Source organism: Rhodococcus sp. TAF43, assembly GCF_052113525.1.
Classification (GTDB): domain Bacteria; phylum Actinomycetota; class Actinomycetes; order Mycobacteriales; family Mycobacteriaceae; genus Prescottella.
Window position 1 is genome coordinate 1 of the sequence record NZ_JBFRDL010000045.1, and the last position, 57,671, is coordinate 57,671.

At 68.3% G+C, this 57,671-nt stretch carries 53 protein-coding genes, 6 tRNA genes and 1 pseudogene (1 of these 60 running past the window's edge); 25 read left to right on the top strand and 35 right to left on the bottom strand.

All coding sequences use genetic code 11. The annotated features are described in order from the left end of the window. The first annotated feature begins 60 nt into the window (after positions 1–60). Positions 61–819 (top strand): IclR family transcriptional regulator, encoded by a 759-nt coding sequence (locus AB4Z09_RS22155; RefSeq protein WP_174908373.1) that lies wholly within the window; start codon positions 61–63, stop codon positions 817–819. 35 nt (positions 820–854) lie between these two features. On the opposite strand, the gene AB4Z09_RS22160 is transcribed toward AB4Z09_RS22155, so the two are convergent. From AB4Z09_RS22160 to AB4Z09_RS22205, 10 genes are all read right to left on the bottom strand, one after another. After that, a tRNA-Phe gene (locus AB4Z09_RS22160) sits at positions 855–931 on the bottom strand. Between the two features lie 54 nt (positions 932–985). Continuing rightward, positions 986–1,059: transfer RNA gene (locus tag AB4Z09_RS22165), tRNA-Asp, on the bottom strand. 119 nt (positions 1,060–1,178) lie between these two features. Beyond that, positions 1,179–1,255 (bottom strand) — tRNA-Phe (locus tag AB4Z09_RS22170). Between the two features lie 55 nt (positions 1,256–1,310). Continuing rightward, a tRNA-Asp gene (locus AB4Z09_RS22175) sits at positions 1,311–1,384 on the bottom strand. Positions 1,385–1,433: 49 nt separating this feature from the next. Then, positions 1,434–1,506, bottom strand: a tRNA-Glu gene (locus tag AB4Z09_RS22180). Between the two features lie 114 nt (positions 1,507–1,620). Continuing rightward, positions 1,621–2,277 (bottom strand): TetR/AcrR family transcriptional regulator, encoded by a 657-nt coding sequence (locus AB4Z09_RS22185; protein ID WP_114720842.1) that lies wholly within the window; start codon positions 2,275–2,277, stop codon positions 1,621–1,623. Between the two features lie 385 nt (positions 2,278–2,662). Continuing rightward, positions 2,663–2,735, bottom strand: a tRNA-Lys gene (locus AB4Z09_RS22190). 391 nt (positions 2,736–3,126) lie between these two features. Next, positions 3,127–3,864, bottom strand: a complete 738-nt coding sequence (locus AB4Z09_RS22195) for an MBL fold metallo-hydrolase (protein ID WP_174908371.1) — start codon at positions 3,862–3,864, stop codon at positions 3,127–3,129. A 96-nt stretch (positions 3,865–3,960) separates the two neighbouring features. After that, complete coding sequence (locus AB4Z09_RS22200; protein WP_114720999.1) at positions 3,961–4,503, bottom strand: hypothetical protein; 543 nt, start codon at positions 4,501–4,503, stop codon at positions 3,961–3,963. Positions 4,504–4,538: 35 nt separating this feature from the next. Beyond that, complete coding sequence (locus AB4Z09_RS22205) at positions 4,539–4,931, bottom strand: MmcQ/YjbR family DNA-binding protein (RefSeq protein ID WP_174908369.1); 393 nt, start codon at positions 4,929–4,931, stop codon at positions 4,539–4,541. Between the two features lie 81 nt (positions 4,932–5,012). Here AB4Z09_RS22205 and AB4Z09_RS22210 point away from each other — a divergent pair, with 81 nt between their 5' ends. Further along, on the top strand, positions 5,013–5,615 hold the full coding sequence (locus tag AB4Z09_RS22210; RefSeq protein WP_174908367.1) for a hypothetical protein: 603 nt from the start codon (positions 5,013–5,015) through the stop codon (positions 5,613–5,615). On the opposite strand, the gene AB4Z09_RS22215 is transcribed toward AB4Z09_RS22210, so the two are convergent. After that, a complete protein-coding gene (locus tag AB4Z09_RS22215; RefSeq protein ID WP_442240670.1) occupies positions 5,514–6,821 on the bottom strand; it encodes an MFS transporter in 1,308 nt (435 codons plus the stop codon). The two genes, AB4Z09_RS22210 and AB4Z09_RS22215, sit on opposite strands and share 102 nt — an antisense overlap. A gap of 96 nt (positions 6,822–6,917) precedes the next feature. Here AB4Z09_RS22215 and AB4Z09_RS22220 point away from each other — a divergent pair, with 96 nt between their 5' ends. The 6 genes from AB4Z09_RS22220 to phoU all read left to right on the top strand — a co-directional run bounded on the left by AB4Z09_RS22220 (position 6,918) and on the right by phoU (position 14,135). After that, entirely contained in the window at positions 6,918–7,835 is a 918-nt protein-coding gene (locus AB4Z09_RS22220; protein ID WP_442240671.1) for a LysR family transcriptional regulator, read from the top strand. Between the two features lie 188 nt (positions 7,836–8,023). Next, the gene (locus tag AB4Z09_RS22225; RefSeq protein ID WP_114720830.1) at positions 8,024–8,977 is read left to right on the top strand and encodes an acyl-ACP desaturase; all 954 of its coding nucleotides are present in this window, start codon (positions 8,024–8,026) and stop codon (positions 8,975–8,977) included. Between the two features lie 98 nt (positions 8,978–9,075). Then, entirely contained in the window at positions 9,076–10,218 is a 1,143-nt protein-coding gene (gene dusB / locus AB4Z09_RS22230; RefSeq protein WP_442240672.1) for a tRNA dihydrouridine synthase DusB, read from the top strand. A 157-nt stretch (positions 10,219–10,375) separates the two neighbouring features. Continuing rightward, positions 10,376–11,236 carry a DUF5996 family protein gene (locus AB4Z09_RS22235; protein WP_442240716.1) on the top strand — a complete coding sequence of 287 codons (861 nt, stop codon included), beginning with the start codon at positions 10,376–10,378 and terminating at the stop codon, positions 11,234–11,236. Positions 11,237–11,373: 137 nt separating this feature from the next. Next, a complete protein-coding gene (locus tag AB4Z09_RS22240) occupies positions 11,374–13,362 on the top strand; it encodes an LCP family protein (protein ID WP_442240673.1) in 1,989 nt (662 codons plus the stop codon). A gap of 83 nt (positions 13,363–13,445) precedes the next feature. Beyond that, entirely contained in the window at positions 13,446–14,135 is a 690-nt protein-coding gene (gene phoU, locus AB4Z09_RS22245; RefSeq protein ID WP_114720818.1) for a phosphate signaling complex protein PhoU, read from the top strand. Between the two features lie 57 nt (positions 14,136–14,192). Here the strand turns inward: phoU and AB4Z09_RS22250 are convergent, their stop codons facing one another. Then, a complete protein-coding gene (locus tag AB4Z09_RS22250; RefSeq protein WP_442240674.1) occupies positions 14,193–15,413 on the bottom strand; it encodes an ABC transporter substrate-binding protein in 1,221 nt (406 codons plus the stop codon). 199 nt (positions 15,414–15,612) lie between these two features. Here AB4Z09_RS22250 and AB4Z09_RS22255 point away from each other — a divergent pair, with 199 nt between their 5' ends. Further along, positions 15,613–16,722, top strand: coding sequence for an endonuclease/exonuclease/phosphatase family protein (locus AB4Z09_RS22255; protein ID WP_442240675.1), 1,110 nt, complete (start codon positions 15,613–15,615; stop codon positions 16,720–16,722). On the opposite strand, the gene pstB is transcribed toward AB4Z09_RS22255, so the two are convergent. The 6 genes from pstB to AB4Z09_RS22285 form a co-directional block, all read right to left on the bottom strand. Beyond that, positions 16,719–17,495: a phosphate ABC transporter ATP-binding protein PstB gene (pstB, locus tag AB4Z09_RS22260; protein ID WP_442240676.1), complete on the bottom strand. Its 777-nt coding sequence runs from the start codon at positions 17,493–17,495 to the stop codon at positions 16,719–16,721. The genes AB4Z09_RS22255 and pstB overlap by 4 nt on opposite strands. A gap of 94 nt (positions 17,496–17,589) precedes the next feature. Beyond that, a complete protein-coding gene (gene pstA, locus AB4Z09_RS22265; protein WP_114720806.1) occupies positions 17,590–18,495 on the bottom strand; it encodes a phosphate ABC transporter permease PstA in 906 nt (301 codons plus the stop codon). 3 nt (positions 18,496–18,498) lie between these two features. Then, on the bottom strand, positions 18,499–19,548 hold the full coding sequence (gene pstC / locus AB4Z09_RS22270) for a phosphate ABC transporter permease subunit PstC (RefSeq protein ID WP_114720803.1): 1,050 nt from the start codon (positions 19,546–19,548) through the stop codon (positions 18,499–18,501). 58 nt (positions 19,549–19,606) lie between these two features. Next, positions 19,607–20,734: a phosphate ABC transporter substrate-binding protein PstS gene (pstS, locus tag AB4Z09_RS22275; protein WP_114720801.1), complete on the bottom strand. Its 1,128-nt coding sequence runs from the start codon at positions 20,732–20,734 to the stop codon at positions 19,607–19,609. Between the two features lie 217 nt (positions 20,735–20,951). After that, positions 20,952–21,872, bottom strand: a complete 921-nt coding sequence (mshD, locus tag AB4Z09_RS22280; protein ID WP_174908354.1) for a mycothiol synthase — start codon at positions 21,870–21,872, stop codon at positions 20,952–20,954. Continuing rightward, the gene (locus tag AB4Z09_RS22285) at positions 21,873–22,640 is read right to left on the bottom strand and encodes a winged helix-turn-helix transcriptional regulator (protein WP_114720795.1); all 768 of its coding nucleotides are present in this window, start codon (positions 22,638–22,640) and stop codon (positions 21,873–21,875) included. Between the two features lie 142 nt (positions 22,641–22,782). On the opposite strand from AB4Z09_RS22285, the gene AB4Z09_RS22290 reads away from it, so the two are divergent. The 6 genes from AB4Z09_RS22290 (at position 22,783) to AB4Z09_RS22315 (ending at position 26,001) form a co-directional block, all read left to right on the top strand. Further along, positions 22,783–23,565: an LmeA family phospholipid-binding protein gene (locus tag AB4Z09_RS22290; RefSeq protein WP_174908352.1), complete on the top strand. Its 783-nt coding sequence runs from the start codon at positions 22,783–22,785 to the stop codon at positions 23,563–23,565. Continuing rightward, positions 23,562–24,047 (top strand): thioredoxin family protein, encoded by a 486-nt coding sequence (locus AB4Z09_RS22295; protein ID WP_442240677.1) that lies wholly within the window; start codon positions 23,562–23,564, stop codon positions 24,045–24,047. Before AB4Z09_RS22290 ends, AB4Z09_RS22295 begins: the two co-directional genes overlap by 4 nt. Before the next feature lie 22 nt (positions 24,048–24,069). Continuing rightward, positions 24,070–24,156: a putative leader peptide gene (locus AB4Z09_RS22300; RefSeq protein WP_350317252.1), complete on the top strand. Its 87-nt coding sequence runs from the start codon at positions 24,070–24,072 to the stop codon at positions 24,154–24,156. 138 nt (positions 24,157–24,294) lie between these two features. Further along, a complete protein-coding gene (locus AB4Z09_RS22305; RefSeq protein WP_442240678.1) occupies positions 24,295–24,765 on the top strand; it encodes a DUF4395 domain-containing protein in 471 nt (156 codons plus the stop codon). A gap of 91 nt (positions 24,766–24,856) precedes the next feature. Next, a complete protein-coding gene (locus tag AB4Z09_RS22310; protein ID WP_442240679.1) occupies positions 24,857–25,690 on the top strand; it encodes a sulfurtransferase in 834 nt (277 codons plus the stop codon). Positions 25,691–25,695: 5 nt separating this feature from the next. After that, complete coding sequence (locus AB4Z09_RS22315; RefSeq protein ID WP_114720781.1) at positions 25,696–26,001, top strand: DUF1416 domain-containing protein; 306 nt, start codon at positions 25,696–25,698, stop codon at positions 25,999–26,001. Between the two features lie 128 nt (positions 26,002–26,129). Here the strand turns inward: AB4Z09_RS22315 and AB4Z09_RS22320 are convergent, their stop codons facing one another. Continuing rightward, positions 26,130–27,428: a cutinase family protein gene (locus AB4Z09_RS22320; RefSeq protein ID WP_442240680.1), complete on the bottom strand. Its 1,299-nt coding sequence runs from the start codon at positions 27,426–27,428 to the stop codon at positions 26,130–26,132. Between the two features lie 272 nt (positions 27,429–27,700). Here AB4Z09_RS22320 and AB4Z09_RS22325 point away from each other — a divergent pair, with 272 nt between their 5' ends. Then, entirely contained in the window at positions 27,701–28,399 is a 699-nt protein-coding gene (locus AB4Z09_RS22325) for an FABP family protein (RefSeq protein ID WP_442240681.1), read from the top strand. A 438-nt stretch (positions 28,400–28,837) separates the two neighbouring features. Here AB4Z09_RS22325 and AB4Z09_RS22330 read toward each other — a convergent pair whose 3' ends face one another. The 6 genes from AB4Z09_RS22330 to AB4Z09_RS22355 form a co-directional block, all read right to left on the bottom strand. After that, positions 28,838–29,644 carry a hypothetical protein gene (locus tag AB4Z09_RS22330; protein WP_442240682.1) on the bottom strand — a complete coding sequence of 269 codons (807 nt, stop codon included), beginning with the start codon at positions 29,642–29,644 and terminating at the stop codon, positions 28,838–28,840. A gap of 277 nt (positions 29,645–29,921) precedes the next feature. Further along, entirely contained in the window at positions 29,922–31,649 is a 1,728-nt protein-coding gene (gene cydC, locus AB4Z09_RS22335; protein WP_442240683.1) for a thiol reductant ABC exporter subunit CydC, read from the bottom strand. Next, positions 31,639–33,384 (bottom strand): thiol reductant ABC exporter subunit CydD, encoded by a 1,746-nt coding sequence (cydD, locus tag AB4Z09_RS22340; protein WP_174908339.1) that lies wholly within the window; start codon positions 33,382–33,384, stop codon positions 31,639–31,641. The genes cydC and cydD overlap by 11 nt, the downstream gene beginning before the upstream one ends. Beyond that, complete coding sequence (cydB, locus tag AB4Z09_RS22345) at positions 33,381–34,418, bottom strand: cytochrome d ubiquinol oxidase subunit II (RefSeq protein WP_442240684.1); 1,038 nt, start codon at positions 34,416–34,418, stop codon at positions 33,381–33,383. The genes cydD and cydB overlap by 4 nt, the downstream gene beginning before the upstream one ends. 9 nt (positions 34,419–34,427) lie before the next feature. Continuing rightward, the gene (locus AB4Z09_RS22350; RefSeq protein ID WP_442240685.1) at positions 34,428–35,945 is read right to left on the bottom strand and encodes a cytochrome ubiquinol oxidase subunit I; all 1,518 of its coding nucleotides are present in this window, start codon (positions 35,943–35,945) and stop codon (positions 34,428–34,430) included. A 156-nt stretch (positions 35,946–36,101) separates the two neighbouring features. Further along, complete coding sequence (locus AB4Z09_RS22355) at positions 36,102–36,971, bottom strand: aminodeoxychorismate lyase (RefSeq protein ID WP_174908333.1); 870 nt, start codon at positions 36,969–36,971, stop codon at positions 36,102–36,104. Between the two features lie 85 nt (positions 36,972–37,056). On the opposite strand from AB4Z09_RS22355, the gene ygfZ reads away from it, so the two are divergent. From ygfZ to AB4Z09_RS22375, 4 genes are all read left to right on the top strand, one after another. Continuing rightward, complete coding sequence (gene ygfZ / locus AB4Z09_RS22360) at positions 37,057–38,187, top strand: CAF17-like 4Fe-4S cluster assembly/insertion protein YgfZ (protein WP_442240686.1); 1,131 nt, start codon at positions 37,057–37,059, stop codon at positions 38,185–38,187. Next, entirely contained in the window at positions 38,184–38,846 is a 663-nt protein-coding gene (locus tag AB4Z09_RS22365) for an MOSC domain-containing protein (RefSeq protein ID WP_174908329.1), read from the top strand. Before ygfZ ends, AB4Z09_RS22365 begins: the two co-directional genes overlap by 4 nt. Continuing rightward, positions 38,843–39,796, top strand: a complete 954-nt coding sequence (locus tag AB4Z09_RS22370; RefSeq protein ID WP_174908328.1) for an asparaginase — start codon at positions 38,843–38,845, stop codon at positions 39,794–39,796. The genes AB4Z09_RS22365 and AB4Z09_RS22370 overlap by 4 nt, the downstream gene beginning before the upstream one ends. A 184-nt stretch (positions 39,797–39,980) precedes the next feature. After that, a complete protein-coding gene (locus AB4Z09_RS22375) occupies positions 39,981–40,196 on the top strand; it encodes a DUF3073 domain-containing protein (protein ID WP_114720753.1) in 216 nt (71 codons plus the stop codon). A gap of 129 nt (positions 40,197–40,325) precedes the next feature. Here the strand turns inward: AB4Z09_RS22375 and purM are convergent. From purM to AB4Z09_RS22390, 3 genes and pseudogenes are all read right to left on the bottom strand, one after another. Beyond that, a pseudogene (gene purM / locus AB4Z09_RS22380) lies at positions 40,326–41,354 on the bottom strand (phosphoribosylformylglycinamidine cyclo-ligase); the annotation flags it as partial. A 147-nt stretch (positions 41,355–41,501) separates the two neighbouring features. Next, the gene (gene purF / locus AB4Z09_RS22385; RefSeq protein WP_114720743.1) at positions 41,502–43,082 is read right to left on the bottom strand and encodes an amidophosphoribosyltransferase; all 1,581 of its coding nucleotides are present in this window, start codon (positions 43,080–43,082) and stop codon (positions 41,502–41,504) included. 118 nt (positions 43,083–43,200) lie between these two features. Further along, the gene (locus tag AB4Z09_RS22390; RefSeq protein ID WP_114720741.1) at positions 43,201–43,587 is read right to left on the bottom strand and encodes a sterol carrier family protein; all 387 of its coding nucleotides are present in this window, start codon (positions 43,585–43,587) and stop codon (positions 43,201–43,203) included. Positions 43,588–43,656: 69 nt separating this feature from the next. Here AB4Z09_RS22390 and AB4Z09_RS22395 point away from each other — a divergent pair, with 69 nt between their 5' ends. After that, positions 43,657–44,103 (top strand): PPOX class F420-dependent oxidoreductase, encoded by a 447-nt coding sequence (locus AB4Z09_RS22395; RefSeq protein WP_442240687.1) that lies wholly within the window; start codon positions 43,657–43,659, stop codon positions 44,101–44,103. Positions 44,104–44,110: 7 nt separating this feature from the next. Here AB4Z09_RS22395 and AB4Z09_RS22400 read toward each other — a convergent pair whose 3' ends face one another. Genes AB4Z09_RS22400 through purL form a run of 3 tightly spaced genes read right to left on the bottom strand, consistent with a single transcriptional unit; the run spans position 44,111 to position 48,840 of the window. Further along, a complete protein-coding gene (locus tag AB4Z09_RS22400) occupies positions 44,111–44,776 on the bottom strand; it encodes a CPBP family intramembrane glutamic endopeptidase (RefSeq protein WP_442240688.1) in 666 nt (221 codons plus the stop codon). Continuing rightward, positions 44,773–46,557 (bottom strand): alpha/beta hydrolase, encoded by a 1,785-nt coding sequence (locus AB4Z09_RS22405; protein ID WP_442240689.1) that lies wholly within the window; start codon positions 46,555–46,557, stop codon positions 44,773–44,775. The genes AB4Z09_RS22400 and AB4Z09_RS22405 overlap by 4 nt, the downstream gene beginning before the upstream one ends. A gap of 3 nt (positions 46,558–46,560) precedes the next feature. Continuing rightward, positions 46,561–48,840 (bottom strand): phosphoribosylformylglycinamidine synthase subunit PurL, encoded by a 2,280-nt coding sequence (purL, locus tag AB4Z09_RS22410; protein WP_114720729.1) that lies wholly within the window; start codon positions 48,838–48,840, stop codon positions 46,561–46,563. Positions 48,841–49,184: 344 nt separating this feature from the next. Here purL and AB4Z09_RS22415 point away from each other — a divergent pair, with 344 nt between their 5' ends. From AB4Z09_RS22415 to AB4Z09_RS22425, 3 genes are read left to right on the top strand one after another with little or no spacing between them, the layout of a single operon-like run. Beyond that, the gene (locus AB4Z09_RS22415) at positions 49,185–50,150 is read left to right on the top strand and encodes a cyclase family protein (protein ID WP_174908318.1); all 966 of its coding nucleotides are present in this window, start codon (positions 49,185–49,187) and stop codon (positions 50,148–50,150) included. After that, positions 50,147–51,823 carry a class I adenylate-forming enzyme family protein gene (locus tag AB4Z09_RS22420; RefSeq protein ID WP_442240690.1) on the top strand — a complete coding sequence of 559 codons (1,677 nt, stop codon included), beginning with the start codon at positions 50,147–50,149 and terminating at the stop codon, positions 51,821–51,823. Before AB4Z09_RS22415 ends, AB4Z09_RS22420 begins: the two co-directional genes overlap by 4 nt. Continuing rightward, positions 51,823–52,650 (top strand): SDR family NAD(P)-dependent oxidoreductase, encoded by an 828-nt coding sequence (locus tag AB4Z09_RS22425; protein WP_174908316.1) that lies wholly within the window; start codon positions 51,823–51,825, stop codon positions 52,648–52,650. The genes AB4Z09_RS22420 and AB4Z09_RS22425 overlap by 1 nt, the downstream gene beginning before the upstream one ends. Before the next feature lie 6 nt (positions 52,651–52,656). Here the strand turns inward: AB4Z09_RS22425 and AB4Z09_RS22430 are convergent, their stop codons facing one another. Next, positions 52,657–53,520, bottom strand: a complete 864-nt coding sequence (locus AB4Z09_RS22430; RefSeq protein ID WP_174908314.1) for a TetR family transcriptional regulator — start codon at positions 53,518–53,520, stop codon at positions 52,657–52,659. Positions 53,521–53,641: 121 nt separating this feature from the next. Here AB4Z09_RS22430 and AB4Z09_RS22435 point away from each other — a divergent pair, with 121 nt between their 5' ends. Further along, positions 53,642–55,282, top strand: a complete 1,641-nt coding sequence (locus tag AB4Z09_RS22435; protein ID WP_442240691.1) for a class I adenylate-forming enzyme family protein — start codon at positions 53,642–53,644, stop codon at positions 55,280–55,282. A gap of 143 nt (positions 55,283–55,425) precedes the next feature. Here AB4Z09_RS22435 and AB4Z09_RS22440 read toward each other — a convergent pair whose 3' ends face one another. The 3 genes from AB4Z09_RS22440 to AB4Z09_RS22450 form a co-directional block, all read right to left on the bottom strand. Next, positions 55,426–56,139 (bottom strand): hypothetical protein, encoded by a 714-nt coding sequence (locus AB4Z09_RS22440; protein WP_442240692.1) that lies wholly within the window; start codon positions 56,137–56,139, stop codon positions 55,426–55,428. A gap of 165 nt (positions 56,140–56,304) precedes the next feature. Then, entirely contained in the window at positions 56,305–57,606 is a 1,302-nt protein-coding gene (locus tag AB4Z09_RS22445) for a M18 family aminopeptidase (protein WP_442240693.1), read from the bottom strand. Positions 57,607–57,630: 24 nt separating this feature from the next. Then, positions 57,631–57,671, bottom strand: the 3' portion of a protein-coding gene (locus AB4Z09_RS22450) for a VOC family protein (protein ID WP_114720712.1). It continues 310 nt past the right edge of the window; the window shows 41 of its 351 coding nt (coding positions 311–351); the start codon falls outside the window, past its right edge — the gene reads right to left on this strand; the stop codon is at positions 57,631–57,633.

Below are 57,671 nucleotides of genomic sequence, written 5' to 3' on the forward strand. Positions count from 1 at the left end.
GTATTACTCGGTATTACTCAATGGACCGGATCTCCGACTCGGCCGGCGATTGGAGGACACGTGACTGTCATCGACGACAACCTGGATGTCTCGGCTTCGAGCGTGCCACCGACCATGGCCGAGCGGATCACGCTGATCCTCGATCAGTTCGACGGCGCCGGCACCCGGCTGACCGCGGAAGAACTGGTCCAGCTGACCCGCATCCCCCGGTCCACCACACATCGGATCCTGGACCAGCTCACCCAACTGAACTGGCTTCGCCACAACCGCTTCGGATACCGCCTCGGCTGGCGGGCGATCGCCCTCGGGCGCAGCACCGAACGCGACGAACTTCGGGCCGTCGCCGCCCCACACCTGCATCAACTCCATCTGCGGACGCGACTGATCACGCACCTGTCGGTGCTCGACGGCCGTGACATCGTGTGGCTGGACAAGGTCGGCGGACGCTGCGCAGACTCCATCGCCACACGCGTCGGTGACCGCAGCCGAGCGGATCGCACCGTCGAGGGGCGCTCGATGCTCGCGCTGTTGCCCCCGGAGCACGTCGACGCGCTGTATCGGGGTGCGCTGGCGCCGGCGGCGCTGTCGGACCTGCATCGGCAACTGGGGATCATCAGGACCCGCAGCGGCCGGGCTTGGGACACCGATCCGTCCGGCGTGCTGTCAGTTGCCGCCGCCATGTGCTCCGGCGAAACCGATTCGGCCCAACTGGGTTGCATCTCGCTGCGCGGCCGGGTCCACACGGATCAGCTGCAGCGGGCCCTGCCGCTGCTCGCGGGGGCGACACGGATGATCTCGGCACGAATCGCCGAGGGATGAGGGAAGAAGACCGAGGACAAGCTCGGTACTCGAAGTGGTGGCCAGAGCCGGGATCGAACCGGCGACCTTCCGCTTTTCAGGCGGACGCTCGTACCAACTGAGCTACCTGGCCGGAAGACACCCGAACGAATGTCTGTCGCATCGAACCGTTTCCGACTCGAATGAGCGACCCTGACGGGACTCGAACCCGCGACCTCCGCCGTGACAGGGCGGCGCGCTAACCAACTGCGCCACAGGGCCTTGCTGTTACTGCTGGTGGAACTGTACTGCTGCCACGGGAGCCGGCACATGCAAGGGCTTGCATGCGAAGACTCCGCGATCGAGTTGTCATCCTCGTTGCGGAGTCTGTCGACTTCCTGTGGTGGCCAGAGCCGGGATCGAACCGGCGACCTTCCGCTTTTCAGGCGGACGCTCGTACCAACTGAGCTACCTGGCCGGACGGCACCCGAACCGAATGCCTATCGCGCCCCACCGTTTCCGGTGAGACAAAGCGACCCTGACGGGACTCGAACCCGCGACCTCCGCCGTGACAGGGCGGCGCGCTAACCAACTGCGCCACAGGGCCTTGCTGTTACTGCTATTCAACTGTACTGCGTACTTCAACGAGCGAAGCGTACCCCCTACGGGATTCGAACCCGCGCTACCGCCTTGAAAGGGCGGCGTCCTAGGCCGCTAGACGAAGGGGGCCCGTCGGATTGCTCCGGCCAGTACCCTCAACGGCGTTCCGTTGGGAGCTTGCATAGCTTAGGGCACCGATTTCGCAAACCACAAATCGCCTGATCAGGGGCCGCAAAGGCGGAATCACTCCGGCCCTGCGGCAACCGTCTCCACCGGCCATCCCTCACGGCGCCACTTCTCCAGCCACGCCTCCGACGCCATCCCCGCGAGAACCACCTCGAGCGTCTCCTCGAACCTTGCCCGCAGGTCGACCTCCTGCGCCGTGAGGTCGGACATGTACCGCTGGCCGGCCAGACCGGCCGCGAGGACCCGCGTGAACTTCTCCGCGTCGGCGCCCTCCCGGACCAACCCCTCGCGGCTGGCCCTCTCCACCAACTCGTGAGCGGAACCACCCCACACGCTCGCCCCGCCGTTCTGCACGTCGGAGTAGAACTCCGGCTCGATGATCAACCGGAACTCCGCCTGCACGATCGCGTCGGACAGGAACATCCGCGCAACGTCGTCGATGAGACCGTGCAGTACCTCGAAGGGGTCGAGATCCGTCCGGCTCATCCACCGGTCCGTCGTCTCCTTGAACTTTTCGAGAGCGGCGCCCAGCACCGCGCGCCCGAGCTCCTCCTTCGATTCGAAGTGGAAGTACATCGCGCCCTTGGTCGCGTGCGAACCCTCGAGGATTGCATTCACCGACGCTGCCGCGTATCCGCGCTTGCTGAACTCGACTGCGGCCGCTTCCACGATCGCAGCGCGAGTCCGCCGCGCACGTTCCTGTTGACGTGCCATTGCGCTACTCGCCTCCGAAAGCCGTAACGCCGGCCGATTGATCGGCCAGCTGCCACCCGCCCGAAAACCAGACTAGTCCCCTTGTGCCCGGGTCCGAAACAGCAATGCCCTGACCTCGGGCTTCGACGACACAGGCCCAAAAACACACCGAATGGTATAATTTTCCCGGCTCGGGTGTGCTGCAGGGGGTGCGCACCCGAGCCGTTCCACAGCCGGAATTCCCCGGCGCCGCACATACGGGCATCTCGTATCCGGGCAGCGGAAAGCTCCGGCCGCGGAAGCGGCCGCACCGCGCGTCGAATCAACTCGTCGACCGATGCCGCGCATCACCCGGAACACCGAGAGCAGAAAACCCCCGCCAGGAAAATCCTGGCGGGGGTCTGAGTGCCCCCAGTAGGGCTCGAACCTACGACCTGCGGATTAAAAGTCCGTAGCTCTACCAACTGAGCTATAGGGGCGTGCGGGCAGCAGTCTAGTGGGATCCGCCGGCTCGTGGGAACTTCGCCCCCGACAATCGCGATCACGACGAGGATCGGTGCAGCGCCGGAGTATCCGGCCGTCGGTGTACCGGCGAGGGAGAGTGTGCCGCACCGTACACCGACGACCGCCCTCCCCCGAGGGTTCGACGAAGGGCCCTCATCGGGAAGAAATGGCGAACGCCCCGTCTCCAGACTGACGGGGCGTCCAGCAGAACCGTCGACAGCACCCGAAACCGACGGTCGACCTCTGCGCGAAGAGGCATCAACAGATCACCACACCGCACCGGGTCACGGAAGGCCTGACGCGGATATCGGGAGCAAGGACCCACGAACGAGGGACGAAGGGCCCACGGTCCCGGACGATTTCGGCTCAGCGCCGCCGGCGAGCCAATTCGGCGTTCAAGCGCTCGTCGTACGCGACCGCCAGTTCGCGCAGCGCCGTGGGGCAGTCGCCGTGGAAGGCCGGACCGTGCATCAGTCCCAGCACGGCCGGGTCGAGGTCGGCGAGTTCGGACAGCGTCGACCCGAGCGCCGGGGTCAGCGCCGTCGCGTGCCCGAGGTCCTCCGCGGCCAACGCCGGTTCGACGATGTCGTGTTCGGTCTGTGCGGGCAGTTTGCCGAATGCGGTGAAGAAGTCCCCACACAGCAACGTCGACGTCGTCTCCTCGAACATCAGGCCGGCGTCCCAGCCGTGCGGAATGTGCGGGGTCTCGATACGCCGCACCCGGCGGCCACCGATGTCGATGACCTCGCCGTCCTGCAGTGGTCGGGGCGGGCGATCGGCGAGGTATCCGACCTGGACGAAACACCCCATCGCACCGTGCGCCACCTCGGCATCGGGAGCCGCTGCCAACCAACGGTTCATCGAGCCGCTCTCGTCGGCCTCGACGTGTCCGAACGTGATCCAGCGCAGCGTTTCGACAGGTAGCAATCGGGCGGCCGCGACCGAGACGGAGGGGAACAGTACGGGCAGACCGGTGTGGAAGAGCAACGGCTCCTCGCCGAGGATCAGGAACTGGTTCATCACCAGATTCGCGTCGTCGACGAACGTCGACAGACGGAAGATGTCGGCTGCGATCTCGGTGATCTCAGTGGCCTCGGTATCCACGGCTCTACCTCACAAACGCGCCCCCTGCCCAGACTGCGCCGACGACGGGTTCGGTGCAAGACGAGGGCGCGCCGACCGACCTCGCGCGACGGGCGATCACATCTCTGGCCCCGGCGCCTCCCCCGACGACTCCGGCTCCCGCTGATGAAGATCGGCGCGCAACTCCGTCAACTCCTCGCCGCGTTTGCGGTACCGGACGTTGAGGAACACGACGGCCGCGAACACGAGAACACCGATGATCGCTCCCCACAGCGACGCTCCGCGGAACCCGGGCGCGTCGACGTCCAGCGTGCGTTCACCCGCGTGCGCGGCACTGCTGCCACCCAGGACCACTGTGAGCGTCAGCAGGTTCGGGATCGCGAACACGAGGCCGAGCACCAGACTCGTGAACACCCAGACCCGCGCGTGCTTGCGATGACGCGAGCGCCACGCGAGATAGAACAGCAGCAGCGGAACCGCCGTGCACAGCGCCCCGTACAGCAGCCCCCACGTGATGCCCTGGGCAAAGCTGCCCGACGACAGCGAGCCGACACGCTGCGCCCACCAGCGCGGCAGGAATGCGGCCAGGATGAAGTACGCGACGACCAGTGCCGCCAGGATCACCCCGGCCCAGATCGCCTTCCTCGCCCACGGAGGCATCCCTGCCTTGGACGGTGTGGTGGTGGAGGTGTCGCTCACTTCGGTCCTCCCGTCGTCGGCGCCCCGTCCTCGGCGAGAACGATGCGCGCCAGGGTCTTCGGCGCGATCAGCGTGTACGACGTGCGTAGCCACTCACGCAGTTGAGCCCACCATTCCTCGCCGCCGTCGGGCGGCACCGCGGTGGAGACCCAGCCGTGTCGACCCAGTCCGTAGCCGGCCGGCTCGATACCGGACTCGGTCGCCACGACCGCTGCGGCCTCGTCCACAGGCAACTTGAACGACAGGCTCGTCGCGTCGGCGTCGCTGAAGACGAAGTTCTTGCCCCGCACGCGGAAACTGGGGTGCCCACCCCACTCCTCGATATCGACCCGCTGAGCCTCCGGCAGTTCGTCGACGATCCGCTGCAGTCGGCTCATGTTCGCGACCATGGCGCGATTGTGTGCCTCCCGCACGCACGGCCGCAAGACTTTCGACGGGACGATGCGGTCTCTCGATGGTTCGATGGGGCGGTGACTCGAACACCGGCGACCACGAACACGCGCACTCGCGGCATCACCGCCGTCATCGAGGGGTTCTTCGCCTTCATGTGGTTCGGCTGGGGATCGGCCGAGGCGCCCGACTGGCTCCGCACGGTGCTCCTGGTGGGTCAGGTGGTCGCCGGACTCGTCGTGATCGTGGGCATCATGACGGCGGTCCGCAGCACCGGGGAACACACTCCGATGGCCGATCCACAGGTACGACGGCGGTACAACGTCGTCGTGGGCGCCGAGTTCGGGGTCCTCTTCGCCGGTGCGATTCTGCTGGGATCGCTCGGGCTCGGGGCGTGGACCGCGGTGTGGATCTGCGCCGGTGTCGGTATCCACTTCTTCCCGTTGGCCCGAATGTTCGGCGACCTGTGGCTGGTCCCGCTGGGCGTGGCAGTCACCGCGATCGCGGTGGTGGCGCTCGTCGTCGGGCTGGCCACCGACGTCGCACCGAGCACCGTCACCGGACCGGGCGCCGGACTGCTGCTACTCGTCGCTGCCGTCGCGGTGCTCGCGACGTCCCGGCCCGCCGGCCGACGCCCGGACGCGTCGACCCGGTCCGGGGCGCGACTGCCGGAACATCCCTGAGGCTCCCGCTACTGCGATCACCAGCAGCACACCGACGAACCCGACCGTCGCCGGYCAGCCGCCCCACGCATAGGCGACACCCGCCGCGGCCCCGGCGACACTCGACCCCAGGTAGTACGAGAACAGGTACATCGACGACGCCTCCGCGCGATGCTCGGTGGCGAGCAACCCCACCCATCCGCTGGCCACCGAATGCGCGGCGAAGAAGCCGCCGGTGAACAGCAGCATCCCCAGCAGGACCAGCGGCAGCAACGGCGTCAGCGTGATCACCAGCCCGGCCGCCATCACCGCCACCGCACCGAGCAGGACCGTCGCACGCCCGAATCGGTCCGCGGCGGCGCCCGCCGCAGCCGACGTGTAGGTGCCCGCGAGGTACATCAGGAACACCAGACCCACCAGCGCCTCGGGCAGTGAGAACGGCTCCGCGAGCAGCCGGAAGCCGAGGAAGTTGTAGGCGGACACGAAGCCGCCCATCAGCAGGAACCCCAAGGAGAACAGCGTCGCGAGCGCCGGATTACGAAGGTGTCCAGCCAGATTCGCGAGCACGATGCGCGGATGCACGCGCTGCGGCCGGAAGTTGCGCGACGGTGGGAGCTTGCGGGTCATGACCACGGCGAGCACCAACGCCAGCACCGACGCCGCCTCCATCGCCCAGCGCCACGACGCGACGTCGAGCACCGCCGACGGGACGAGCCGGCCCACGAGACCGCCGATCGTGGTGCCCGCGATGTACCGACCCATCGCCGATCCCAGATCGCGGGAGCCCACTTCCTCGGCGAGGTACGCCATCGCGACCGCCGGAATCCCGGCCAGTGCCATCCCCTGCACGGCCCGCCCGACCAACAGCACCTCGATGCTCGGACTCAGGGGCACCAGCACCCCGAGCACACTCGACACCGCCGCGGAGGTCACCATCACCCGGGTGCGGCCGAAACGCTCCGACAGCACGCTCGCCGGAATGATCGCGACGGCCACCATGCCGGTCGTGACCGACACCGCGAGCGCGGCCACCGCCGGGGCCACCCCGAAGTCGTCCGTCAGCGCCGGCAGCAGCGCCTGCGCCGAGTACATCGAGACGAACGTGGTGAGTCCGGCCGCGAACAGCGCGAGGGTGATCGCGCGGTACTCCCGCGATCCTCGGGTCGGGCGATCGTCGCGCGGGTTCGTCGCCCCCGCGACCGTCTCTCCCGCGACCGTGTTCTTCATGCATCTGCCTCCGTCGACCATCTTCGCGATGCGACGTAGACAAAGGAAATGCATTTCTCAACAGCTGTTGATGCATCCTGTGCATAAGCTTGCGGGGTGGAACTGATCGAGAGCCTGCGCTGGTTCGTCGCACTCGCCGAGACCGAGCAGGTCACGGCCGCGTCGGACATGCTGCGCATCTCCCAGCCGACGTTGTCGCGTCGCCTGGCCCGGCTCGAACGCGACCTGGGCGTCGCACTGTTCGACCGCCACGGACGCCGGCTCGAGATCAACGACAGCGGGCGGGTGCTCCTCGAGCACGCACGCCGGGCCCTCACCGAGCTGTCGACAGCGCAGCGGGAGATCGCGACACTGGGCAGCCCCGACGGTGGAACCGTGCGGCTGGGCTTCCTGCATTCGTTCGGAACCTGGCTGGTCCCGGAGGTGCTGCGGGCCTATCGCGACGAGCGCCCCAAGGTCACGTTCTCCCTCTACCAGGACGCCGCCCAGGCCCTCGTCGACCGCGTCGTGGAGGGCCGCGACGATCTGGCGTTCGTGTCACCGAGGCCGCGGACGCCGCAGGTCCAGTGGGCCGCGGTCACACACCAGCGACTCGCCCTCGCGGTCCCGGCCGGTCACCCGCTGAGCAGCAGCACCTGCCTGGACCTCGGCGCCGCGGCCGACGAACCGTTCATCGGGATGCACGAGGACTACGGGATGCGTCGCATCTTCGACGAGTTGTGCGCCGAGGCGGGCGTCGTGCCGACCGTGGTCTTCGAGTCGAGCGAGCTGGCCACCATCGGCGGCCTGGTGTCGGCGTCGCTCGGTGTCGCGGTGATGCCGTGGCAGGAGCCGCACGCCTGGCCCGAGGGCGTGACGCTCGTCCCCCTGCGCGGCGCCGGACGCGATATCGGCATCGTCTGGGCGAGCGGACGGCCACTGCCGCTCGCCGCGGAGCGGTTCCTCCGATTCACAGCAGATTCACAGTGGGGAGAAGCGTGGAAAACGGGCTCCCCGAAGGTCACCGACGTGTAACGTCCGACACAGACGACACGGTGAACTCGGTATCGGCGAGGCCACAGGGGACGTGCCGCCCCAGGGGGATTACGCAGCGGCATCCACTGCCACCCGGCCCCCTTCCCTTCGAACCTACGGTACCGTAGGTTTGCAGTACGTTCCCCGAGGAATGCGTGTCCCCCAACTCGTTACGGAGGCAGAATCGGATGTCGCGGGATCTCACCCAGCTCGAGCTGCTGCAGGAGCTGCAGCCTGTTGCCGAAGAGAACGTCAATCGGCATCTCTCGATGGCCAAGGATTGGCATCCGCACGATTACGTCCCGTGGGACGAGGGCCGTAACTTCGCCGCGATGGGCGGCGAGGACTGGGATCCCGAGCAGTCTCGCCTGGGCGAGGTCGCCAAGGCCGCGATGATCACCAACCTGCTCACCGAGGACAACCTCCCCTCCTACCACCGCGAGATCGCCGAGAACTTCTCGCGCGACGGCGCCTGGGGCACCTGGGTGGGCCGGTGGACCGCCGAGGAGAACCGCCACGGGATCGTGATGCGCGACTACCTCGTTGTCACCCGCGGCGTCGACCCGGTGGAACTCGAGAACGCCCGCATGATCCACATGACCAACGGCTACAACTCACCGGCCGGCGACAGCGTAGGCCTGCTGCACTCGGTCTCGTACGTGACGTTCCAGGAACTCGCGACCCGCGTCTCGCACCGCAACACGGGCAAGGCCTGCCAGGACCCGGTCGCCGACAAGATGCTCCAGCGCATCGCGGCCGACGAGAACCTCCACATGATCTTCTACCGGAACATCTGTGGCGCGGCGATGGACATCGCACCCGATCAGACACTCAAGGCCGTGACCGACATCATCAAGAACTTCCAGATGCCCGGCGCCGGTATGCCGAACTTCCGCCGCAACGGCGTGCTGATGGCCAAGCACGGCATCTACGACCTGCGTCAGCACCTCGAAGAGGTCGTGATGCCGGTGCTCCGCAAGTGGAACGTCTTCGATCGCACCGACTTCACTGCGCGCGGCGAGGACACCCGCGAGGAACTGGCGGTATTCCTCGAGGATCTCGAGAAGCAGGCCACCAAGTTCGAGGAGATGCGCGACCGGTCGCTGGCCCGCGAGGCCGCGCGCGCCGAGAAGGCCTCCTGACAGGTCGCCACCTGCCCCGTTGCAGCTATCCTGTGCCCGGTACCGGATTCGGTACCGGGCACAGTCTTTTCTCCCGTAGTAGTTATCCCGAGGTCTTCATGTCACCCCTTCGCATCGGCCCCCTCGAGCTGGGCAGCCCGGTCGTGCTGGCCCCCATGGCCGGCATCACGAACGTCGCGTTCCGCACCCTGTGCCGTGAACTCGAACTCGAGCGCGCCGGAAGCACGTCGGGCCTGTACGTCTGCGAGATGGTGACGGCGCGCGCACTGGTCGAGCGGCATCCGGTGACGATGCACATGACCACGTTCGGCCCCACCGAGACGCCCAGGTCGCTGCAGCTGTACACCGTCGACCCCGAGATCACGTACGCCGCCGCGAAGATGATCGTCGACGAGAACATGGCCGACCACATCGACATGAACTTCGGCTGCCCCGTCCCCAAGGTCACCCGCAAGGGCGGCGGCTCGGCGCTGCCGTACAAGCGCCGCCTGTTCGGGCAGATCGTCGCCGCCGCGGTGAAGGCGACCGAGGGCACCGACATCCCGGTGACGGTGAAGATGCGCATCGGCATCGACGCCAAGCATCACACGCACCTCGACGCGGGACGCATCGCCGCCGCGGAGGGTGCCGCCGCCGTCGCGCTGCACGGCCGCACCGCGTCGCAGCGCTACTCGGGCACCGCCGACTGGAGCGAGATCGCCCGGCTCAAGGAACACGTCACCGACATCCCGGTGCTCGGCAACGGCGATATCTTCGCTGCCGAGGACGCCGCGAAGATGATGGCCGAGACGGGCTGCGACGGTGTCGTCGTCGGACGTGGCTGCCTGGGCCGACCGTGGCTGTTCGCCGAGCTCAGCGCCGCCCTCAACGACAAGCAGATCCCGACGCCGCCGACGCTCGGCGAGGTCGCCGCGATCATGCTGCGGCACGGTCGGCTGCTGGCCGACCACCACGGCGAGGACCGCGGCATGCGCGAGATGCGCAAGCACATCGCGTGGTACATGCGCGGGTTCCCGGCCGGCTCGGAACTGCGCAACGGGATGGCCCGGGTGTCCTCGCTCGCCGAACTCGAGGGCTTCCTCGGCCAGCTCGACCCGACGGTGCCCTTCCCCAAGGACGCCGAGGGCCCGCGCGGCCGCCAGGGTTCGCCCGGCACCGTCGCGCTGCCCGACGGCTGGCTCGACGACCCCGAGGACACCCTCGTCCCCGAGGGTGCCGACATCATGCATTCCGGCGGATAGCCCCGGCCGATCAGCACCGACGCCTAGACTCCGGAGAAGCTGCAGATCCTCGAGGATTCTTCCGGAGGGAGACGTCGTGGCCGCTTCACCCACCRATTCCGATGCCTGGCCCGCACTGCGGGTCTCGGACTGGGAACCCACCCGCGACACCCTGCACATGTGGACGCAGATCGTCGGCAAGGTCCGTCTGGCCCACACCCCGCTGGTCAACCACTGGTGGCAGGTGCCGCTGTACGTGAGCGCGCGGGGACTGACGACGTCGGCGATCCCGTACCGCAACCGCGTCTTCGACATCGAGTTCGACTTCTGCGACCACCGCCTGACCATCCGTGACAGCAACGGATCGGCGCGGGGTTTCACGCTCGAACCGATGCCGGTCGCGAAGTTCTACACCCTGATCACCGGCGCGCTCGACGAGTTGGGCATCGAGACACACATCACGGCGACCCCTAACGAGGTGGTCACGGCGATCCCGTTCGCCGAGGACACCGCGCACGCGTCGTACGACGCGCACGCGGCCAACCTGTTCTGGCGGCAGCTGATCCAGGTCGACCGCGGGATCCACGAGTTCCGGTCCCGTTTCCTGGGCAAGGTCAGTCCGGTGCACTTCTTCTGGGGCTCGTTCGACATGGCGTGCACCCGATTCTCGGGACGCACCGCGCCGAAGCATCCGGGTGGCGCACCCCACTGCGGCGACTGGGTGATGGTGGAGGGCTACTCACACGAGCTGTCGAGCTGCGGGTGGTGGCCCGGAGGCGGCGAGGAAGGCGCGTTCTACTCGTACGCCTACCCCGAGCCCGACGGTTTCGCCGACTACCCGGTGGCGCCCGACCAGGCGTTCTACAGCACCGAGCACCGCCAGTTCCTGCTGCCCTACGAGGCCGTCCGGACCGCGGACGACCCCGACGCGACGCTGCAACGATTCCTGCAGACCACATACGAGGCGGCCGCCGACAACGCCGACTGGGATCGCGCCGCGCTCGAGTGCGATCCGCGGCGGTGGCGTTCGAGCCGCTGATCTTCGCGCGCCCGCCTCCAACTGCGACAACCGAACTCCCGCGCGCGCACTGATGCCACGGAGGTCATCCATCAGTATCATTGCGACGTCGTCGAGCGACGGTACTTTTTTGGAGGCGGAGAGGTCAGGGCGAATCGGTGGGTGACGAGCACAATCCCGGTCACGCCGCGCCGGAAGGCCGAGCGCCCTGGGAGCGCCCTCTCGCCGACAGCACCTATCGCGAAGCGCAGGCCCGCAGACACGGGCGTCACGAGTCCGATCCGGGAGCGATCGACACGCCCGGATCCGCGGGCCGACGCGCGGACGACGGCGACACGAGTGAACGGCTGTCCGTCGCCGAACTGATGGAAAAGATGGGCCGGCCCGCGGGCCGGGCCTCCCGCGGGCGGCGCGCCCGAGCGGACGAGGACGACGCCCGAGTCGCCGGCTACGGTTCCGACGTCGACCCGATGGACGATCAGGACCCGACCGAGATCATCCCGTCCGTCACCGACGACGACTACCTGTTCACAGAGGATCCCTACGACGACCCCGAGCCGTCCGCCCCGAACTGGGTGGAAGAGGCCGTGACGACCGCGTCACCCCAGGCCGTCGGCAACCCCCAGCCGACCAGGCTCGCCGCGAGCAAGACCCGCAGGCAACGCAAGCTACTGCTGTTCGGACGGTCCGCCGTCGCGCTCGTCGCGGTCATGGCGCTGCTCGCGACCGGCGTCGTGTGGGGATACCTGAGGACCACCGAGGGCCGGTTCTCGCAGATCGCCGCACTCGACACCGACTCCACCGACATCATCGACCCCGGCGGGCAGACCGGCGACGAGACGTATCTGATCGTCGGCACCGACACCCGCGCCGGAGCCGCCGGAGCGGTGGGCGCCGGCACCGTCGAGGACGCCGAGGGCGCCCGCGCGGACACCGTCATGCTCGTCCACGTCCCGGCCGATCGCAGCCGCGTCGTCGCGGTGTCGTTCCCCCGTGACCTCGACGTGGAGCGGCCGGTCTGTCAGGGCTGGGACAGCACGACCGGCGAATACACCGACGAGACGTACCCCGCCGCCGACGGCGACAAGCTGAACGCCACCTACGCACTCGGCGGACCGAAGTGCCTGGTGAAGGTGATCCAGAAGATATCCGGTGTGAAGATCCGCCACTTCGTCGGCATGGACTTCGCGGGCTTCGAGAACATGGTCAACGAGGTCGGCGGCGTGAAGGTGTGCGTCCCGCAACCACTGATCGACGGTGAGCTGGGCACGATCCTGCCGACGGCGGGCACCCAGACCCTCGACGGCAAGAAGGYGCTCGACTACGTGCGCGCCCGTCACGTCGAGGCGGAGGGCAACGGCGACTACGGCCGGATCAAACGCCAGCAACTGTTCCTGTCGGCGCTGCTGCGTGAGGCGATGTCGAGCAAGGTGCTGTTCGATCCCACCAAGCTCAACGGCTTCATCAACGCGTTCACCCGGGCCACGTTCGTCGAGAACATCGACACCAAGTCGCTACTCACGCTCGGCCAGTCGCTGCGCAACGTCGACGCCGGCGCCGTCACGTTCATCACCGTCCCGACCGCCGGAACCAACGAGTGGGGCAACGAGATCCCCCGACTCGACGACATCAAGGACATCTTCAAGGCGATCATCGACGACGAGCCCCTCCCGGGCGAGAAGCGCACCGAGGACACCAAGAAGGACGCCGCGCCCGCCCCGGACCGCGCCGTCGACCAGCTCGCGCTGAGTCCGGAAGAGGTGACGCTCCAGGTATCCAACGGCTCGGGCGTCTCCGGGCTGGCCGCCACGACCGCCGACCAGCTCGCCGCGTATGGGTTCCAGATCTACAGCGTCGGCAACTACACCGGCACCAGCAGCCAGACCGTCGTCCGGTTCTCCCCCGGCCGCGAGGCCGAGGCTGCGACCGTGGCGTCGTCCATCCCCGGTGCGGTGCTCGAATCGGTATCCGGCCTCGGCAACATCGTCGAGGTGGTTCTCGGCAGCGAGTTCGACCGCACCCTCGTCGCCCCCGTCGAGGCCGGCACGCCCGTCGACGCCGGGCACGCACGGGTCGGCGCCGACGAGGAGATCGAGCTGCCCGCCGACCTCGCAGTCACCAACGCGACGGACAATCCCTGCACCTGACCGCCGGAACTGCGCCTGGCATTCACCCACCGTTCACCTGACCGTGGTGACTTGGTTTCCGCTGCACCGTAGGCTGTGACCTCATGCGCGTCGCTTACAACGAACAGATGACCGAGCTCGCCGACACCCTCGGCGAGATGGCGGGCTTGGCCGGGGCGGCCATGGAGAAGGCCACCCAGGCCCTCCTCCACGCCGATCTGGGTCTCGCCGAGCAGGTCATCGGCGAGCACGAGAAGATCACCGAGCTGAGTGTCGTGGCCGAGGAACGGGCGTTCGCCCTCCTTGCCCTGCAGGCCCCGGTCGCCGGCGACCTGCGGTCCGTCGTCAGCGGTATCCAGATCGTCTCCGACATCGACCGCATGGGTGCGCTCGCGCTGCACGTCGCCAAGATCACGCGCCGCCGGCACCCCAACCACGTCCTCCCCGAAGAGGTCAACGGCTACTTCGCCGAGATGGGCCGGATCGCCGTCGCGCTCGGCGCCGGCGCCAAGGAAGTCCTCGAGACCCGCGATCCCGAACGTGCAGCGAAGATGCACGAAGAGGACGACGCGATGGACGACCTGCACCGCCACCTGTTCAGCGTCCTCATGGACCGGGAGTGGTCGCACGGTGTCGCAGCCGCCGTCGACGTGACGCTCCTGGGCCGCTTCTACGAGCGCTTCGCGGACCACACCGTCGAGGTCGCGCGCCGGGTCATCTTCCTCGTCACCGGCAAGATGCCGGTCGAACCGAGCAACGACTCCGACGACCTCACGTCGTACCCGGAGCTGTAGAGCCCCCAGCACGATCGGCGCGGGGCCCGGCACCGGCCGGACCCCGCGCCGTCTGCGCTACCGGGTCCGCAGATCGAACATGTTCGGATCGGTGACGACGACGTCACCGTCGAACGTCATCCGGTACATCATCGAATTCGACACGCGCTGGAAGATGCCGAACGGCTCCACCGCGTTCGGTGTCCACGCCGGGACCAGGCCCAGCATGTCGATGTCCGTGGCGTTCTGGAATCCCTGCATCACCGCGGACGCGTCGATCGTGTCGAGGGTCTGGGCGACCTCACCGAACGCGCGCACCGACAGCCACGAGAAGATCTCGGTGCCGTTGAGGTTGGCGCGTTCCAGGTTCTCCTCGCCGGACGCGGACATGTCGTCGAGGAACGGGACCAGCCCCGGGAACTGGTCGGTGCTCGACGACGGCGCCGGCACCGGGCTGGTGTAGATCGACGACGTCGCGAACGTACCCAGGTCCTGCAGGTCGGCCTGCGTGAATCCGGTTGCCGCCAGCGCGAATCCGAGTTTCGACCCGAGCTGTTCGAACGCGTCGGCCATCTGGTTGGCCTCGGTGGCGGGCAGCGCCATGATGACGCCCTGCGCTCCGTTGCGCTCGGCCGCCGCGATGAACTGCGTGTAGTCGGTCGCACCGGCACCCACCGCGACCTCGTTGACGATCTCGGCCCCCTTCGCCTTCACCGCGGGCGTGAGCATCTGGCTGAGCATGGCCGCGACCGGGACGTCCGGGCGCATCAGCGACAGCTTGGTCTTGCCCTGCGCGACGAGCGCGTCGACATTGGCGTAGAGCGTGAGCAGCGACCCCGCGAACGGCGTGAACACGTTGGCCGCGGTGAAGTCCGCGATGTTCATCGGGTTCATGCCGATGCGCGGGATACCTGCCGCCGCGAGGATCTGCGACACCGCCTCCGGCGACGCCGGGGTGAAGTCGGCCAGCGTGGCGGTCACGCCCTTGCCGACCATGTCGTTGGCGCAGTCGACCTCCTTGTTGGGATCGCCCATCGAGTCGCACTGGATCAGCTCGAGTGGCCGACCGGACACGCCGCCGCGGGAATTGAGGGCCTGGATCGACGCCGTCATGCCGGCCGCCTGGCTGGCCACCGACACGCCACCCGCCTCGATCGCGAGGATCTGGCCGACCTTGATCGGATCGCCCGTCGCGGCATTCTCGGCGGCGTCGGCGGAACTGTCGTTGCTGCAACCCGAGGCCACGAGGCCGACGGTGGCGAGGGCTGCGATCGCCGGAGCAAGGGTCTTCAGTTTCACGTGATGTCCTTCTCGATAGGCGCTGCACTTCCGGACGAGATGTGGAGCCACGGATCGCGAAACCGTCCCCCTCGGCGCTGTCCGCACCTCCTATCCGGCTTGCCGCAGGAGCGTAGTGAAACTTCGAGCAATGTTTGGGCGATTCGGACAATTGCAGTGAATGCGCAGATAGCTGCCATTGCAAACGACCGAGTAAGACATGAGGCTTATCCTCGGTTATCACCTCGAACGCTCCGGGCCCGCCAACACTGCGGCCGACCTCGCCGGCGGCGGGCATGATCGAGAGGTGATCGACTACCGGACCGCGCGCCTGGCGGCGGGAGTCTTCGCTGCAATCTGCGGACTGTCGGGAGCACTCGGCCTGCTGGCCTCGGCCGTGAGCGTGGAGAACCGGTTCGTGGTCCTGCTGGCGGGACAGACGCCGACACTGCTCGTCATCGCACTGGTCGGCGCCGCCGTCGCCGCGTTCGCCGGGCACTGGGCCGTCCAGGCGGCCTGCCTGGTCGTCTGCGCCGTCGGCGTCGGGGTTCTCGCCCCGCTGTACATCCCCGGCGCGGACGGTGCCGCGACGCCGGACCCGTCCGGTCCGTCGGTGCGAGTCATGCAGGCCAACACCAAGATCGGCCGCGCCGATCCCGCGTCCCTGGTCCGTACCGTGCGCGACCGCGGCGTCGACGTCCTCACCGTCCAGGAACTCACCGACGAGTCGATCGACGGACTGCAGGCCGCCGGCCTCGACGACCTGCTGCCGTACCGGTTCGTGGTGTCGTACGGCCCGGGTGGCGAGGGCGGCGGCATCTACAGCCGCTTCCCGCTGTCGAACACCCGCAATCTGGAGGGCTACCTGTCCGCGAACCTCACCGCGGATCTCGATGTGGGGCTACGAGAACCCGTGTCCCTGTTGGCGGTTCACCCCGCGCCCGCCTACCTGTTCCCGGCGCAGCTGTGGGCGGCGGAACTGCGCGGCCTGCACGGCGAGATGCTCGCGGACGCGCCGCGCGACAACGTCATCGTCAGCGGAGACTTCAACGCGAGCTACACCCAGCGCCAGTACCGTGAGCTGCTCACCGACGGCTACACCGACGCGGCCGACCAGGTGGGCGCCGGGCTGCTGCCCACCATGCCGGCCAACCGTCGGCTCCCCGCGTTCACGGGCATCGACCGCATCATCACCAAGGGCGCCGCGGTGACCGCCCTCGAGCGCATCGAGATCGTCGGATCGGACCACCACGGACTCGTCGCCGACGTCCGGTTGGCCGTTCCCGCGGCCGTCCYTGCGCCGCAGAACGGAACGCGGACCGGGGCCTAGCCGAAGCGGCCGGAGATGTAGTCCTCGGTGGCCTTCTGGGTGGGGTTGGAGAAGATCTTCTCGGTGTCGTCGATCTCGATGAGCCGGCYCGGCTTGCCGGTGGCCTCGAGGTTGAAGAACGCCGTCTGATCGCTCACGCGCGCCGCCTGCTGCATGTTGTGCGTGACGATGACGATCGTGAAGTCCTTCTTGAGCTCGGTGATGAGGTCCTCGATCGCGAGCGTCGAGATCGGATCCAGCGCCGAACACGGCTCGTCCATGAGCAGCACGTCCGGCGAGACCGCGATGGCGCGCGCGATGCACAGACGCTGCTGCTGACCACCGGACAGGCCACCGCCCGGCTTGTCGAGCCGGTCCTTGACCTCGTTCCACAGGTTGGCGCCGCGCAGCGACTCCTCCGCGACCTCGTCGAGCTTCTTCTTGTTGCGCTCGCCCTGCAGCTTGAGGCCGGCGACGACGTTGTCCCGGATGGACATGGTCGGGAAGGGGTTCGGCCGCTGGAAGACCATGCCGATCGTCTTGCGGACGCCCACCGGATCGACGGACGAGCCGTAGATGTCCTCGCCGTCGAGCAGCACCGAGCCCTCGACGCGCGCGCCCGGGGTCACCTCGTGCATGCGGTTGAGGGAGCGCAGCACCGTCGACTTGCCGCAACCGGACGGGCCGATGAACGCGGTGACGCTGCGCGGGGGCACCGACAGCCCGACATCGGCGACGGCGTGGAACTTGCCGTAGTAGATGTTGACGTCCTTGAGATCCAGACGCTTGGCCATTACCGGCTCCCTACTGATGTGAGCGCTAGCTCGAGTATGTGCTGACGAGATTCGGGGGATGCGACGATCGCGGCGATCGCCTCCGATTCGGTGCTCACTTGTTGCGCACCGAAGCGAAGTGACCGATCGTCTTCGCGACGATGTTGAGGACCGCGATCAACAGGATCAGGGTCAGTGCCGCACCCCAGATCCGGTTGGAGCCGGCATCGGTCGGGTTGTTCATCTCCGCGACCATCACGCCGGGCAGCGTGCCCATCTCCCCGCCGAACAGGTTGAAGTTGATGAACGGCGCGTAGCCCACCAGGATCAGCAGCGGCGCGGTCTCGCCGAGCACGCGGGCCAGGGCCAGCATGACGCCGGTGATGATGCCCGGCAGCGCGGTGGGAACGACGATGCGCGCGATGGTCTTCCACTTGGGCACACCCAGCGCGTACGACGCCTCGCGCAGATCGTTCGGCACGATTCGCAGCATCTCCTCGGTGCTGCGCACCACGACCGGCACCATCAGCAGCACCAGCGCCAGCGACACCGCAAACGCCGACTTCGGGAAGCCGAACGTCGCGATCCACAGCGCGTAGATGAACAGGGCCGCGACGATCGACGGGACACCGGAGAGGATGTCGACCATGAAAGTGGTGAGCTTGCCGAGCCGCGAGTTGCCCGCGTACTCCACGAGGTAGACGGCGACGAACAGGCCGAGCGGAACCGACAGCGCCGCACACACCAGTCCCTGCATCAGGGTGCCGATCAGCGCGTGGTAGATACCGCCGCCCTCGGCCGAGGCGGACAAACCGCTGAGCGAGTTCGTGAACCACGTCTGCGACGTGACGGCACCGATGCCCTTGACGATCACCGTCCACAGCACCCACACCAGCGGCACGAGCGCGACGAGCACGGACAGGGTCACCAGCACGGTGGCGGCGACATCGGTGAAACGGCGGCGGAATCCGACGCCCTGGAATGCGGGCGCCTTGATGGGCTTGTCGAGAACGCTGGTCATCGGTCAGTCCCTCTTTCCGGCGATCGCGGCGCGGGCCGCCGCGTTGACCAAGAAGGTGAGTACGAACAGGACCAGGCCGGCGGCGATGTAGGCGCCCGCCTGGATGTTGTTGTTGAACTCGGCGTAACCGAGGGCGATCTTGGACGCGATCGTCGATCCGCTGTCGAACACCGACCAGCTGAACGCCTGCGACGTCGTGCGCAGGATCATGTACAGCGCCATGGTCTCGCCGAGCGCGCGGCCCAGGCCGAGCATCGAGCCACTGATGTAACCCGACTTGCCGAACGGGATGACGGTGGTGCGCACCACCTCCCAGCGCGTGGCACCGAGCGCCAGCGCGGCCTCGATGTGTGCCTTGGGCGTCTGCCCGAACACCTCGCGGGTCACCGCAGTGATCACCGGCAGGATCATCACCGCGAGCACGATGCCGGCGGTGAAGATCGTGCCGCCGCCGCGGATCGAGCCGGAGCCGTCCGCGAAGATCGGGATCCAGCCGAGGTTCTCGTTGAGCCACACCGCAACCGGGGCGATCGCCGGGGCGAAGATCAGCAGGCCCCACAGGCCGTACACGATCGACGGCACCGCGGCGAGCAGGTCGATGACGTAGGCCAGCGGTCGAGCCACCTTCTTCGGCGCGTACTCGGTGAGGAAGATCGCGATGCCGAGCGCCACCGGCATCGCCAGCACGAGCGCGACGAGCGAGACCATCACCGTCACCTGCAGCAGGTCCAGGACACCGAACGCCATCGAGTTGATGTTGTCGGTGTTCCACTCACGGCTGGTGAGGAAGTTGACCTCGTTGCGCTGCAGCGCCGGAATCGCGCGCCAGATCAGGAAGAAGCCGACAGCGGCAACCAGCAACGTGATGAAGACCGCCGACCCCGACGCCAGCGATCCGAAGATCCGGTCGCCGGGACGGGTGACCGTCTTGCGCTTCGTTGTCTCGGGGGAAGTGATCGGGACCTCCGGGGTGCCGTTCGGACCGCCCACCCCGGCCCCGCCGTCCGCGGGGCCGGAGGCGCGTGGTGTTGACCGTGTGCTCGCGTCAGTCATCTGCGCTCACATTCTCTGTCTGAATATAGATGGGCGGTCCGAATGGCGACGGGTCCGATCAGGCGATCGCGGAGATCGACTCGTTGATCTTGGCGCGGAACGACTCCGGCAGCGGCACGTAGCCCTGCTCGGCGAGGGTCTGCTGACCCTCGTTGGCGGCGCTGGTCAGGAAGGACTTCACGGCCGCAGTGGTCGCGGCGTCGTAGCCCTTGGAGCACACGACCTCGTAGGTCGCGAGAACCAGCGGGTAGGCGCCGGCTTCCGTGGTGCCATAGATCGACTTCAGGTCCAGCGTGAGGTCACCGGTGCCCGAGCCCTTGAACGACGCGTTGGCGATGGCCTTCGACGCTGTCTCCTGCGACAGCTTCACCGGGCCGGAGCCGGTGTCGATCTGGGCGGACGGCAGCTTCTGCTGATCCGCGAAGGACTTCTCGACGTAGGTGATCGAACCGGGCGCGGTGGCCACGGCCTGTGCGACACCGGCGGAGCCCTTGGCGCCTTCGCCGACACCACCCTTGAAGTCCGAGCCCGCGCCGGCGGTCCACGCACCGTTGGAAGCAGCCTCGAGGTACTGCTGGAAGTTGTCGCTGGTGCCGGACGAATCCGAACGCACGATCGGGCTGATCTTCTCGTCGGGCAGCTTGACGCCGGAGTTCAGCGCCGCGATGGCCGGATCGTTCCAGTTGGTGATGCCACCGTTGAAGATCTTGGCGATGGTCTCGCCGTTGAGCACCAGGTTGTCGACGCCGTCGAGGTTGTAGGCGATCGCGACCGGGCCGAACACGAGCGGCAGGTTCCACGCGTCGTTGCCCTGGCAGCGGGCCTTCGCCTGATCGGCCTGCTCGCCCTTGATGGCGGAGTCGGAGCCGGCGAAGTCGATCTGGTTCGCGATGAACTGCGTGCGGCCGTCACCGGAACCGCTGGGGTTGTAGGCGACGTTGACGTTCTTGCCCTTCTGCTGGCAAGCCGCGATGTAGGCCGAGGTGAACTCGTCCATCGCGTTCTTCTGCGCGGACGAACCCGCACCGGAGAGCTTGTCCTTGCCGTCGCACAGGGCGGTCGACGCCGACGTGTCGACGGTGGACGACGCGGCATTGTTGTCGCTGCCGCACGCCGTCAGAGACATCGCCGTCACGGCACCGACTGCCACCATTCCGAGCAGTGCGCCGTTTCGCTTGAGGTTCACCCTTGTCCTCCGCTGGTCTAGCGTCTCGCCCGACTCCGGGCGGCATGGGAAGCGCGAATCACGCGTGACTCGCACCGGGCGACCGACTGCCACCCAGGCCAGAAACGTAAGGGGCGCCGGTAGCCAACTGGACCCGGTTCGGTGAACGGAAGGTGAACTCCCGAGAGAAATCTTCGGAGGGGATCGTCACACCCACCCGAACCTGCACGAACAGCCGTTATCGGGACGGGGTGGCGTACGCGACGTCGACGTGGAACCGCTCGAATGCGAGCCGCTCGTACGTGTGCAGCGCCGCGGTGTTGTCGCCCTCGACGTACAGCAGCACCGTCTCCAGGCCGCGGTCGCGCAGGTAGTGCAGCCCGGCCAGCGTCAGCACCCGGCCGAGGCCACGCCCCTGCGCGTCGGGGCCGACGCCGACCACGTACACCTCGCCGAGCGCCGGGGTGTCGTTCTCGGGTGCGTGCACCTTGGTCCAGTGGAAACCGAGGAGGCGGTTCGGGTCCCCCGCAGCCCCCTCTGCCGGGTAGGCAAGGAACAGCCCCGCCGGATCGAACCACGGTTCGGCGCGGCGCTCGTCGACGTCGCGCTGCGTCCAGCTCCCCTGCTCGGGATGCCACGCGAAGGCGGCGGCGTTGACCCGCAACAGCTCCGCGTCGTCCTCCGGTCCGCGATACGTGCGCAGCGTGACCCCGTCCGGCACGACGACGTCGGGCAGTTCGGGGGTCGCGAGCGGCCGGCGCAGCTGCAGCAGCTCACGTGCGCCGACGAGTCCGAGCCGGCGCGCGACCGCGACCGCGGCGGGGAGGTTGCCGTGCGCCCACACCCGGGTGCCGGGACCACCGGCCTCCAGAGCCTCGGCCACCAGCCGTCCACCGATCCCGGCCCCGCGCTCGGCGGGGTCGACCACGACCTCCGCCATCGCGGGATGCTCACCGTGACCGGGCTCGAGTTGCGCATACCCGACGACCCGACCGTCCGAGGTGGACACCAGGTGGCGGACCGAGCCGGCCGCGGTGAGCGCGCGCACGGCGTGCTCGGACACCGGCGCCGTACCGTCCGCCGCGGTGGCCCGTTCGATCATCGCCCGCACGGCCTCCGCCGGCGGTGAATCGATCCAGTCGAGCTGCTGCGTGGCCATCTAATACGCCGATCCGTTGGTGGGAGTGAGGTCGGGGTCGTCGGAGTCGGCGTCGCCGAGGTCGTCCGCGGCGGCGGCCTGCCCCGGCCGGTTCGACGGCCGCGCGGGACGCACGGCCTTGTAGCCGACGTTGCGGACCGTGCCGATCAGCGACTCGTACTCCGAGCCGAGCTTCGCGCGCAGCCGTCGCACATGGACGTCGACCGTGCGGGTGCCGCCGAAGAAGTCGTAGCCCCACACCTCCTGCAGCAGCTGCGCCCGGGTGAACACCCGACCGGCGTGCTGCGCGAGGTACTTGAGGAGTTCGAACTCCTTGTAAGTCAGATCGAGGGGACGACCCCGCAGTCGTGCGGTGTACGTCCCCTCGTCGATCACGAGCTCGCCGAGCGTGATCTTGCCGGCGGATTCCGGACTCGCCACACCCCCGTTGCGGCCGACCAGCAACCGCAGTCGCGCGTCGAGTTCCGCCGGGCCGGTGGTCGGCAACAGAATGTCGTCGAGACCCCAGTCCGAGTTGACGGCCACCAGGCCGCCCTCGGTGAGGACCGCCACGACCGGGACCGCCGACCCGGTGCTGCCGAGCAGTCGGCACAGGCCGCGCGCGGCCGCGAGGTCGGTGCGGGCGTCGACGAGCGCCACATCCGCGGATCCCGCCTCCAGCAGGGACGACACCTCCGTCGGAGCGGGGCGAACGGAATGTGACAGCAGCGCCAACGAGGGCAGCACCGCCTCGGGGTTCTGGTCGGAGGTCAGAAGCAGTAGCTCCACTCCACCTCCCTCTCTCGCGGCACGAATGCCGGCGGAAGAGCCGACACCGAGTGGACCGACGTTCTTGTTTCGGGGACAGATTAGCGCGAGTTTGCGCAGGACCGCCGCACCGGTCCTCGGCGAGGCCGGTAAGAATGATGTGGTGCGGAAACTCATCATCGGACTGGTGTGCCTCGTCGGACTCGTCGTCGTCGTCGACTTCGGCGCTGCCGCCTACTCCGAATACCGCGTCTCGCGCGCGCTCCGCGAGGGCGGCTCCCTCACCGCCGATCCCGAGGTCACCATCCACGGTTTCCCGTTCCTCACCCAGGCGCGGAACGGCAAGTACGACAACGTCGAGGTCCGCGCCCGGCAGGTGCCGAACGACATGATCGGCGAGGTGACCATCGAGGCGACCCTGAACGGCGTGTCGGTGCCGGCGTCGGCCCTGCTCGACGGCTCGGTCCGCACCGTCCCGGTCGATCATCTCGACGGCCGGATGATGATCGACGCCACCGACCTGGGGCGGTTCCTCGGCATCCCTGACCTGCAGGTTTCCGCACCCCCGGCGAGCAAGTCGGACGGCACCGGGGGTTCCGGCGGCTCCGGCTCCCCCACCACCGGCGGGATCGTGCTGACCGGCACGGTGCCGGTGGGTCCGCTGCAGACGTCGGTGAGCGTGCAGGCCGACCTGGTGCTGCGCGGCGAGCAGTTGGTGATCGTGGCGACGGACTTCTATTTCGGGCCGGAGGGCGAGGCCGACTTCACGGTGCCCGCACCGCTCCGGCAGGGGGTACTCGACCTGTTCACCAAGACGATCGATCCGCAGTCGCTCCCGTTCGGTGTCATGCCCACCGAGGTCTACGCGGAGGGCTCGCAGATCGTCATCGAAGGGTCCGGCGACAACGTCGTCGTCAACCTCGACGAATTGAAGACGAAGCAGTGACCGCAATCACCATCCTGGTCATCGCGGTCGTCGCGACGCTCGCCGTCGGGCTGATCCTGCGCGGCCGCGCCGGTAAGGTCCGCGCATCCACGCCCGCCCCCACGGCCGACGCGGTGGACGACGCGTGGACCGCACAGCTCGCCGCGGCCGGCGTGACGGCCACCGGGCGACCGATCGTTCTGCACTTCTCGGCCGACTGGTGCGGGCCGTGCGCCGCGGCGCGCCGCGTGATCGGGCAGGTACTCGAGCGCCTCGACGCCGACACCGACGGCTCACCCGACTCCCCCACCGCCACCGAGGTGGAGCTCGATATCGACGAGCACCCTTCCCTCGCAAAGACACTCGGTGTCCTGTCCCTGCCGACGACGTTCATTCTCGACGGAGCACTGGTCGAGCGCTTCCGAATTTCCGGTGTGCCGTCGGCCACGGACCTCCAGTCGTCGATCGAGACCCTCCTCACATCCGGGGATTCAATTTCCTGAGAAACCGGGTACGCTGCACCACGTGTACGCCAACCATGAGCTGATGCTCACCCGTCGCCGCGCAGTCGATCTGTGCCGCCTCGGTGGTTGTTGCTGTCCCTGCTGTTGATCACGCAGACGGTCGATCTTTCTTCCCAGCGTTCTCGCTGACGGACCCGTCCGTGATCGGTGAAACCCCGAAATCCGGTCCCTGCCGCGTTCCCACGTCGGCATGTCAGCACTCGGTAGCCCGCAGGAGCACTCCCAGATGTCCACTCCCACACTCCAGAGCCAGCAGGTCGACGTCCGCGGTCCACGCTTTGCCGCATGGATCACCACCGCTGTCCTCGTCGCGGTGCTGGTGCTGTCCACCGTCTCGACACTCGCCGCCGGCCTGCTGCTGGCAGCACAGGCGGTCGTGTTCGCGATCGGCGCCGTCGCCGGTCCCCGTCGCAGCCCGTACGGGCGGCTCTTCGCGACGCTGGTCGCGCCGCGCCTGAGCCCCACCGTCGAACGCGAGCCCGTCGCACCGCTGCGGTTCGCGCAGTTCGTCGGCCTGGTCTTCGCGGCCGTCGGCACCGTCGCGTTCCTGCTCGGCGCCGGCCTCGTCGGCGGAATCGCCACCGGCTTCGCACTGTTCGCGGCCCTGCTCAACGCCGCGTTCGGGATCTGCCTGGGCTGCCAGATCTACCCGCTCGCCAACCGCCTGCGCGGCGGCGCGACCCCCAGCGCGGCCTGAGCCGCAGTACTTCGCTCCACCCGTGCGGGCCCTCAACCGCACAGCACTCCCACGCTCCACGCACGCCGTTCCCATACCGAAAGGACAACCCATGGCTCGCTCCGACGTCCTGGTCTCCGCAGACTGGGCAGAGCAGAACCTCACCGCCCCGAAGACCGTCTTCATCGAGGTCGACGAGGACACCGCCGCGTACGACGGTGGCCACATCGAGGGCGCGATCAAGCTCGACTGGCGCAAGGATCTGCAGGACGGCGTCCGCCGCGACTTCCTGAACCAGGAGCAGTTCTCCGCTCTGCTGTCCGCGAAGGGCGTCGCCAACGACGACACCGTGGTCCTCTACGGCGGCAACAACAACTGGTTCGCGGCCTACGCCTACTGGTACTTCAAGCTGTACGGCCACCAGGACATCAAGCTGATCGACGGCGGCCGCAAGAAGTGGGAACTCGACGGCCGTCCGCTGTCGAAGGAGACCGTCACCCGCCCGGCCACCGAGTACAAGGCCGCCGCGCCCGACACCTCGATCCGCGCGTTCCGCGACGACGTGATCGCCGCGATCGGTTCCGCGAACCTGGTCGACGTCCGCTCCCCCGACGAGTACTCGGGCAAGATCCTCGCGCCGGCGCACCTGCCGCAGGAGCAGGCGCAGCAGCGCGGCCACGTCCCGGGCGCCATCAACATCCCGTGGAGCACCACCGCCAACGAGGACGGTACCTTCAAGTCCGACGAGGACCTCGCGAAGCTGTACGCGGACAAGGGCTTCGACGAAACCAAGGACACCATCGCCTACTGCCGCATCGGCGAGCGCTCGAGCCACACCTGGTTCGTGCTGCAGGAGATCCTGGGCAAGCAGAACGTAAAGAACTACGACGGCAGCTGGGTCGAGTACGGCTCGCTGGTCGGCGCACCGATCGAGTTGGGAGCATAAGAGATATGTGCGGAGCACCTGTTCAGACCCAGACCCTGCCCGCGGGCGTCGACGTCGAGAAGGAAACCGTCATCACCGGCCGCGTCCTGGCCGCTGACGGCCAGCCGGTGGGCGGCGCGTTCGTGCGCCTGCTCGACGGCACCGACGAGTTCACCGCCGAGGTCGTCGCTTCCGCGACCGGCGACTTCCGCTTCTTCGCGGCCCCCGGAACCTGGAAGGTGCGTGCACTCTCCAGCTCCGGCAACGGCGACGTGACGATCAGCCCGGACAGCGCCGGCGTCTACGCCGTCGACGTGACGGTCGCCAAGTAGATCCAGACCCTCGAAAGGGGCGCCACTCCTGTTGGAGTGACGCCCCTTTCGTCGTCCGACGGCGGCCACTGCGCGAGGCCTTCGAGGCCGTGTGCCGGTCCGGTGACTGGGACCGGAGCTACCAGTAGTCAGGAACCGGACGACAGCGACGAGCCGGTCGATCCGCCGGACGTCGGGGTCACCGGCGCGTCCTCGCGTGCGAGACCGCTGATCCAGTCGACCACCTTCTCGCTGTCCCAGTACCAGGGGTCATTCGGGTTGGAGTTCCAGTACAGGATGTGCTGGATGAAGCCCAGGAAGATGTACGGCTCCACGATCAGGTTCGCGACGCCGCGGTTGTCCTCGACGAAACCGGCGCCCTCGGCACGCAGCTTCGCGCGCACCACGTCGGCACCGGGGTCGCGCGCCCAGTCCATCATCGCGGCGATGCGCTCCGGCGTCGCCTCCGCGGCCGCCGCGTCGTCGCGGTAGGTCTGGTCGGCCACCTTGCGCAGCACGTCGAGCAGGGACTCGTCGGAGGTGAACCAGTCGTCCCGCGTGACGATGTGCGCGATGGTCCGCGCCGACATCTCGGACATCACTCGACCGAAGTCGGCGAACGTCTGCACCGGATTGAGCACAGTGAACCGCATCTGCCCGAGCACCCCCAGCGCGAGTTCGAGGACCGCGATTTCCGGTGGGGCGTCGCACGCGATGTCGTACGGCCGGCAGGCGTACAGGATCTTGCCGTCGAGGGCCCCGTAGTCGGCCGGTTCCGACGACATGAATCCGCCGCCGCGCGGTCCGGGCGCCCCCAGCGACGGGGTGCCGGCGGGACGGTACGGGTCCCCGACGAGCGCAACCCCGGCGATATCGTCGGCGGTGACGGTCGCCGAGCCGCCGCGGTGGCCGAGTTCGCGGGCGACCCGCTCGGTGACCTCGGCGCCGACGCTGTAGCCGAGCAGCACGAACTGGGTCGCGTCGCCGCACTGTGTCTTCTTCTCGTCCAGAATCCGGTTCATCGACGCGACACCAGCAGCCACCGAGTCCTGGTAGGTGGGCACGTCCTCGAGCAGACCCAGCCCGAAGGTGGACGGGTACGGGACGTACATCCAGCCCACCGTGCCCGGCTGATCCCGATTCGCCTCGCCGAGCGGGACGGTGATGTTGGGGAGCCAGTTCGACCACGGCACCCGCTCCCCGTCGTCGAACGGGTCCCGATCCACCGTCGAGTCACCGGCGCCCGACACCGCGACCACCAGGACGTCGGGGCAGCCGTCGCCGAAGTTGTTCGGGTCCTTCACGGGCGGGCGCAGTGACCCCGAGCCGGATCCCCCCGAGCCCCCGGCCCCCGCGGAACCTTCTGCCACCGCCGGACCCGCGCAGAACAGCAGCGTCACCGCCGCGATCACCCCGCCGAGCGCGGACACGATTCCTCGACGAGCCATCGACACCTCCGACCGTGCGCACCCCCGCAGGCGTGACAGTTCGTGATTCGTTCGCGATTCCGCGAGCACCGTATACCGCAAATCCGGTACGGATCGGGAATCGACAAGATCAGTGCCCGGAACTGCCGCGTTGCTGCCGATTTCGAACGCCTCGGGGGTGCGGTCTAAGATGGGCGCGTGGTCATCTTCTTCGAGGTTCTCCTGGTTCTTGCCGCCATCCTGATCACCTGGTTCTCGCTGTACGTCGTGTACCGGTTGGTCACCGACAAGCCGTGAGTCAGGATCCGGACGCGGGCTCGGAAACGCAGCCTGACGACACCGAGTCGCACGTTGCTCGTGGCAGCGGCGACCGCGCGGTCGCGGGTGCCGTAGAGCGCGCGAAGGAAACGGCGGGACGCAACATCCCGGCGCTGCCCGATCTGCCCCTGCCCGAGGACACCGCGAATCTGCGCCTCGGGCCGGACCTGCATCCCGGATTGCTCGCACTGCTGCCGCTGGTCGGCGTGTGGCGCGGCGAGGGTGAAGGACACGATCCGGAGACCGGCGACTACTCGTTCGGTCAGCAGATCGTCGTCTCGCACGACGGTGGCAACTACCTGGCGTGGGAGTCCCGTTCCTGGCGCCTGGACGCCGACGGTCAATACGTGGGACCCGGTCAGCGCGAGAGCGGCTACTGGCGCGTCGCCGGTGACGGCATCCCCGGCAGCACCAACGAAGAGGTCGTCGAGCTCCTGCTCACGCACGCCTCCGGTGTGGTCGAGCTGTTCTACGGCCAGGCTCTCACGCAGTCGTCGTGGGAACTCGCGACCGACGTCGTGATCCGCAGCGAGTCCGGCGAGCTGATCGGCGGCGCCAAGCGCCTGTACGGGATCGTCGAAGGCGGCGATCTGGCCTACGTCGAGGAGCGCGTCGTCGCCGACGGCCCCCTCGCGCCGCGGTTCTCCGCGCGTCTGTCGCGCTACATCGGCTGAGACAGCCTCATACACAGCAACGACCCCCGGGCCCGTCCACGGACGATGCCCGGGGGCTTCGTTTGTCGTGGGTTTCCGATCTGGACGTGACCGGAGGGCTCGGGGGTCGGGTAGCTGCCTGGGATTCGCCAGCCGCGAGGCGGTCAGTGAATTCCGAGAGCATCGTGGCTAGGTGACAGCCACCTCACGTGTCCGTTTGTCAATCAACTTCAGACCACCTCCTTCCTCGTGTACGCCCGAAGCTACGCCCGGTCACGGCGCTCGGCAACGGGTTTTTCGGTCGAAGGTGCCCTCACCGAACGAGCCCCGCCCCGGAGATGTCCAGGGCGGGGCTCGTTCGGTTCAGTCATTCTGCCCGATGGCCTGAACGGGAATTCACGGCACAGTTTCGGGTCTCGGACCGTGCGCTCATGTCCTGTTGGTGGCCGACGAGGGGTACTAACTGCCGTTCTTGAACACGTTGCTGATGATGTCGGCGATGAAGCCGGCGGGGTCGTTGATGATCCCCGATCCGGCGGAACCGGTTGCGCCGCCCTCCGGGTTGGACGAGCCGAAGCCCAGGTCAGCCGAACCGGTGGAGACCGCCTCGCCGGGGTTCTGCGAACGAATCTTGACCCATGCGTCGATGGGGTCGAAGTTCTGCGTCGACCCGAAGAACGACACATCGAACGCAACGCCGCTGTTGTGGACGTTTCCGACCGTGACATTCCGCGGAACCAGGTACGACGCTTCGAACGACACCGTCTTGCTGCCGGTCGGCGAGATCAGCCACCCGGAATCGGTCACCGTCACGGAGTTTGTGTTGGCGTTGACCTGCGGGGTGACCTTCTCGGTCTTCGATCCACCGAGAGCATGCCACGCAGTCACCTGCGCACTGCCCTGCACGTAGGTGAACCCAGCCGGGTGGTAATCGGTGATCTTGTTGATGTAACGCTCGGGGTGCCCGGTGGTGGAGATCGTCGTCCGGTACGTGACGATCTGACCGGGGGCCACCGTCCCATCGCCGACGACTCGCTTGGTGACACGGATGTTCGACGTGTCACGCGTGCCCTCCTGCGGGTACGAGACGCCCGGCTGCGGGACGACGCCGTCGGCGGCCGGGCCGGCATCGGAGCTGCCCAACGACCCCGCCGATCCGGTGGACGGCGCAGCGATCGCCGTGCCGGCGCCGAGGCCGACACCACCGACAACGATGGCTGCGGCTGCAACGGAGGCCGCGATGCGGCGGGTCAACGTTCGAGACATGTACATGCTCCTTCGATCGTTCCTGAGGGGGAGGCAGTTCTAGGTAGAACGCGTTTCAATTTAGACCGTGAAGTCACGGCAAATCGCCCATACAGCAGTGAAGACGATCACATACTAACCGGTTTTTCGGACGTTCGTCCAGCAGGGCAGTTACTAGGTGGCGCAACAACTTTTGGGTTCACCGACCTGTAACGGCGCGGCCGGTAGCCGCGATTGGCCGAACAATTAGAACGCGTTCCACATCTGGGTACCGCGCTTGCCGACGCGTCGTCCGTGGTCAGGCGGGCCGAGCCGAGTCGAGACCCGCGGACTCCCTGACACAATCCACATCCCGGCCGATTCCGTTACCGACGGTCACGATGCGATCGGCGCGGGCGTCCGGCGGCAACTGGTGCGTAACGAGGACCACGGTCCGTTCCCGATCGACCAGCCCACCTTCCCGGTCGAGCAGGGCCCGCTGGATCCTCGCGCCGTCCGCCGCGTCGAGGTGCTCGGTGGGCTCGTCGAGCAGCAGCACCCGCGCAGGGGAGACGAGCGCGCGGGCGAGCAGCAGGCGTCGGCGCTGGCCACCGGAGACCGCCCGAGCCCCACCGCCCAGCGACGTGTGCACGCCGCGCGGCAACTGCGCCACCCACTCCCCCAGCCCCACGGTGCGCAGCGCCTCGACCGCGGTGTCCTCGTCGAGGTCGCCACGGGCGACACGCAGGTTCTCGAGGACCGACGTGTCGAACAGATGGGCGTCCTCGGCGAAGAACCCGATCTCGTGGCGCAGCGCGTCGGGCTGGAATCGTGCGATCGGTGTGCCGTCGAGCGACACGGTGCCGTCGACCGGCGGCAGCAACCCGGCCAGGGTCATGAGCAGCGTGGTCTTGCCCGCACCGCTCCCGCCGACCACGGCGACACGCGCCCCCGGGGACAGATCCAGATCCACGGGCGCGGTCACCCTCTCGCCTCCAGGCCACCCGCACCGCAAGCCCTCGGCACGAACCCGTCCGGGACCCGACAGCACCTCGGCGCCCTCGGGCAGCGGCTCACCGGCCCGATCCAGCAACGCCAGGATCCGACCCGACGCGATCCGAGCCCGGGTCAGCGCGAGCGCGGCCGCCGGCAGGGCACCGGTCGCCTCGAATGCGGCGAGCGGCACGAGCACGAGGATCGCCAACGACATCGGCGTCATCGCGCCCGGCGTACCACCGTCCAGCCCGTACAGCGTGATTCCGATCAGCAGCGACCCCAGCACACTGGCCCCGATCGCGAGCGGTGTCGCGGCGGCGGCGAACGCCGAGGGCAGGGCGGCCCGGTCGGTGGCCCGAACCGCGTCGTGGTTGGTGGCCTCCGCACTCGCGAGGACGTCGTCGAGGCGTCCGGCCACCCGCAACTCGGCGGCATGGTCGAGTGCGGTCACCGCGGTCTCGCTGAACAGTGCCGTCGCGGCCGCGCTGCGGGACTCCGCAATCCGAGCCGCGCGCGCCGACAGCCACGGCGCCAGCACCCCCGACAGGGCGAGGGCGACGGCGAGAACGAGCGCGGCGGGCGGCGAGATCAGCCCGAGCACGACGACGGCGGACAGTGCCATGATCGCCGCGACGGCGATCGGGATCAGCGCCCGCACCACGACGTCGCCGAGTGCGTCGACGTCGGCGCCGGTCCGGGCCAGCAGGTCACCGCGCCGGAGTCCTGCGGCCGCCGCCGGATCACCGTCCGCGAGGCGGCGGTAGATCTTCGTCCGGGCCGACGTGGTGCCGCGCAGCGCGGCGTCGTGCGTCGCGAGGCGTTCGAGGTAGCGGAAGACGCCGCGGGAGATGCCGAGCGCACGCACCGCGACCACCGCGACCGTCAGATCGAGCACGGGCGGCATCTGCCACGCCTTCGTGATCAGCCACGCCGACAGCGCCGCGAGCGCCAGCGCACTGCCCAGCGTCGCGACACCCGCGGCGATCGCGGCCAGCACGCGCCGTGGCTGCAGATCCAGTAGCCGTATCGCCCGCACCAGGTCACGATTCATGGTGCTGCGCTCCCGCGTCCTCGTCGGCCACGACGTCGTGTCGGGCCGCCACCTCGATCACCTGGTCCCCCGCCGCCAGCACGGTCGGGCGATGTCCCACGACCACGACGGTGCGGCCGTGGCGGGCGAGCTCACGTAGCGAGTTCAACACTGTCCGTTCGGTTTCTTCGTCCAGGTGCGCCGTCGGCTCGTCGAGCAACAGCACCGGCCGCGACGACACCAACAGCCGGGTGAGGGCCAGTCGCTGGCGTTGACCGAGCGACAGCCCCAGTCCCCCGGCACCGACGACGGTGTCCCATCCGCGCGGCAGTTCCGCGAGGACATCGTCGAATCCGGTTGCCCGACATGCCTGCTGCAATCGCTCGGCGTCCGTGTCGACGTCGCCGACGAGGGCGAGATTCTCGGCGAGGGTGCCCGGGACGATCACGGGGTGCTGGGGCAGCCACGCGATCTGTGCCCACCATCCGGCCGGGTCCAGGTCACGGACGTCGGTCCCGTCGATCCGCACCGATCCGGCGTCGGGCTCGGTCAGTCCCAGAACCACCTGCAGGGCAGTGGATTTTCCGGACCCGTTGGCACCGGTCAGCACGGTCACCGCGCCGGGCAGGCACCTCGCATCCAACCGGTCCGGCGCCGTCCCCGACCGGGACCGCACGCTTACGCCCGCCAGTTCGACGACGGCACCCTCGGCCACCACCGCGCGAGTGCCGGTCGGCCGCTGTTCCGCGGCCTCGTCCAGCACTCCGAACGCCTTGGTTGCGGCAGCGACACCGTCCTCGGCGGCGTGGAACTGGGCACCGACCATGCGCAGCGGCAGGTAGACCTCGGGCGCGAGGATCAGCGCGACAATGCCCGGCTCGAGTTCCATGTTGCCGAAGACCAGACGCAGGCCGATGCTGACGGCGATGAGCGCCACCGACAGCGTCGCGAGCAGTTCGAGCACCATCGACGACAGGAACGCGACCCGCAGCGACGACATCGTGGTCTTGCGGTGCGCGTCCCCGAGTTCGCGCACCCGCGTCGCGGGGCCGTGTTCGCGGCCGAGCGCCCGCAGCGTCGGCAGGCCGGCCAACAGGTCCAGGAGCTGCCCCGACAGGCGCGTCAACGCGGCGAGCGTCTGCTCGGATTTCCCCTTCGTGAGCAGGCCGATCAGGATCATGAACACGGGGATGAGCGGCAGCGTGATCACGACGATCATCGCCGCCGTCAGATCCTGCATGACGATCACCACCAGCGTCGCCGGGGTGAGCGTCGCCGCCAGGATGAGCGCGGGCAGATAGCCCGTCAGATACGGCGCCAACGCGCGAACGCCCCGGGTGAGCACGGTCGCGATCTCGTCGCGGCGCGGGTCGAGGGTGCGCGGCGGCATCCGCACGGCCGCCTGCAGGACCTCGACCTCGAGTTCGGCGACCACCCGGTTGGCGGAGCGGTGGGCGTACCGCGCGTGCAGCCAGGCCGCCAGGACCCGCACGGCCACCGCCACGGCGAGCCACATCAGGTCGGTACGCCAGTCCGCGAGGCTGCGCCGATCGGAGGTGATCACCCCGGCCAGGATCGTGCCGATCAGCACGGCCGAGACGATCACCATCGCGACGTTGATCGCGGACAGGACGACCGTGAGGATCAGGTAGCCGCGCGCCGACGCGGAGTACTTCCACAGGCGGGGATCCACCGGACCCCCGCGCCGCCCCGCCCGTCGACTCGATCGGGCGGGGCGATCGATATCAGTACTCATCCGACCTTCGTAGATCCAGCCTTGCGGGACAGCCCGATCGACGGCGGGATGTGCTTGGTGGAGATCCGCTTACGGAACACCCAGTACGTCCAGCCCTGGTAGCACAGCACGATCGGCGTGAGAATCACTGCCGCCCAACTCATCACCTTCAGGGTGTACGGACTCGACGACGCGTTCTCGATCGTGAGGTTGTACGCCTCGCTCGTCGTCGACGGCATCACGTTCGGGTACAGCGACGCGAACAGCAGCACCACGGTGGCGATCACCGCGAGCGTCGTGAACGCGAACGCCCAGCCCTCGCTCTCGGCCCGGGTCAGGAACACCACCGCGATCACGGCAATTGCCGCGAGTGCCACCAGGAGCCACGTCCAGCCCTTGCCGTGGGCCAGCTGGGTCCACAGCACGAACCCACCGGCGATCGGGACCGTCGGGATGGCGAGTTTCTTCGCCAGGTCCGCGGCGTCGATCCGCACGTCGTCGGCGGTCTTGAGGGCGATGAACACCGCGCCGTGCAGCGCGAACACCAGCGCCGTGGTGATGCCACCGAGCAGCGCGTACGGGTTGAGCAGGTCGAAGAAGGTTGACGTCACCTTCTTGTCCGCGTTGATCGCGACACCGCGGACGATGTTCGCGAATGCGACACCCCACAGCACTGCCGGCACCCAGGAGCCGATCATGATGCCCCAGTCGGCACGCCGCCGCCATTTGTCGTCGTCGATCTTGCCGCGCCACTCGATCGCGACGATTCGCAGGATCAACGCCACCAGGATGATCAGCAGCGGTAGATAGAACCCGGAGAACAATGTCGCGTACCAGTCGGGGAACGCCGCGAACAGCGCACCACCACCGACGATCAACCACACCTCGTTGCCGTCCCAGACGGGCCCGATCGTGTTGAGCAGCACGCGACGACGGTTCTCCGTCTTGCCCAGGACGGGCATCAGCATTCCGACACCGAAGTCGAACCCCTCGAGTACGAAGTACCCGACGAAGAGCACCGCGATGAGAATGAACCAGAATTCCTGCAGTCCCATGACGGTCTCCTAGTACGCGAACGACAGTTGCTCTTCGGCCTCCGGCTCGCCCGGTTCGCCCGGGCCGCCGGCCTTCGGCGCGGGCCCTCGACCCGGCGGATGCAGATCGTGCGGCGACGGTCCCTCGACCGCGTACCGGCGGATCAGGTAGAACCACACGACACCCAGCGCGCCGTACAGCAGCGTGAACACCACGAGCGAGGTGACGACCAGCCCGGTCGGGTGATCGGAGACACCCTGGTCGACGGTGAGCCGGATCAGGTCGACGCCGGTCGGGTTGGGATGCACCACCCAGGGCTGACGGCCCATCTCGGTGAAGATCCAGCCCGCACTGTTCGCGAGGAACGGCATCGGAATCGCGATGAGGCACAACCACTTGAACCAGTTCTGGTCCGGGACCCGGCCCCGACGGGTGACCCACAGTCCGGCCAGCGCCAGCGCCAGCGACCCGGCAGCCAGACCGATCATCGCGCGGAACGACCAGTACGTGACGAACAGGTTGGGACGGTAGTTGCCGGGACCGAACTGCTGCTCGTACTGAGCCTGCAGATCCTCGACGCCCTGCAGTGTCACGCCGCTGAACTTGCCCTCGGCCAGCCATGGCAACACGAAGGGCACCTCGAGCACGTGCGTGACACCCTCGCAGTTGTTGTGGGTACCGACGGTGAGGATCGAGAAGTCTGGATCGGTCTCGGTGTGACACAACGACTCTGCAGACGCCATCTTCATCGGCTGTTGCTGGAACATCAGCTTGCCCTGGACGTCACCGGTGTAGATGAGACCGATACCGGCGATGATCATCACGAGCATGCCCATCCGCGCGGCCGGCCGGAACATTCCACGCGCGTCCTCGACGAGCGTCTCGGCCTCCTCCGGAGCCGAGGTCTTGGACTTGCGCATGTTGCGCACCATCCACYAACCGGCGATGCCGACCACGAACGTTGCGGCGGTGAGGAAGCCACCTGCAACCGCGTGAAGGTACGCCGCGATGGCCGTGTTGTTGGTCAGCAGGGCCCAGATGCTCTCGAGCTCGGCGCGTCCGGTCTCCGGATTGAAACGCGCGCCGACGGGGTGCTGCATGAACGAGTTGGCGACGATGATGAAGTACGCCGAGGCGTTCACACCGATCGCGGCCAACCAGATCGTCGCGAGATGGACACCCTTGGGCAGTCGGGTCCAGCCGAAGATCCACAGGCCGAGGAACGTCGACTCGAGGAAGAACGCGACGAGACCCTCGAGCGCCAGTGGGGCACCGAAGACGTCGCCGACGAACCGGGAGTACTCACTCCAGTTCATACCGAACTGGAACTCCTGCACGATGCCTGTCGCGACACCGATCGCGAAGTTGATCAGGAAGAACTTGCCGAAGAACTTGGTGAGGCGATACCAGTGATCCTTCTTCGTGATCACCCACATCGTCTGCATGATCGCGACCAGCGGAGCCAGTCCGATCGTGAGGGGAACGAAGATGAAGTGGTAGACGGTGGTGATTCCGAACTGCCACCGGGAGACATCCAAGACATCCATGGCTACTCCGAAAAGTCGGCCCGTAGGACAGGCTTCGGGGTCGAGACGTGGGCGTCCGCTCGATCCCTGTTCACAAAGCTACTGCGGGCAGAAGCTCCCCGCAGCGGATTGCTACTACGGAATGTAGTAGACCTTTCGGTCGGCGCCTAACCCGATCTAGTCCGACCCCACCGTCTCGACGGCCAACTGAACCATCGAGGCCACGTCCTCGGCCGCCGGCGACACCGACAACGAGAGCCCRTCGAGGGTGTGCACCCGCGCCGCCAGGGTAACACTCGAGACCATCCAGATTCCCTCCGCGACAACAAGATCCACGGGATTCAGAGGTTCGTACTTGCACGTGTATCCCTTGGCCCCGGCGACCTCGAACAGGGCCCGCTGCGTGGTGCCCGGCAGGATGCTGTGCTCGGGCGGCGGAGTGATCAACGTCTTACCCCGGGCGATCACGACCGTCGACCGGGGACCCTCCAGAATTCGTCCTTCACTGCTCGTGAAGATGACGTCGTCGACACCCTGCGCCTGGGCATGCCTCAGGGCCGCCATGTTCGTCGCGTACGACAGAGTCTTCGCCCCCGCCAGCTGCCACGGCGCCGACGCCGCAAGGTCGACCGAGTACCCGCGCGGCAGCGTCATGACGGAGACCCCGTCGCGGCGAGCACGCAGGACACGCTCCGCGACCGGACCCACCGACACGAACGCGGTGGCCGGTCCCCCGGTCTCCCGGCCACGACTGAGCAGAAGACGCATCCAGCCTTCCCGGTCGCGTCCCCACTCCCGGGCCGCCGCCTCGACGGCGCGGCGCCACAACCCACGGCCCGGCAGGGGCAACTCGAGGGCGGTCGCCGACGCCTCCAGACGATCCAGGTGCAGCCCGACCTTGCACGCCCGCCCGTCGCGGACCAACAGCGTCTCGAACACGCCGTCGCCGCGCACCACGGCGAGGTCGTCCACGTGCAGGAGCGGGGCGTCGGCGTCGCGCACCTGCCCGTCCAGTGTCACCAGCACCTGTCCAACCTGCTCAGCCATGCCGCCCACCATAGTCAGAACTCGGCGCGACCAGCAGTTCCCTGTGTCACGCGGCACCGTCGCTCACCGCTCCTAGAATGGGGCCGTGGCCGACACTCCGCACGTTGCACCCAGTCCACTTCTGTCCACGCCCAGCGCGGTCCCTCCGCCCGAGGGCTCACCGGATGCCGGCGTCGCATGGCACTACGGCGATCCGTTCGCCGAGCAACGCGCCGCGGTCCGCTCCGCAGCCGTCGTCGACCGCTCCCACCGGTTCGTCATCGCGATCTCCGGCGACGAGCGGCTCACGTGGCTGCACACCATCTCCAGCCAGCACGTCGCCGCGCTCCCGGACCGGTCCAGCGCCGAGAACCTGAGCCTGGACATCAACGGCCGCATCGAGCACCACTTCGTGCAGACCGACATCGACGGCGTGACGTGGATCGACACCGAGGCCGACCACGGCCCGGAGTTGCTGACCTTCCTGCAGAAGATGGTGTTCTGGTCCAAGGCCGAGCCGCGCGACGGCAACGACATGGCCGTGCTGAGCCTGCTCGGCCCCGACGTCGCATCCTCCCCCGCCTTCCTGGAGGCGCTCGGCGTGTCGGCACTGCCCGGCGTGTACCACGCGGTCCCGCTGGCCGGCGGCGGATTCGTGCGCCGGATGCCGTGGCCCACCGTGGACTCGTTCGACCTGGTGATCCCGCGCAGCGAACTCAGCCGCTGGTGGACCGTCCTCACCGCGGCCGGCGCGCGTCCGGCCGGCTCGTGGGCGTTCGAGGCCTTGAGGGTCGCAGCGCTGCGCCCGCGGATCGGCGTCGACACCGACGACCGCACCATCCCCCACGAGGCCGGCTGGATCGGTGGGCCGGCCGAGCACGGCGCCGTCCACCTCGACAAGGGCTGCTACCGCGGCCAGGAGACGGTGGCCCGGGTCCACAACCTCGGCAAGCCGCCGCGCCACCTCGTGCTGCTGCACCTCGACGGCTCCGCCGAGGGTCGCCCCGAGGCGGGCGAGTCCGTGACCGCGGACGGGCGCACCGTCGGCCGCGTGGGCACCGTCGTCGACCACTTCGAGTGGGGACCGATCGCGCTGGCGCTGGTGAAGCGCACCGTGCCCGTCGAGACCGCGCTCGTCGCCGGGCCGTGCGCCGCCTCGATCGACGCGGACTCGGTGCCGCGGCACGACGAGGTGCAGGCGGGCCGGGCGGCCGTCGACCGGTTGCGCGGCCGGTGACGGGCGCGTCGACCGGCCGCCTCGATGCGGTGTGCGTCGTGTTCGCCGACCGCGACGCACCCAGCAAGCGGGCGCCGCGCACGGCCATCGACAAACGGCCCGTGACGGGCCCTGTGCGCGTCGAAACCGGCGGGGTGACCGGAGACCACGTCTGCGACACGAAGTTCCACGGAGGGCGCGACAAGGCGGTCTACGCCTACTCCACGGAAGAGGCCGAGCGTTGGGCGTCGGAACTGGGCCGGCCCCTCGCGCCGGGCTGGTTCGGCGAGAACATGCGCGTGGTCGGCGTGCCCACCACCGACGCGGTGATCGGCACCCGCTGGCGCATCGGCGACGTCGAACTCGAGATCACCGAGCCGCGCGTGCCGTGCGGGACGTTCGCGCACTGGTCCGGCGAGCCACGGTGGGTCAAGCGGTTCACCGAACGCGCCGACGTCGGCGCGTACATGCGGGTGCTGACCCCCGGCCGCATACAGGCCGGCGACGCCGTCGAGATCCTGTCGGTGCCCGCACACGGGGTGACCGTCCGCGACGTGTTCGTCGGCGACGACGCCGCCCGGCTGGCGCGCCTGCTCGCCGAACAACCCGATCTCGCGGACACGGTCGAAGCCCGGGTCCGCAAGTTCCTGAACCGTCTGGAAGAGCAGGTGCCGTCGTGAGCGTCGAACTGGTCGAGGTCGTCCGATCCGGATTCCGCGAGTGCGTGCACCGCGGTTCCCTGGTGGTGCTCGCGCCGGACGGAACCAGCACGCTGACCCTCGGCGAGGTCCACACGCCGATCTACCCGCGGTCGTCGAACAAGCCGATGCAGGCGGTCGCACTGCTCCGCAGCGGGTTCGTGCCCGAGTCCAGCGAGCAGCTGGCGATCGCGTCGGCGTCGCACGAGGGCGAGCTCGCGCACGTCGAACTCGTCGAGCAGCTACTCGACCGCCACGGCCTCGAGGAGCGGCAGCTGCAGTGCCCTCCGGACCTGCCGGCGAACGAACTGGCGCGCGCCGAGGTGCTCGCGACGGGCCGGCCGCCCCGAACGGTCTACATGAACTGTTCGGGCAAGCACGCGGCCATGCTCGCAGCATGCGCGGCCAACGACTGGCCGATGGACACGTACCTCGACCCCGCCCACCCGCTCCAGCGCACCGTGATCGGGACCATCGCCGAACTCAGCGGCGAACCCGAGACCGAACTGGGCATCGACGGCTGCGGGCTGCCGATCATTCCGGTGTCGCTGACCAACCTCGCGCGGGCGTTCTCCCGCCTGGCTACGGCCGAACCCGGATCGGCCGAGCGATCCGTCGCCGACGCGATCCGCGCGCACCCGCACCTCGTGTCGGGCACCGGTCGCGACGACGCCCGCCTGATGCCGGCGGTGCCGGGGCTGCTGTGCAAGGCCGGCGCCGACGGAGTCCATGCGGGCGCGCTGCCCGACGGCACCGCCTTCGCGTTCAAGATCGACGATGGGCACGAGCGGGCCCGGCTGCCGTTGACCGCGGCGCTGCTCCACCGGCTCGGCGTGACGTGGTCGGAGGACCACGCCGCACTGGCGTCCCAGCCCGTCCTCGGCGGCGGCGCCCGAGTGGGGACGATACGCGCCGTCCCGGGTGTGTTCTAGCCTGCAGAAATTCGCCATCACTCCAGCTCACGGGCCCTCTGAGACAAATCAGACACCACCGGGAACCATTCGTGGAGGCGGAAGCGACATTTGCACGCTAGAGTGTGGGTCAGGAAAACATCAACACTCACGCGGGGCCGCCAAATTCCCCAGGCCGCCCCGCGAAAGCGCGAGGGGGTCAGCCATGGGCCGCGGCCGGGCTAAGGCAAAGCAGACCAAGGTTGCACGGGAGCTCAAATACAGCTCTCCGTCCACGGATTTCGACAGCCTGCAACGAGAGCTCTCGAGCGGCGGTGGATCCGGCTCGTCCCGTAACGGCGGAGTCATCGCCGACAAGCGCTCCGACGAGGACAACCGCCCTCCCTGGGAGGACGACGACTACGACGATTGGCGTCGTTGACTGTCGTCCTGACCCAGTCGGACAAACGCGAATGAGGGGGAGCCCGACCGGCTCCCCCTCATTCGTGGTATCTCCGTGAGTACTTCGCGGCCTGCCCGCGCGTGCAATGCCGTCGCATCTCCGGCATCCCGGGTGCACGTCTGGCGCCTCTGGCATCTCCGGCCCTAACCGGCCGACACCGCCTAGAACGACGTCGTCCCCGGAACCCTCAGGCGCGACGATCGCGACCATGCCGACGCCCATGTTGAACGTCTGCTCCATCTCGGCGCGCTCGACACGACCGCGCTGCGCGATCATGGTGAACACGGGAGCGGGGCTCCAGGTGCCACGGTCCAGCTCGGCGACGAGGCCCTTGGGCATCACGCGCGCGAGGTTGTTGGCGAGGCCGCCACCGGTGACGTGGCAGAACGTGCGCACGTCGGTCTCGGCGGCCAGCGCCAGGCAGTCCTTGGCGTAGATCTTGGTGGGCTCGAGCAGCTCCTCGCCGAGGGTACGGCCGAACTCGTCGACGTGCCCGGTCAGCGACATGTGGTCGATCTCGAGCAGCACCTTGCGGGCCAGCGAGTAACCGTTGGAGTGCAGACCCGACGCGCCCATGCCGATCACGACGTCGCCCGGGCGGACACGGTCCGGTCCGAGGACCTGGTCGGCCTCGACGACGCCGATACCGGTGGCGGACAGGTCGTAGTCACCGTCGGCCATCACCCCGGGGTGCTCGGCCGTCTCGCCGCCGAGCAGCGCGCAGCCGGCCTGGATGCAGCCCTCGGCGATGCCGCCGACGATCTCGGCGACCCGCTCGGGGACGACCCGGCCGACCGCGATGTAGTCCTGCAGGAACAGCGGCTCGGCGCCGCACACCACGAGGTCGTCCACGACCATCGCGACCAGGTCGAGGCCGACGGTGTCGTGCTTGTCCATGGCCTGCGCGACGGCGAGCTTGGTGCCGACGCCGTCGGTGGACGCGGCGAGCAGCGGCTCCTTGTATCCACCCTTGAGGGAGAACAGGCCGGCGAAACCACCGAGACCACCCATGACCTCGGGGCGGCTGGCCTTCTTCGCCAACGGGGCGAACAGTTCGACTGCCCGGTCGCCCGCTTCGATGTCCACTCCGGCGGCGGCGTACGAAGCGCCCTGCGTGCGGGTACTGTCCTCGGTCATTGGGTTCTGGCTCCAGCCTTGATACTCGGTGAACGTCTCAACTGCAGCATCCGCAGCGGTCGCGAATGCATGTGCGCATGCGCAATCACCTCGATTGCGCCCTTACGCTACCGGAGTTGCTCGGGCATCCCCGGACGGTCCTGCGAACTAGGGACGAGACAGCGCGTCCGCGTTGTCGTTGTCATGACTGACCGCGGCGCCCGCGGCCGACTCCAACATCCCCTCGAGGACGTTCTTGCCGATGCCCCCGTCCGGCAGCGCGATCGGGTAGTTGCCGTCGAAGCACGCCGCGCACAGACGCGAGCGGGGCTGCTCGGTGGCCGCGACCATGCCGTCGATCGAGATGTAGCCGAGCGAGTCGGCACCGATCGACCGGCGCACGCCGTCGAGCATCTCGTCGAACGTGGCGTTCACGCCGCTGCCCTCGGCACCGTTCGCGATGAGCTCGGCGGGCGAGGCGAAGTCGATGCCGTAGAAGCACGGCCACTTGACCGGCGGCGAGGCGATGCGCACGTGGATCTCGAGGGCGCCGGCCTCGCGGAGCATCCGGATCAGCGCGCGCTGGGTGTTGCCGCGGACGATCGAATCGTCGACCACGACGAGGCGCTTGCCGCGGATGACTTCCTTGAGCGGGTTGAGCTTGAGGCGGATACCCAGCTGACGGATGGTCTGCGACGGCTGGATGAAGGTGCGGCCCACGTAGGCGTTCTTCATCAGCCCCTGGCCGTACGGGATACCCGAACCCTGTGCGTAGCCGACCGCGGCCGGGGTGCCGGACTCCGGCACCGGGATCACCAGATCGCCCTCGGCGGGGTGCTCCTTGGCGAGACGGCGACCGATCTCGACGCGGGTCGAGTGCACCGAACGACCGGAGATGACGCTGTCCGGGCGGGCCAGGTACACGTACTCGAACACGCAGCCCTTGGGTTCCGGGTTCGCGAAGCGGGACGACCGGACACCGTCGGCGTCGATCGCGAGCAGCTCGCCGGGCTCGATCTCGCGCACGAAGGACGCGCCGACGATGTCGAGGGCGGCGGTCTCGCTGGCGACCACCCAGCCGCGGTCGAGACGACCGAGGCACAGCGGGCGGATGCCGTGCGGGTCGCGCGCCGCGTACAGCGTGTGCTCATCCATGAACGTCAGGCAGAAGGCACCGCGCAGCGTCGGCAGCAGCTTCATCGCGGCCTGCTCGAGCGTGCTGTCGGCGGCGGCGTGCGCCAGCAGCGCACCGACGATGTCCGAGTCGGACGTGGCCGCGCCGGGACGCTTGTCGTTGATCAGGCCGGCCTCGCGGGCGCGCTGCGCCAGTTCGGCGGTGTTGACGAGGTTGCCGTTGTGACCCAGTGCGACGCCGGTGCCGGCGGCGGTGGTGCGGAAGATCGGCTGCGCGTTCTCCCAGGTCGTGGACCCGGTGGTGGAGTAGCGGCAGTGGCCGACGGCGACATGCCCCGGCATGGCACCGAGGGTCTGCTCGTCGAACACCTGGCTGACCAGGCCCAGATCCTTGAACACCAGCACCTGCGCGCCGTCGGCGACGGCGATGCCGGCAGCCTCCTGGCCACGGTGCTGGAGGGCGTACAGCCCGTAGTACGTCAGCTTGGCGACGTCCTCGCCCGGCGCCCAGACACCGAAGACGCCACACTCTTCACGAGGTTCGTTCTCGTCCTCGTCTGGTGCGGTCGTAGCGAGAAGATTCCGACTGTTGACCGACAGTTCGGCACGAGTCACGGCAAGCGCTCCCTAAGGGGATTCGGTGAGGGGGGCGTGCCCCATTCTAACTACCGATCCAGGCACACTCGACGGTCGGTGCGTCGGATCACGTCGATGCGACCCACGTCACATGAACTCACAAGCGGATCAGCGGGAGCCAGTGGGCGATCTCGCCGGCCCGACTGCCCGACGCGCTCAGCGACCCGCCGGCCGCCGCGTCGTCGAATCCGAGTCGTCCGGTCGCCAACAACAGCCACGTCCGCGGGTCGGTCTCGACGACGTTGGGCGGGGTCCCCCGGGTGTGTCGCGGGCCCTCGATGCATTGCACCGCGACGAACGGCGGCACCCGGACCTCGACACTCGACCCGGGCGCGATCTGTTCGAGGGTGCGGGCACTCAGCCGCACCGCGGCGGCCAGGTCCGCGCGGGCCGGCTTCGTCTCGTCCTCGCCGCGCAGCCACGGCCCGACGGCGAGCAGCGCACTGCGGAGTTCGGCGGGGTCGACGGCACGGCGGGCTGGCATGAGCATCAAATCTACTGAGCCCGTCCGCGGCGGCGGAACAAGCCTCCGGGCAGCGCAGTTGCACAGTCCATGAGCATCGAAGCCGACACCCAGAGACCGCTGCTCGATCTCGTCGCGTCCCAGAACCGGGCGATCCTCGCGACCCTCAAGCACGACGGCAGGCCACAACTGTCCAACATCATCTACGCGTGGGACCCCGAGTCGCGCACCGCGCGGATCTCGGTCACCGCGGATCGCGCGAAGACCCGTAATGCGTCCCGCGATCCGCGGGTGTCGCTTCACGTGAGCGCCGCCGACTTCTGGAGCTACGCGGTGATCGAGGGCGACGCGGAGCTGACGCCCGTCGCCGCCGATCCGGGCGACGCGACCGTCGACGAACTCATCGCGGTCTACCGCGCCGCCACCGGAGGCGAGCACGACGACTGGGACGAGTTCCGTCGGGCGATGGTCGCCGAGCGGCGTCTGGTCCTGCGGGTCCGCGCCGACCACGTCTACGGCATGGCGCAGCTGCCCTGACCGCCGGTCACACCGGCGGCAGCGGCACCTCGACCGGGCCGGTGACGACCCGGATGCGCCGCAGCAGCAGCGCGCCACCGACGTTGACCGCCAGGTGCAGCAGTGCCGGCGCGAGGACGCTGCCGCTGACCGCGCGCAGCCGGTCGAAGAGGATCGATGCGGCGGCCGTGAAAGCGACGGTGCCGACCACCGAGTCGCCCGCCACGTGTGCCGGGTGCACGTGCCACAGCCCGAAGGCCGTCGCCCGGACCGCCGTCGCGGCGGCCGGCGGGAACGCGCGGTCGGTCAACGCGGTCAGCACGCCCCGGAACAGCAACTCCTCCGTGACGACGGTGCCGAACGGAATGTGCGCCGACACCCACTCGGCGAAGTCGTGCCGCACCTCGTCGGGCACCGTGAAACGGCTGTGCAGCGACGGCATCGCGAGCGCGCCCACATAACCGACGACGGGGACCGCGGCGGCGGCACTCCCCCACGCCAGCCCCGAGCGGACGTTGCCGAGCCCCAGTTCGTCGCGGTGCAGCCCGCGCGCCAGCCCGGCCGCCGTGGCGCCGAGCGCCACCAGGGTTCCGGCCGTCGCCCGGCCCCGCGACGACAGCCGCAGCGCGGGCAGCACCGCGTTGTTCCAGGCGACGAGCGCGGCCGCGGTGGCCGGCCCGGCCGCCCGGCTCACTTCTCGGGCCCGTCGTGCCCGCGCAGGTTCTCGAGGGTGGCGCGCACCCGTTCGGTGTCGGCAGGCGTCCAGCCCTCGGGCGCAGTGACGGCGACCCAGCCGTCGAGGATCACGGTGCCGTAGTTGTGGCCGTGCCCGTCCGGGACGCCCGCGGCATTCGCGAGATCGGCGCTCACCTGCCAGAACGTCACGAACGGGAACCATTTCATCGACGGCAACCGGTCGAATCCCGGCGGCTCGGACAGCCAGTCCGGGCGGGTGAACGCGAGATCGGTGGACCACCACACCACGGGATCCGACGGGTGCTGGATGTAGAGCACCCGCGGCTCGAGCCACGGCCCCTGATCGCCGGGGATCGCCGACGCGTCGTCCGCGAACCGGACCACCAGACCGTCCGCGTACACCGGTTGCACTTCCGGGGTGCCCGGGTCACGCCGGTCGGTGAGCGCACTCCACAGCGGATTGGCGTTGGGCGGACCCACCCACAGCACACCGTCCACGGTCTCGCGGATGTCGGCGAGACCGTCGAAGGCGCCCTCGCCGGCCTGGGTGCCGAGGCTCTCGCCGTACACGTACAGCTTGGGGCGGGTGGCCTCCGGTTTCGTGAGCCAACGGTCGTGCACCGCGTGGATCAACGCGTTCCCGGCCACCGCCGCCTTCCCGCGGTCGGCGATGAACGAGATCCAACTCGGCAGGTACGAGTACTGCGCCGCCACCAGTGCGCTGTCGCCGTTCTCGACGAGTTCGATGGCCTGCGCCGCGGTGGGATTGACCCATCCTGTCCCCGTGGTGGGAATGATGACGAGGGCCTTGCGTTCGAACGCGCCGGTCCGCTCCAGTTCGTCGAGCACGACGTTCATCCGCGCGGCCGTGTCGTCGGCGGTCTCGAGACCCGCATACACCCGGATGGGTTCCTTGGCGGGCTTGCCGTTCGCGGCGGTCAGTTCGCCGGCGTGGATGCCGCCGGAGACGAAGTTGCGGCCCTCGAACCCGAGGGTGTCCCACGATGCCAGCGATGCCGGGCTTCCGGACCGTTCGGGCAGCAGGGGTTGCACGGCACCGGGCCGGGTCTCGTTGTTCTGCAGACTGAATATCGAGTTCACGGCGGCGTACCCGGCGCGGAGCAGGATTCCGTCCACAAGCATGAAGACGAGCACGAGCACCACGGCCAGTCCGCCCGCAGACGCGGCGGGTGGCGGGATCTTGAGCCGCTTGTTCAGTTGGCGCGCGACCCAGCGGACCAGGTCGCGCAGCACCCGCCACAGCGAGATGAGCGCGGCCGCCACGAGCAGGCTGAGCCCGCCGGTGCGGATGTATCCCGTGGTGGTGGTGCCCTCGGCGTTCATCAGCGCCGACAGCTCACGCTGCCATCCGGCCGCGTAGATGAGCATGATCACCGCGGCCAGCGCGGACGCGACCGGCACGAACACCTTCACGGCGAGCATGATCCGGTCCGGCAGCGGCCACCAGGGGCGGCGTGCGAGGCCGAACTCGTAGACCACCCACCCGACGGCGGCGCCGACCGCGTAGCCGATTGCAGCGCTGATACCGCCGATGAGTCCCTGGAACAGCCAGTCGCGCGGAAGCAGCGACGGCGTCAGGGACCAGCAGAAGAACAGTGAAGCGAACGCGATGCCCGTGAAGTCGAGCTTGAGCAGGCCCCACGCCCACAGGACGAACGGGTGACGCTGATCGAACCCGGGGGTGAGGACAGGTGTCACCGGCCGCGGATCCTCCCGCAGCTCAGCGACCGCCTCCCGCTCGACCCCCGAGTCCGTCACACATCACCCAAACAGTGCCGGGAGGGTCGATTCGGACGTCTCACGCAGCTCGGCCATGGAGACCGAGAACTGACCCTGGACCTCGACGGAGTCGGAACCCTCGTCGACGACGCCGATACGGACCCACGGTAGACCCCGTGCGGAGCACATTCCGGTGAAGCGGGTCTCCTCGGTGCGGGGTACTGCGACCAGCACGCGGCCGGCCGACTCCGAGAACAGCGTCACGAACGGATCCGCGTCCTCCGGGAGCAGGATCCGGCAGCCGGTCTCGCCGGCCAGCGCTGCCTCGACGACGGCCTGCGCAAGGCCACCCTCGGACAGGTCGTGGGCGGCGGAGATGAGGCCGTCACGCGAGCCGGCCAGCAGGATGTCGGCCAGCAGCTGCTCACGCTCGAGGTCGACCTTCGGCGGCACGCCACCGAGGTGATCGTGCTCGACCTGGGCCCAGATGGACCCGTCGAACTCGTCCCGGGTCTCGCCCAGCAGGATCAGCGTCTCGCCCGGCTCGAGGCCCAGGCCGGTGGGGATGCGACGGTGCACGTCGTCGATCACACCGAGGACCGCGACGACCGGGGTCGGCAGGATCGCAGTGGATCCGGTCTGGTTGTAGAAGCTGACGTTGCCGCCGGTGACCGGGATGCCGAGCTTGGCGCAGCCGTCCGCGAGGCCACGCACGGCCTGCTGGAACTGCCACATGACGCCCGGATCCTCGGGGGAACCGAAGTTGAGGCAGTTGGAGACGGCCTTCGGGGTGGCACCGGTGACGGCGACGTTGCGGAACGCCTCGGCCAGCGCCAGCTGAGCACCGGCGTACGGGTCGAGCATGGTGTAGCGGCCCGACGCGTCGGTGGCCAGCGCGATGCCGCGTCCGGTCTCCTCGTCGATACGGACCACGCCGCCGTCGGCGTTCTCGGCGAGCACGGTGTTGCCGCGCACGTAGCGGTCGTACTGCTCGGTGATCCACTTGCGGCTGCACAGCGCAGGCGAGGCGATCATCTTCAGCAGCGTGGCCTTGAGCTCGTCCGCCGTCTCGGGACGCTTCAGACCCGCGGTGGTGTTCGCGATCAGCGCGTCCTGTGTGTCGGGACGGGCAACGGGGCGCTCGTAGACCGGGCCCTCGTGGGCGATGGTGCGCGCCGGCGCGTCGACGACGGTCTCGCCGTGCCAGTCGATGACGAGGTGCTCACCGTCGGTGACCTCGCCGATGACGGTGGCCAGGACGTCCCACTTCTTACAGACCTCCATGAACGCGTCGACGTTCTCGGGGGTGACGACCGCACACATGCGCTCCTGCGACTCGCTGGAGAGCACCTCGGCGGCGGTCATGCCGGTGGCACGCATCGGGACCAGGTCGAGGTCGATGTGCATGCCGCCGTCACCGGCCGCGGCCAGCTCCGATGTGGCGCAGGACAGCCCGGCGCCGCCGAGGTCCTGGATGCCGACGACCAGCTTGGCCTTGTACAGGTCGAGGCAGCACTCGATGAGTACCTTCTCGGTGAACGGGTCGCCGACCTGCACAGCGGGGAGCTTCTTCGGGCGTCCGCCCGAGCTCTCGTCGAAGGTCTCCGAGGCGAGGACGGACACGCCGCCGATGCCGTCGAGGCCGGTGCGCGCACCGAACAGGATGATCTTGTTTCCGGCGCCGGACGCGAACGCCAGGTGCAGGTCCTCGACGCGCATCGCGCCGGCACACAGCGCGTTGACGAGCGGGTTGCCCTGGTAGGAGGCGTCGAAGACGGTCTCGCCGCCGACGTTGGGCAGGCCGAGGGAGTTGCCGTAGCCGCCGACGCCGCGCACGACACCGTCGACGACGCGACGGGTGTCGGGGGCATCAGCCGCACCGAAACGCAGCTGGTCCATGACCGCGATCGGACGCGCGCCCATCGCCATGATGTCGCGGACGATGCCGCCGACGCCGGTGGCCGCGCCCTGGTAGGGCTCGATGTACGACGGGTGGTTGTGCGACTCGACCTTGAAGGTGACCGCCCAGCCGTCACCGATGTCGACGACACCGGCGTTCTCGCCGATGCCGGCGAGCATGGACGAGCGCATCTCGTCGGTGGTGGTCTCACCGAAGTACTTGAGGTGCACCTTGGAGGACTTGTAGGAGCAGTGCTCGCTCCACATCACCGAGTACATCGCGAGCTCGGCGTCGGTGGGACGGCGGCCGAGAATCTCCTTGATGCGGGCGTACTCGTCGTCCTTGAGGCCCAGCTCCTTGAACGGCTGGGCGACGTCGGGAGTCGCGGAAGCGTGCGTGACGGTATCTACCTGCGGAGACACGGGGCTTATGGTCCCTTCCCTCTGGGATCGAATCGGCAGGCCGGGCGGCGCGCTGCCAGGGCAAAGTCTAGCCGGGCGCACCGACGCGCTGCGCACGACCGGTCCGACACCGCCCACGCCCGCGTCACCAGTGAACCCTGCCGAGCACGCGGACGCCCCGGGACGCCGTACCGCCCATGCGGCAAGTGCGGCGCGACGTGTTCACCCTGCCTGAACACCGCGCCGGAGCCCATCGGCCCCGACACGAATTTTGGGGGTTGACTACGCCGCCTCATGCCTGCCACCCTCTGACTGAACCGCCTGAACGCTCGCTCGGTTCAGTTCATTGGGAGGAAGGGAAGCGCATGTCGACCGACATCGAACTGTCAGATCTCACGGATCTGCTGGCAGCATCGCCCAGCAACTGGGGCAAGTGGGGGGCCGACGACGAAGTCGGAAGCCTCAACTACCTGACCGCGCAGCAGGTCCTCGCCGGTGCGGCGTTGATCCGACGGGGGTCGGTCTTCACCCTCCAGCGGCTGATCGGCGACCCGAAGGGCGATCCGGTGTGGCCCGGCCGCGAGCCGGCCGAGCGCGAGATGATCTACGACGAATCGGATTGGGACGAAGGCGGTTCGGGCCCATGCTTCCCGGGCGGACTCCACTACGCCGACGACAAGATCGAGGCCTTCCTGCAGGGCTCGACGCAGTACGACGCCCTCGGCCACGTCTGGTACGACGGCAAGATCTGGAACGGCTACGACGCCCGCAGCACGGTCGGCGGCATGTCCAAGGCCAGCGTGGAACCGATCGCCCAGCGCGGAATCGTCGGCCGAGCGATCCTGCTCGACATGGCGCGACACTTCGACAAGGAGTACCTCGGGCAACGCGAGACGTTCGACCACAAGGACCTCGAGGCCTGCGCGGAACGACAGGGCATCGAGATCCGCAACCGCGACATCATCATCATCCGCACCAACCATCTCGAGATGTTCTTCCGCGACCGGGAGGCGTTCTACGCGGACTTCTGCGAGCCGGGCCTGGTCTACTCCCCCGAACTCGTCGAATGGTTCCGGGACAAGGAGATTCCCAACCTGGTCACCGACACCATCGCGAACGAGGTGACCACCGATCCCCACAACGGGATGGCGCTGGTCCTGCACAACGCCCTGATGCGCAACCTCGGCGTGGCCTTCACCGAGATCTGCGATCTCGAGAGTCTCGCCGCCGACTGCGCCGCGGACGGAACCTACGAGTTCTTCTATGTCGCGGCCCCGCTCAAGATTCATCAGGCCACCGGCGCCCCGGTCAACCCGGTGGTGATCAAGTGACCTACCGGGACCGCCCCTGGCTGCGCCTCTACCCGGAGGGACTCGGCCCCGAGATCACCCCCGAGTTCCACAACGGTCTCGAGATGTTCGGATCGGCGGTGCGGCGCGCCTCGGCCATGCCCGCCGTCAGGTACTTCGACGGATCGGCGACGTTCGGCGAACTCGATGCCGCCTCCGATGCACTCGCGAACCACCTGCAGCGCGGGGGCTTCGGCCGTGGCGATCGCCTGGCGCTCTTCGTTCAGAACAACCCGGCGTTCGTCATCGGACTGCTGGCGGCGTGGAAGTGCGGCGGTGCCGCCGTCGCCGTCAATCCGATGAACAAGCAGCGCGAGGTCACGTACCTGTTGCAGGATTCGGGCGCGCGCGCATTGCTCGTCCTCGACGACCTGTACGAGTCGGTGGCGGAACCCGTACTCGCGCAGGAGGAAAAGGCGGTAGAACTGGTCGTGACGACGTCGGCGCTCGACGGACAGCGCCGCAACGACGGTCGCCTGTTCGGTGGAGCGACCCGGAGAAGCCTCGCCACCGATGACCTGTACGCCATCATCGGCAACCACGACGGACGGAAGCCCGACCCGGTGAGCATCGAGGGCGACGAACTCGCGATCCTCACCTACACCTCGGGTACGACCGGCAAGCCGAAGGGCGCCGTCAACACTCACGCGAACTTTGCGTTCAACGCCCAGACATACCGCGACTGGGCCCATCTGCGTGACGGCGATCCCGTGCTCGGGATCGCCCCGCTCTTCCACATCTCCGGACTCGTCGGGCACATCATGGTGGCGTTCCTGACCGCGTCACCGCTCGTCCTCTCGCACCGCTTCCAGCCGGAGGTCATGCTCGATTCGATCCGAGAGCACCGTCCGGCGTTCACCATCGGAGCGATCACCGCCCTGATCGCACTCGCCGGCGCGGACGGCGCGTGTCCCGACGACTTCTCGTCGCTGCGGGCGATCTACTCGGGCGGTGCACCTGTGGCACCGGCGGTCGCAGACCGCCTGGAATCGATGTACGGGACCTACATCCACAACATCTACGGGCTGACCGAGACCAGTTCGCCCACGCACGCGGTGCCCGCGGGGATGCGTGCACCCGTCGATCACGAATCCGGCGCCCTCTCGGTCGGCGTGCCCGTGTTCAACACCGTCGTACGGGTTCTCGACGAGAACGGCAACGAGGTTCCCGCCGGACAGATCGGGGAGTTCGCCGCGAGCGGCCCCCAGGTGGCCCCCGGTTACTGGAACAATCCGGAGGCGACCGCCGCGTCGATGCCGGGCGGTGAGTTGCGTACCGGGGATGTCGGATTCATGGACGCGGACGGATGGTTCTATCTGGTCGACCGCAAGAAGGACATGATCAACGCCTCCGGCTACAAGGTGTGGCCGCGCGAGGTCGAGGACGTGCTGTACGGGCACCCCGCCGTGCGGGAGGCAGCGGTCGTGGGCGTTCCCGACGAGTACCGCGGCGAGACCGTCAAGGCATTCGTGTCGTTGGCCTCGGGCGCGTCGGCGACCGAGGAGGAGTTGATCCAGTTCTGTCGCGAGCGCATGGCCGCATACAAGTATCCGCGCTCGATCGTGGTGGTCTCCGAGCTACCGAAGACCGCTACCGGGAAGATCCTGCGGCGAGCTTTCCGCGACAACGGAATTCCCGCGGCGGGAGCGCTGTGATGGGGCCCGAACTGAATGGGTCGGTCGCCGTTGTCACCGGCGCTGCCCACGGCCTCGGGTTCGCACTGGGGCGCGAGTTGCTGGGTCGCGGATGTCGCGTGGTCCTGGCCGACAGGGACGAAGACGGCCTGCAGGTGGCGGGCGAAACGCTGCGTCGGGTACACGGCGATCGGGTCGAGTGGATCGCCGGCGACGCCGCCGACTCGCACGACATCGAACGAACCCTGGCGCTCGCGGACTCGACATTCGGCCCGGTGGACCTGTACGTCGCGAATGCCGGTGTCTTCCAAGGCTTCGGCCTGGATGCCACGGAGCAGGAGTGGAGTACCTCGTGGGAGGTCAACGTACAGGCACACGTACGTGCCGCCCGCCTTCTCGTCCCGTCGTGGCTGCAGCGAGGCGGCGGTCGGTTCGTGTCCATCGCCTCGGCGGCGGGCCTGCTGACGCAGTTGGGTTCGCCGACGTACTCGGTGACCAAGCACGCCGTCGTGGGTTTCGCCGAGTGGCTCGCCGTGACGTACGGCGACCTGGGCGTATCGGTGACCTGCGTGTGCCCGATGGGCATCGCGACCGCGATGATCGGTGACGCCTCCGAATCATCGGACCGGCAGATGCGATCGGCCGCCGCCACGATCACCCGTGCGGGGGAAGTGATGACACCGGAAGAGGTTGCCCGCCAAGCGGTCGACGGTGTCGCTCACAACCAGTTCCTCGTTCTTCCCCACGCCGAGGTGGCCGACTTCCGAGCACGGAAAGCCGCCGACATCGAGCGCTGGATCTCCGGCATGCAGCGACATCGGCGCGTCACCGACTCCGAAGTCGACTGATCGACGCTAGGAGTACGCCGGTCGCATGCCGAGCATCGCGCGGGCATGACCGGCGTACTCCTGCGCGATCTGCTCCGGGGAGAGTGGCCCGGTCGGGTCGAACCACTGGGGCAGCGCAGCACACATCGTCGTGACGGCCCGCGCGGTCGTGTGCGGCCGGGGACGTATGACCGCACCCGCTGCGGCCGCCCGATCGAGTTCGGCGTCCATCAGGTCCTGCATCCCGCGGCGCTCCGCAGCGATGCGGCCAGCTGCCGGTTCTTCCAAGCTTCGTGTCTCGTTGGTGCCCACCACCGCAATGTCGCTACGCACCACGTAATAGAGCGCGAGTGCCTCCACCATGTTCGAGTAGCGCTCGACCGGATCCGCTCCGCCCTCGTCCCTGGCTCGGATCAAGCGGACCCGCACCTCCTCGATGATCAGCTCGAAGATGGCGACCAACAGGCTCTGCTTACTGCGGTAGTGGTGATAGACGCCGGCCACACTGATGCCGGCGCCGTCGGCGATTATCCGCATGGTCGCGGCGTGGTAGCCGGTCTCCGTGAAGACATCTATTGCCGAACGCAACACCGGATCAACCGACAACGGCGCGAACTCACGCCACGCGCTCGCGTCGGTTGCGGCCGGATCCGGGACCGACGGCGACGGATCAGCGACCGGCCCGCTGAGCAACCGTTTGATCGGAATCTGGAGTTCGTCGGCGATCTCCTGAAGGCGCATCAGCGTGGGCGAGACCTTGTCGTTCTCGATCGCGCTCATCGTTCCGACGCTGACGCCGATCCGTGCCGCCAACTCGCGAAGGGTCACGCCCACGAGGTTTCGCTCGCGGCGCACATTCGGGCCCACAGCGACAGCAGCTCGTTCAGCCATGCTGAACATCGTAGCGATCGGATCACCGCGTCCGATGATGTCTCCGTGTCGTAGGGTTTAGTGCGTCTCGCCGAGCGTCCTCCGGGGCGGCAAGCAGTGCGGGATCGAGAGAGGTGAGAAGGTGACATCCCCGAACAGGCCGTGGCTCGCCAGTTTCCCCGCCGAGCATCCCGATTCGATCACTCCCGACTTCGACAACGCGTTGGCGATGTTCGACGCCGCGGTGCAACGGGCGCCGGCGGACGTCGCCATCCACTACTTCGACGGCACGCTCACCTACAGTGAACTGTCCGCGGCGGCGGATGCTCTGGCCTGTCACCTCCAAGAACGGGGATTCGGCCGCGGAGACCGCCTGGCGGTGTGCACGCAGAACAACCCGGCGTTCCTGATCGGTGTCGTCGCGGCGTGGCGAGCGGGCGGCACATCCGTGTCGCTCAGCCCGATGTGCAAGGAACGGGAGTTCGCCCATTTCGTGAACGACTGCCGTCCCAAGGCAATTCTGATCCTCGAGGACGTGTTCGAGACCGTTGCTCAGGCAGCGCTTCGTGAATGCCCCATCGGCAACATCGTCACCGTGTCGGCACTCGACGGCCAGAGTCGCAACGACGCCCGCCTGTTCGCCGCGAGCCGCCGGATCGCGACGGGCGCCACGGACCTGTACGAACTCGTTGCCGCCCACGACCGCGCGCACCGTCCGACGATCACCGACAGCCCGGGGCCGGGAGAGTTGGCGATGATCATGTACACCTCCGGAACCACCGGTTTTCCGAAGGGGGCCATGCTGTCGCATCGCAACCTCGTCTTCAGCGCGCAGGTGTACCGGGACTGGGCGCAACTGGGTCCGGGCGACCGTGTGCTCGGGCTCTCGCCGCTGTTCCACGTCTCGGGCTTGGTCGGACACGTGATGGTGGGATTCCTCCTGGGATCACCGCTCGTGCTGACTCACCGCTTCCACCCGGAGGTGATGCTCGACTCCGTTCGAGAGCATCGACCGACGTTCGCGATGGCGGCGATCACCGCCTACATCGCGCTGGCCGACGCCGGGGCGGACGCCACCGACCTCGACTCGTTGTCCGCGCTCTATTCGGGCGGTGCACCGGTCTCCCCCACCGTTCTGAGCCGACTCGAAACCGTATTCGGCAAGTACATCCACAACATGTACGGCCAGACCGAGACGAGTTCCCCATCGCACGCCGTACCGTTCGGCCGGCGAGCACCGGTGGACGCCGAGACCGGGGTGCTATCGGTCGGAATTCCGGTGTACAACACGGATGTACGCGTGGTCGACGACTCCGGCCAGGACGTTCCGGTAGGCGACGTGGGTGAACTGGTGACCACGGGGCCACAGGTGGCCCACGGATACTGGCCGAACCCCGACGACGGCGAAACCGTCGCCGGCACAACCACGTTTCCGACCGGCGATGTCGGGTTCATGGACCGGGACGGATGGTTCTACGTCCTGGACCGCAAGAACGACGTCATCAACGCATCGGGCTACAAGATCTGGCCGCGCGAGGTCGAAGAGGTTCTGCTGAACCATCCCGACGTGAAAGAAGCTGCGGTGGTTGGCATTCCGGACGACTACCGAGGCGAGTCGGTGAAGGCTTTCGTCGTCGTCCGCGACGGCTCGGAACTCCGCGAGCTGGATCTCATCGAGTACGGTCGTCGTTCGATGGCCGCATTCAAGTATCCGCGTGAAGTCCAGTTCGTGGCCGCTCTGCCGAGAACCGTCACAGGAAAGCTGATTCGCAGTCGACTGTGAGCCGTCGAGGCGCGTCCGAGGCAGCGCACACGAACGCGAGGACCTCCGGCCGACCGTCGTGTCCGGGACACGACACGCTCGAACCGGAGGTCCTCGTCGTCACGCGCCGAGCGCGCCCGTCACAGGCGCGCTCGGCATCCTGACTAGCTGCCGTTCTGCAGAATCCTGGTGATCGTGTCACCGAGGATGTCGCTGATCGAACCGGTGGATGACATCTGACCGCCCGAGGAGCCGAGGCCGGCCCCGTCGAGGCTGCCGGAGACGGACTCGCCGGCGTTCTTCGCGCGGACGGTGAAGCAAGAGGTCAGGTTCGGGAAGTCCGCCCCGACACCGACGGTTCCGCCGGTGGAGATGCCACCGCTCGTGATCGGGTTTCCGACAGAAACGTTGTCCGGGACGTTGTAGGTGACCTCGAGCGTCACCGGGTTTCCGGAGTTGACGAACCACCCGGTGCTGGTGACGTCGTAGCCGTTTCCACTCTTGACAGGTGTTACACCTTCGGACACCTGCCCTAACGGCAGGTGGTACGACGTCACGCTGGCGCGGACCGGAGCACCGAATCCGGCCGGCGGGTAGTCGGTGATCCGATTGACGTACGGGTTGCCGATACCGGTGGTTCCGACCACCGTCTTGTACGTCACTTCGTTCCCCGCCGCCGCCTCCGTAACGTTGACGGTCTTGCTGTAGGTATGCGTGACACCGACGGTCCAGAAGTCCTGCTTCGTGGTGGTCGACGTCTGCTGGCATGCGGGCGCGGCCTGTGCCACCGAGGCGCCGAGGCCGAGGGTGACACCGGCGGCGACCAGCGCGACGGAAGCGGTTGCGGCCGCGAGGCGGCGCATCGAGCTACGGGACATGCAGTTCTCCATTCAGTCCTGATGGGCCGCTGCCGTTCGCCGAACATCCCCGCAGTCAGCGCAGGAGCAACCCTGGTCGACCCGCTTCGGGCCGACTCGATTACAGACGTGCCTCTTTCTACTGGACCACCGTCCAGTACCGCAGGAGAACGGGAAACTCTCCCCTTATCGCACCGGCGTGAGGAACGCCGCGAGTGCGTCCGCGTACATGCCGACGTCGCGGGCACCCATCAGTTCTCGCGCCGAGTGCATCGCCAACTGCGGGGCGCCGACGTCGACCGTGGACAGCCCGGTCCGGGACGCGGTGATCGGTCCGATCGTCGAGYCGCAGGGCAGGTCGGCGCGATGCACGTACCGCTGCAACGGGACTCCCGCGCGGTCGCACGCGAGCGCGAACTCCGCGGACCCGCTCGCGTCGGTGGCGTAGCGCAGATTCTGGTTGACCTTGAGGACCGGGCCGCCGTTGATCTCGATGCGGTGCGCGGGCTCGTGCCGGTCCGGGTAGTTCGGGTGCGTCGCGTGGGCCATGTCGCCCGACGCGCACACCGAGCCGGACATCGCCCGCAGGAAGTCCTCCCGACCACCACCCCGGAGCAGGACGATCCGCTCGAGGACCGAGTTGAGCAGATCGGAGAAGGCGCCGCGGTCGGACATGCTGCCGACCTCCTCGTGGTCGAACAGCGCGAGCACCGGGGTGCTCTCGCCCGGCTCGGCGACCGCGGCGAGCAGCGCCTGCGTTCCGGCGTAGCAGGTGCCCTGGTTGTCGAGGCGCGGCGCGCTGATCAGGGACTCGTCCTCGCCGACCACCGTGCTGGGCGCCAGGTCGTGGGTCATCAGCTCCCAACCGAGCACCGACTCGGCCGCCACTCCCGCCTCACCGGCGAGGAAACCGACGAACGATCGTGGTTCGGTCCCGGTCCCCCACACCGCGTTGACGTGCCGCTGCGGGTCCAGCTGCACGCCCTTGCGCTCCTCGGACAGGTGGATCGCCAGCTGCGGCACCCGAAGGATCGGTCGATCGACACGGACCAGCACCTCCTCGACCGCGTCCCCGGAGCGGACGCTGAGCCGGCCGGAGATGCCGAGATCGCGGTCGAGCCACGAGTTGAGCCACGCGCCGCCGTACGGCTCGAGGCCCACCATCTGCCAGCCGGCCGACACCAGGTCCGGGTGCTGCTTCACCCGTAGGTTCGGGCTGTCGGTGTGCCCGCCGACGATCCGGAACGGCCACGAGGGAACTGACGCGCCGCCGGCTGTCCCGTCCTCGGTGCTCCATGCGATCAACGACCCGCCGCGGATCAGGTAGTAGCGCCCGGGCGCGGACGGCCACGCCTCGGTTTCCCGCAGCTCGGTGAAACCGTTCTCGGTCAGCTCGGCCGCGACCGTCGCGCACACGTGGAACGGGGACGGCGACGCGTCGACGAAGGCACACAATCCCTGGGCGTCAGCCTGCGTAATCGATGGCATACCGACAATCATGCAGTACCCGGATCAGTGTGCTCCCGAGACACAGAACTGGTTGCCCTGCGGGT

Bases quoted from the DNA above. Each gene is read 5' to 3' on its own strand.
- AB4Z09_RS22185 (WP_114720842.1), bottom strand. From the start codon at position 2,277: ATGGCACGTCAACAGGAACGTGCGCGGCGGACTCGCGCTGCGATCGTG.
- AB4Z09_RS22200 (WP_114720999.1), bottom strand. From the start codon at position 4,503: ATGCCTCCGTGGGCGAGGAAGGCGATCTGGGCCGGGGTGATCCTGGCG.
- AB4Z09_RS22205 (WP_174908369.1), bottom strand. From the start codon at position 4,931: ATGGTCGCGAACATGAGCCGACTGCAGCGGATCGTCGACGAACTGCCG.
- AB4Z09_RS22225 (WP_114720830.1), top strand. From the start codon at position 8,024: ATGTCGCGGGATCTCACCCAGCTCGAGCTGCTGCAGGAGCTGCAGCCT.
- dusB (WP_442240672.1), top strand. From the start codon at position 9,076: ATGTCACCCCTTCGCATCGGCCCCCTCGAGCTGGGCAGCCCGGTCGTG.
- AB4Z09_RS22235 (WP_442240716.1), top strand. From the start codon at position 10,376: ATGTGGACGCAGATCGTCGGCAAGGTCCGTCTGGCCCACACCCCGCTG.
- phoU (WP_114720818.1), top strand. From the start codon at position 13,446: ATGCGCGTCGCTTACAACGAACAGATGACCGAGCTCGCCGACACCCTC.
- pstA (WP_114720806.1), bottom strand. From the start codon at position 18,495: ATGACCAGCGTTCTCGACAAGCCCATCAAGGCGCCCGCATTCCAGGGC.
- pstC (WP_114720803.1), bottom strand. From the start codon at position 19,548: ATGACTGACGCGAGCACACGGTCAACACCACGCGCCTCCGGCCCCGCG.
- mshD (WP_174908354.1), bottom strand. From the start codon at position 21,872: ATGGCCACGCAGCAGCTCGACTGGATCGATTCACCGCCGGCGGAGGCC.
- AB4Z09_RS22305 (WP_442240678.1), top strand. From the start codon at position 24,295: ATGTCCACTCCCACACTCCAGAGCCAGCAGGTCGACGTCCGCGGTCCA.
- AB4Z09_RS22310 (WP_442240679.1), top strand. From the start codon at position 24,857: ATGGCTCGCTCCGACGTCCTGGTCTCCGCAGACTGGGCAGAGCAGAAC.
- AB4Z09_RS22315 (WP_114720781.1), top strand. From the start codon at position 25,696: ATGTGCGGAGCACCTGTTCAGACCCAGACCCTGCCCGCGGGCGTCGAC.
- AB4Z09_RS22320 (WP_442240680.1), bottom strand. From the start codon at position 27,428: ATGGCTCGTCGAGGAATCGTGTCCGCGCTCGGCGGGGTGATCGCGGCG.
- AB4Z09_RS22330 (WP_442240682.1), bottom strand. From the start codon at position 29,644: ATGTCTCGAACGTTGACCCGCCGCATCGCGGCCTCCGTTGCAGCCGCA.
- cydC (WP_442240683.1), bottom strand. From the start codon at position 31,649: ATGAATCGTGACCTGGTGCGGGCGATACGGCTACTGGATCTGCAGCCA.
- cydD (WP_174908339.1), bottom strand. From the start codon at position 33,384: ATGAGTACTGATATCGATCGCCCCGCCCGATCGAGTCGACGGGCGGGG.
- cydB (WP_442240684.1), bottom strand. From the start codon at position 34,418: ATGGGACTGCAGGAATTCTGGTTCATTCTCATCGCGGTGCTCTTCGTC.
- AB4Z09_RS22375 (WP_114720753.1), top strand. From the start codon at position 39,981: ATGGGCCGCGGCCGGGCTAAGGCAAAGCAGACCAAGGTTGCACGGGAG.
- AB4Z09_RS22390 (WP_114720741.1), bottom strand. From the start codon at position 43,587: ATGCCAGCCCGCCGTGCCGTCGACCCCGCCGAACTCCGCAGTGCGCTG.
- AB4Z09_RS22395 (WP_442240687.1), top strand. From the start codon at position 43,657: ATGAGCATCGAAGCCGACACCCAGAGACCGCTGCTCGATCTCGTCGCG.
- AB4Z09_RS22415 (WP_174908318.1), top strand. From the start codon at position 49,185: ATGTCGACCGACATCGAACTGTCAGATCTCACGGATCTGCTGGCAGCA.
- AB4Z09_RS22425 (WP_174908316.1), top strand. From the start codon at position 51,823: ATGGGGCCCGAACTGAATGGGTCGGTCGCCGTTGTCACCGGCGCTGCC.
- AB4Z09_RS22430 (WP_174908314.1), bottom strand. From the start codon at position 53,520: ATGGCTGAACGAGCTGCTGTCGCTGTGGGCCCGAATGTGCGCCGCGAG.
- AB4Z09_RS22440 (WP_442240692.1), bottom strand. From the start codon at position 56,139: ATGTCCCGTAGCTCGATGCGCCGCCTCGCGGCCGCAACCGCTTCCGTC.